At 68.7% G+C, this 55295-nt stretch carries 53 protein-coding genes and 1 pseudogene (2 of these 54 running past the window's edge); 24 read left to right on the forward strand and 30 right to left on the reverse strand.

The window, feature by feature from the left end; genetic code table 11:
* From KEG57_RS23770 to KEG57_RS23795, 6 genes are all read right to left on the reverse strand, one after another.
* A protein-coding gene (locus tag KEG57_RS23770) for a hypothetical protein (RefSeq protein WP_272423179.1) crosses the window boundary here: on the reverse strand, positions 1–100 show its beginning. Its footprint begins 998 nt before the window's first position; 100 of the gene's 1098 nt are visible here — the first part of the coding sequence; it begins with the start codon at positions 98–100; its stop codon lies beyond the left edge, outside the window.
* A gap of 217 nt (positions 101–317) precedes the next feature.
* On the reverse strand, positions 318–971 hold the full coding sequence (locus KEG57_RS23775; RefSeq protein ID WP_272423181.1) for a DUF72 domain-containing protein: 654 nt from the start codon (positions 969–971) through the stop codon (positions 318–320).
* A gap of 471 nt (positions 972–1442) precedes the next feature.
* Positions 1443–1958, reverse strand: a complete 516-nt coding sequence (locus KEG57_RS23780; RefSeq protein ID WP_272423182.1) for a hypothetical protein — start codon at positions 1956–1958, stop codon at positions 1443–1445.
* On the reverse strand, positions 1955–3286 hold the full coding sequence (locus KEG57_RS23785; protein ID WP_272423184.1) for a ribonuclease H-like domain-containing protein: 1332 nt from the start codon (positions 3284–3286) through the stop codon (positions 1955–1957). Before KEG57_RS23785 ends, KEG57_RS23780 begins: the two co-directional genes overlap by 4 nt.
* A 427-nt stretch (positions 3287–3713) precedes the next feature.
* A complete protein-coding gene (locus KEG57_RS23790; RefSeq protein ID WP_272423186.1) occupies positions 3714–4526 on the reverse strand; it encodes an SAM-dependent methyltransferase in 813 nt (270 codons plus the stop codon).
* 19 nt (positions 4527–4545) lie between these two features.
* Entirely contained in the window at positions 4546–5388 is an 843-nt protein-coding gene (locus tag KEG57_RS23795) for a helix-turn-helix domain-containing protein (RefSeq protein WP_272423187.1), read from the reverse strand.
* 109 nt (positions 5389–5497) lie between these two features.
* Here KEG57_RS23795 and KEG57_RS23800 point away from each other — a divergent pair, with 109 nt between their 5' ends.
* Positions 5498–6004 (forward strand): J domain-containing protein, encoded by a 507-nt coding sequence (locus KEG57_RS23800; RefSeq protein ID WP_272423189.1) that lies wholly within the window; start codon positions 5498–5500, stop codon positions 6002–6004.
* A gap of 363 nt (positions 6005–6367) precedes the next feature.
* On the opposite strand, the gene coaE is transcribed toward KEG57_RS23800, so the two are convergent.
* From coaE to KEG57_RS23830, 6 genes are read right to left on the reverse strand one after another with little or no spacing between them, the layout of a single operon-like run.
* The gene (gene coaE / locus KEG57_RS23805) at positions 6368–6982 is read right to left on the reverse strand and encodes a dephospho-CoA kinase (RefSeq protein WP_272423191.1); all 615 of its coding nucleotides are present in this window, start codon (positions 6980–6982) and stop codon (positions 6368–6370) included.
* Between the two features lies 1 nt (position 6983).
* On the reverse strand, positions 6984–7553 hold the full coding sequence (locus KEG57_RS23810) for an NUDIX domain-containing protein (RefSeq protein ID WP_272423193.1): 570 nt from the start codon (positions 7551–7553) through the stop codon (positions 6984–6986).
* Positions 7550–8200 (reverse strand): cysteine hydrolase family protein, encoded by a 651-nt coding sequence (locus KEG57_RS23815; protein ID WP_272423194.1) that lies wholly within the window; start codon positions 8198–8200, stop codon positions 7550–7552. The genes KEG57_RS23810 and KEG57_RS23815 overlap by 4 nt, the downstream gene beginning before the upstream one ends.
* A 12-nt stretch (positions 8201–8212) precedes the next feature.
* Positions 8213–9598 (reverse strand): nicotinate phosphoribosyltransferase, encoded by a 1386-nt coding sequence (locus KEG57_RS23820; protein WP_272423196.1) that lies wholly within the window; start codon positions 9596–9598, stop codon positions 8213–8215.
* 31 nt (positions 9599–9629) lie between these two features.
* Positions 9630–10979, reverse strand: coding sequence for a cation:proton antiporter (locus tag KEG57_RS23825; protein WP_272423198.1), 1350 nt, complete (start codon positions 10977–10979; stop codon positions 9630–9632).
* Entirely contained in the window at positions 10961–12727 is a 1767-nt protein-coding gene (locus KEG57_RS23830; RefSeq protein ID WP_272423199.1) for a glycoside hydrolase family 15 protein, read from the reverse strand. Before KEG57_RS23830 ends, KEG57_RS23825 begins: the two co-directional genes overlap by 19 nt.
* 212 nt (positions 12728–12939) lie before the next feature.
* Here KEG57_RS23830 and KEG57_RS23835 point away from each other — a divergent pair, with 212 nt between their 5' ends.
* Positions 12940–13434, forward strand: coding sequence for a MarR family winged helix-turn-helix transcriptional regulator (locus tag KEG57_RS23835; protein WP_272423200.1), 495 nt, complete (start codon positions 12940–12942; stop codon positions 13432–13434).
* Between the two features lie 5 nt (positions 13435–13439).
* The gene (locus tag KEG57_RS23840; RefSeq protein ID WP_272458814.1) at positions 13440–13826 is read left to right on the forward strand and encodes a hypothetical protein; all 387 of its coding nucleotides are present in this window, start codon (positions 13440–13442) and stop codon (positions 13824–13826) included.
* 322 nt (positions 13827–14148) lie between these two features.
* Here the strand turns inward: KEG57_RS23840 and KEG57_RS23845 are convergent, their stop codons facing one another.
* Positions 14149–14763, reverse strand: a complete 615-nt coding sequence (locus tag KEG57_RS23845; RefSeq protein ID WP_272423203.1) for a type II toxin-antitoxin system RatA family toxin — start codon at positions 14761–14763, stop codon at positions 14149–14151.
* A 227-nt stretch (positions 14764–14990) separates the two neighbouring features.
* Here KEG57_RS23845 and KEG57_RS23850 point away from each other — a divergent pair, with 227 nt between their 5' ends.
* From KEG57_RS23850 to KEG57_RS23860, 3 genes and pseudogenes are all read left to right on the forward strand, one after another.
* Positions 14991–16136 carry a hypothetical protein gene (locus KEG57_RS23850; protein ID WP_272423205.1) on the forward strand — a complete coding sequence of 382 codons (1146 nt, stop codon included), beginning with the start codon at positions 14991–14993 and terminating at the stop codon, positions 16134–16136.
* A gap of 112 nt (positions 16137–16248) precedes the next feature.
* A complete protein-coding gene (locus KEG57_RS23855) occupies positions 16249–17070 on the forward strand; it encodes a CDP-alcohol phosphatidyltransferase family protein (RefSeq protein WP_272423281.1) in 822 nt (273 codons plus the stop codon).
* A gap of 8 nt (positions 17071–17078) precedes the next feature.
* Positions 17079–17927: pseudogene (locus KEG57_RS23860) on the forward strand (phosphatase PAP2 family protein); the annotation flags it as partial.
* A gap of 44 nt (positions 17928–17971) precedes the next feature.
* On the opposite strand, the gene KEG57_RS23865 reads toward KEG57_RS23860, so the two are convergent.
* The gene (locus KEG57_RS23865; RefSeq protein ID WP_272423206.1) at positions 17972–18670 is read right to left on the reverse strand and encodes a cob(I)yrinic acid a,c-diamide adenosyltransferase; all 699 of its coding nucleotides are present in this window, start codon (positions 18668–18670) and stop codon (positions 17972–17974) included.
* 103 nt (positions 18671–18773) lie between these two features.
* Here KEG57_RS23865 and KEG57_RS23870 point away from each other — a divergent pair, with 103 nt between their 5' ends.
* Both KEG57_RS23870 and moeB read left to right on the forward strand, forming a co-directional pair.
* Positions 18774–20354, forward strand: a complete 1581-nt coding sequence (locus KEG57_RS23870) for a hypothetical protein (protein ID WP_272423207.1) — start codon at positions 18774–18776, stop codon at positions 20352–20354.
* A 98-nt stretch (positions 20355–20452) separates the two neighbouring features.
* Positions 20453–21619 (forward strand): molybdopterin-synthase adenylyltransferase MoeB, encoded by a 1167-nt coding sequence (gene moeB / locus KEG57_RS23875; RefSeq protein ID WP_272423208.1) that lies wholly within the window; start codon positions 20453–20455, stop codon positions 21617–21619.
* Between the two features lie 6 nt (positions 21620–21625).
* Here the strand turns inward: moeB and KEG57_RS23880 are convergent, their stop codons facing one another.
* Positions 21626–21949: a hypothetical protein gene (locus KEG57_RS23880; RefSeq protein ID WP_272423209.1), complete on the reverse strand. Its 324-nt coding sequence runs from the start codon at positions 21947–21949 to the stop codon at positions 21626–21628.
* 173 nt (positions 21950–22122) lie between these two features.
* Between KEG57_RS23880 and KEG57_RS23885 the strand changes: the two genes are divergently transcribed.
* On the forward strand, positions 22123–22578 hold the full coding sequence (locus tag KEG57_RS23885) for a hypothetical protein (RefSeq protein ID WP_272423210.1): 456 nt from the start codon (positions 22123–22125) through the stop codon (positions 22576–22578).
* Between the two features lie 35 nt (positions 22579–22613).
* Complete coding sequence (locus KEG57_RS23890; protein WP_272423211.1) at positions 22614–23636, forward strand: tetratricopeptide repeat protein; 1023 nt, start codon at positions 22614–22616, stop codon at positions 23634–23636.
* Positions 23637–23683: 47 nt separating this feature from the next.
* Here the strand turns inward: KEG57_RS23890 and KEG57_RS23895 are convergent, their stop codons facing one another.
* A complete protein-coding gene (locus KEG57_RS23895) occupies positions 23684–24094 on the reverse strand; it encodes a PEGA domain-containing protein (RefSeq protein ID WP_272423212.1) in 411 nt (136 codons plus the stop codon).
* A 107-nt stretch (positions 24095–24201) separates the two neighbouring features.
* Between KEG57_RS23895 and KEG57_RS23900 the strand changes: the two genes are divergently transcribed.
* From KEG57_RS23900 to KEG57_RS23910, 3 genes are all read left to right on the forward strand, one after another.
* Positions 24202–25458 carry an FxLYD domain-containing protein gene (locus KEG57_RS23900; protein WP_272423213.1) on the forward strand — a complete coding sequence of 419 codons (1257 nt, stop codon included), beginning with the start codon at positions 24202–24204 and terminating at the stop codon, positions 25456–25458.
* Between the two features lie 4 nt (positions 25459–25462).
* A complete protein-coding gene (locus tag KEG57_RS23905; RefSeq protein ID WP_272423214.1) occupies positions 25463–25675 on the forward strand; it encodes a hypothetical protein in 213 nt (70 codons plus the stop codon).
* A 135-nt stretch (positions 25676–25810) separates the two neighbouring features.
* Positions 25811–27115: a hypothetical protein gene (locus tag KEG57_RS23910; protein WP_272423215.1), complete on the forward strand. Its 1305-nt coding sequence runs from the start codon at positions 25811–25813 to the stop codon at positions 27113–27115.
* A gap of 719 nt (positions 27116–27834) precedes the next feature.
* Here the strand turns inward: KEG57_RS23910 and KEG57_RS23915 are convergent.
* The 3 genes from KEG57_RS23915 to KEG57_RS23925 all read right to left on the reverse strand — a co-directional run bounded on the left by KEG57_RS23915 (position 27835) and on the right by KEG57_RS23925 (position 32259).
* On the reverse strand, positions 27835–28638 hold the full coding sequence (locus KEG57_RS23915; RefSeq protein ID WP_272423216.1) for a LytR/AlgR family response regulator transcription factor: 804 nt from the start codon (positions 28636–28638) through the stop codon (positions 27835–27837).
* A 100-nt stretch (positions 28639–28738) separates the two neighbouring features.
* Positions 28739–29701: a hypothetical protein gene (locus KEG57_RS23920; RefSeq protein WP_272423217.1), complete on the reverse strand. Its 963-nt coding sequence runs from the start codon at positions 29699–29701 to the stop codon at positions 28739–28741.
* A gap of 17 nt (positions 29702–29718) precedes the next feature.
* A complete protein-coding gene (locus KEG57_RS23925) occupies positions 29719–32259 on the reverse strand; it encodes a TonB family protein (protein WP_272458815.1) in 2541 nt (846 codons plus the stop codon).
* A gap of 350 nt (positions 32260–32609) precedes the next feature.
* On the opposite strand from KEG57_RS23925, the gene KEG57_RS23930 reads away from it, so the two are divergent.
* From KEG57_RS23930 to KEG57_RS23940, 3 genes are read left to right on the forward strand one after another with little or no spacing between them, the layout of a single operon-like run.
* A complete protein-coding gene (locus tag KEG57_RS23930) occupies positions 32610–33344 on the forward strand; it encodes a MotA/TolQ/ExbB proton channel family protein (RefSeq protein WP_272423219.1) in 735 nt (244 codons plus the stop codon).
* Positions 33344–33793 carry an ExbD/TolR family protein gene (locus tag KEG57_RS23935; protein ID WP_272423220.1) on the forward strand — a complete coding sequence of 150 codons (450 nt, stop codon included), beginning with the start codon at positions 33344–33346 and terminating at the stop codon, positions 33791–33793. The genes KEG57_RS23930 and KEG57_RS23935 overlap by 1 nt, the downstream gene beginning before the upstream one ends.
* Before the next feature lie 12 nt (positions 33794–33805).
* Entirely contained in the window at positions 33806–34720 is a 915-nt protein-coding gene (locus KEG57_RS23940; protein WP_272423221.1) for an energy transducer TonB, read from the forward strand.
* A gap of 104 nt (positions 34721–34824) precedes the next feature.
* On the opposite strand, the gene KEG57_RS23945 is transcribed toward KEG57_RS23940, so the two are convergent.
* The gene (locus KEG57_RS23945; protein ID WP_272423222.1) at positions 34825–35070 is read right to left on the reverse strand and encodes a hypothetical protein; all 246 of its coding nucleotides are present in this window, start codon (positions 35068–35070) and stop codon (positions 34825–34827) included.
* On the opposite strand from KEG57_RS23945, the gene KEG57_RS23950 reads away from it, so the two are divergent.
* On the forward strand, positions 35063–35455 hold the full coding sequence (locus KEG57_RS23950; protein ID WP_272423223.1) for a hypothetical protein: 393 nt from the start codon (positions 35063–35065) through the stop codon (positions 35453–35455). The genes KEG57_RS23945 and KEG57_RS23950 overlap by 8 nt on opposite strands.
* Before the next feature lie 39 nt (positions 35456–35494).
* On the opposite strand, the gene KEG57_RS23955 is transcribed toward KEG57_RS23950, so the two are convergent.
* Both KEG57_RS23955 and KEG57_RS23960 read right to left on the reverse strand, forming a co-directional pair.
* Positions 35495–36388 carry an SDR family oxidoreductase gene (locus KEG57_RS23955; RefSeq protein WP_272423224.1) on the reverse strand — a complete coding sequence of 298 codons (894 nt, stop codon included), beginning with the start codon at positions 36386–36388 and terminating at the stop codon, positions 35495–35497.
* Between the two features lie 87 nt (positions 36389–36475).
* Positions 36476–37402 carry a LysR family transcriptional regulator gene (locus tag KEG57_RS23960; protein ID WP_272423225.1) on the reverse strand — a complete coding sequence of 309 codons (927 nt, stop codon included), beginning with the start codon at positions 37400–37402 and terminating at the stop codon, positions 36476–36478.
* 107 nt (positions 37403–37509) lie between these two features.
* Here KEG57_RS23960 and KEG57_RS23965 point away from each other — a divergent pair, with 107 nt between their 5' ends.
* Positions 37510–38118 (forward strand): sugar O-acetyltransferase, encoded by a 609-nt coding sequence (locus tag KEG57_RS23965; protein WP_272423226.1) that lies wholly within the window; start codon positions 37510–37512, stop codon positions 38116–38118.
* Here KEG57_RS23965 and KEG57_RS23970 read toward each other — a convergent pair.
* The 3 genes from KEG57_RS23970 to KEG57_RS23980 are packed head-to-tail and all read right to left on the reverse strand — an operon-like array spanning position 38087 to position 42581.
* Positions 38087–39772 (reverse strand): glycosyltransferase family 39 protein, encoded by a 1686-nt coding sequence (locus KEG57_RS23970; protein ID WP_272458816.1) that lies wholly within the window; start codon positions 39770–39772, stop codon positions 38087–38089. The genes KEG57_RS23965 and KEG57_RS23970 overlap by 32 nt on opposite strands.
* Entirely contained in the window at positions 39769–40686 is a 918-nt protein-coding gene (locus tag KEG57_RS23975; protein WP_272458817.1) for a hypothetical protein, read from the reverse strand. The genes KEG57_RS23970 and KEG57_RS23975 overlap by 4 nt, the downstream gene beginning before the upstream one ends.
* Positions 40683–42581, reverse strand: coding sequence for a putative glycosyltransferase family protein (locus KEG57_RS23980; protein ID WP_272458818.1), 1899 nt, complete (start codon positions 42579–42581; stop codon positions 40683–40685). The genes KEG57_RS23975 and KEG57_RS23980 overlap by 4 nt, the downstream gene beginning before the upstream one ends.
* Here KEG57_RS23980 and KEG57_RS23985 point away from each other — a divergent pair.
* The 3 genes from KEG57_RS23985 to KEG57_RS23995 all read left to right on the forward strand — a co-directional run bounded on the left by KEG57_RS23985 (position 42565) and on the right by KEG57_RS23995 (position 45776).
* Positions 42565–43197 (forward strand): methyltransferase domain-containing protein, encoded by a 633-nt coding sequence (locus KEG57_RS23985; protein WP_272423230.1) that lies wholly within the window; start codon positions 42565–42567, stop codon positions 43195–43197. The two genes, KEG57_RS23980 and KEG57_RS23985, sit on opposite strands and share 17 nt — an antisense overlap.
* Positions 43194–44132: an NAD-dependent epimerase/dehydratase family protein gene (locus tag KEG57_RS23990; protein WP_272423231.1), complete on the forward strand. Its 939-nt coding sequence runs from the start codon at positions 43194–43196 to the stop codon at positions 44130–44132. Before KEG57_RS23985 ends, KEG57_RS23990 begins: the two co-directional genes overlap by 4 nt.
* Before the next feature lie 309 nt (positions 44133–44441).
* Positions 44442–45776, forward strand: a complete 1335-nt coding sequence (locus tag KEG57_RS23995) for a PAS domain-containing protein (protein ID WP_272423232.1) — start codon at positions 44442–44444, stop codon at positions 45774–45776.
* Positions 45777–46192: 416 nt separating this feature from the next.
* On the opposite strand, the gene KEG57_RS24000 is transcribed toward KEG57_RS23995, so the two are convergent.
* Positions 46193–47059: an SH3 domain-containing protein gene (locus tag KEG57_RS24000; RefSeq protein WP_272423233.1), complete on the reverse strand. Its 867-nt coding sequence runs from the start codon at positions 47057–47059 to the stop codon at positions 46193–46195.
* Between the two features lie 285 nt (positions 47060–47344).
* Between KEG57_RS24000 and KEG57_RS24005 the strand changes: the two genes are divergently transcribed.
* The gene (locus tag KEG57_RS24005; protein WP_272423234.1) at positions 47345–48436 is read left to right on the forward strand and encodes an NHL repeat-containing protein; all 1092 of its coding nucleotides are present in this window, start codon (positions 47345–47347) and stop codon (positions 48434–48436) included.
* Positions 48433–49383 carry a hypothetical protein gene (locus KEG57_RS24010; RefSeq protein WP_272423235.1) on the forward strand — a complete coding sequence of 317 codons (951 nt, stop codon included), beginning with the start codon at positions 48433–48435 and terminating at the stop codon, positions 49381–49383. Before KEG57_RS24005 ends, KEG57_RS24010 begins: the two co-directional genes overlap by 4 nt.
* 19 nt (positions 49384–49402) lie before the next feature.
* On the opposite strand, the gene KEG57_RS24015 is transcribed toward KEG57_RS24010, so the two are convergent.
* The 4 genes from KEG57_RS24015 to KEG57_RS24030 form a co-directional block, all read right to left on the reverse strand.
* Complete coding sequence (locus tag KEG57_RS24015; RefSeq protein WP_272423236.1) at positions 49403–51268, reverse strand: MYXO-CTERM sorting domain-containing protein; 1866 nt, start codon at positions 51266–51268, stop codon at positions 49403–49405.
* Between the two features lie 122 nt (positions 51269–51390).
* On the reverse strand, positions 51391–52050 hold the full coding sequence (locus KEG57_RS24020; RefSeq protein WP_272423237.1) for a TetR/AcrR family transcriptional regulator: 660 nt from the start codon (positions 52048–52050) through the stop codon (positions 51391–51393).
* 46 nt (positions 52051–52096) lie between these two features.
* Positions 52097–53107 (reverse strand): extracellular medium-chain-length polyhydroxyalkanoate depolymerase, encoded by a 1011-nt coding sequence (locus KEG57_RS24025; protein ID WP_272423238.1) that lies wholly within the window; start codon positions 53105–53107, stop codon positions 52097–52099.
* Positions 53097–53921 carry an alpha/beta fold hydrolase gene (locus KEG57_RS24030; protein ID WP_272423239.1) on the reverse strand — a complete coding sequence of 275 codons (825 nt, stop codon included), beginning with the start codon at positions 53919–53921 and terminating at the stop codon, positions 53097–53099. Before KEG57_RS24030 ends, KEG57_RS24025 begins: the two co-directional genes overlap by 11 nt.
* Positions 53922–54056: 135 nt before the next feature.
* Between KEG57_RS24030 and KEG57_RS24035 the strand changes: the two genes are divergently transcribed.
* Positions 54057–55295: the 5' portion of an alpha/beta hydrolase family protein gene (locus KEG57_RS24035; RefSeq protein WP_272423240.1), read on the forward strand. The gene runs 156 nt beyond the window's last position; the window shows 1239 of its 1395 coding nt (coding positions 1–1239); it begins with the start codon at positions 54057–54059; its stop codon lies beyond the right edge, outside the window.

Below are 55295 nucleotides of genomic sequence, written 5' to 3' on the forward strand. Positions count from 1 at the left end.
CAGGCGGAGGCGTGAACTTCTCGAAGCCTTCGAGAGCACAACTCGACGCCAGCACCACGGTCGGCGCGAGCATGAACAAGCAAGCCAGCCAGGCGCGCACGATGACAGCCTAACGCAAGCCCCCGCCCGCGAGAAGCGGCCCCCCCGCTAGAACATCGATCGGTTTGCAACCGCTCGATGTTCTAGCTCTCTTGTCCCGAGGGGGACGCCTCGCGTCCCCCTCTCGTCCGGGCAAAGCCCGGACGATTCACCCCCCGAGGGAAGATCGCTTCGCGATCTTCCGAGCATCGAACCGGTCGATGCTCTAGGCGCGAACTTTACAGCTTCAAAGCCTTCTTGAAGCGCTTCGCATCCGCAAACATGTCGACGTTCGTGAACACGTACGTCGCATCCTTGTGATGCCTGCCGCCACGGGCAATGTCGGCGAGTTTTTCGATCGCCGGGTCCTCGTACCGCGACTTGTGCCCCGCGGGCCCATGCAGCCGGTAGTAACCCGTCGGCAGCTTCGAGAGGCCCGAGACCAACGGATCCCGCGCCGCGAGCGCGCCAACCTCCTGCGTGAGCTCGTCACACTCGTCCGGGTCCCACCCAGGCGCAGGCTCATAGACGACGCGGTCGAAGCGCGAGCGCACGGCCTGGAGGAACTCGCGAAGCATGCTCTTGTTCGTCTTGCTAGGCGCAAACTCAGGCGGCGCCACGAAGACCGCCGTCTTCGCCTCGAGCTCCTCCGCGACGCCCTCGAGACCCTTCAGCGCCGTCTCGATGACCTTGCCGTCCCGGAACCCCTCCTGCCCGACCTCGCGCGGACCAAGCAACGCGAACCGAAACCCCTCCGGTGCCTCACGCCGCCACCGCCGGATGGTCCCAGGGCCAGGCATGGACATGTGGGTCTCCTGAACCTCCACGAACATGAATTCGCGGAAGTACCGCGTCGCTGGGACGGGAAAGCCGGCGCAGCCGACGGTAATCATCACCCCCCACGGTAGCGTACGCGTCGCTGTTTGTCATTGCTGGAGAAAGGCCCCGCCCCGAAGAGGGCGCACACGGGTCTGGAGCAGTGGGCAAACCTCCACGCGGAGGCGGAAGCGGGGCGTTGCCCCGCACCCCAGCAGGGGGTTGTCCACCCCCTGCACCCCGGACCAGGCACGGCCTGGACCGAGGGCGGAGAAACTGCGCGATGCGCAGTTTCTCCGACGGGCCTGTGGCAAGACCACGAGCGGCGTTGCCAGCCGAGGCGGCGGCGCGACTCGGCTCAAGCAGACACGCAGCGCTGCGGTCTTGACTGGCAAGACCATCGCCGGTCTTGACCCTGGCCCGTTCGATGAACTGCGCATCGCGCAGTTCATCGACCCCGAGTCCAGCGCTTGCGCTGGTCCGGGTCCAGGGGTGGACAACCCCTGGTCGGGTCCGGGGTGAAACCCCGGCGCCACGCTGTGGCAGCACTACTCCAGCGCCCGGCGCACGAGCAGCGCGCCGAGACGCTCGGCTGCGCGGCGGAGGGCTTCCTCGCGGGTTGCGTGGAATGCTGTGGGGTCGTCGTCTCGGGCGGCGAATTCGCGCACGGTGATGTCGGGGCCGAGGCGTTCGGGGGGGGCGTCCTTTGTGCGACGCATGAAGGCGCGGCCGCGGAGTGTGAGTGTCACGGAGCGTGCGAGGGGGGGGCCGTCGCGGGTGGCGACGCCTGGTGCGGCGCCGCCTTCTTCAACGCGTACGAGTTCGACGACGAGGGCTGGGCATCGTGCGTCGGTGTGTGGGGCACAGGATGCGAGGAGGCCTGTGGCGGCGAGCTCGGCGCGCGCGCCGGCGAGGACGCCCTCCTCGGCGACGGCGGATGCGACAACTCCGGGTGCGGGTACGACGGCGAGTGGCCCTGCGGGATCTGCTTCGGCGCCCACGACCCGATAGCCACAGCTTGGCGCTACGAGGAGCGCTGCGAGCGCTACGAGGAGCCTCTTCACGGCTGCTTCTCGATCTTTCGCCGGAGCCGTGCGCGCCGCTTCTCTGTGGCTGCTTCTGCTTCGCCGGTTCCACGGTCGACGAGCGCGAGGGCTGCGGCGAAGGATTTTACGTGGTGCTCGTAGAGCTTTGCGAGCTCGAGCCGTACCGAGGGATCGTCGACTTCCTCGGCGAGCGCTTCGTAATCGAGCAGCGCGCGTGCCTTGTCTCCGCGTGCTTTTGCGATGTCGCCGCGTGTCCGTTTTGCGAGTGCGCCGCCGCCTCGCTTGACGGCGGCTTCTGCCGTCTCGGCTGCGCGATCGAGCTCGCCTGCGCGACGCAGCGTCTTGGCCACGCCGGCGAGATCTGCGCCGGGCAGCCCGCCGTGCATGGGCTCGCCGTAGAGACCTACGAGGGCCACCATCGACAGCACGTCGTGCTCGTTGTGCGTCACCACGCCGGAGAGCGCGCCTTCGTCCGACGTGCGTAGATAGTGCATGTAACAGGCGACCACGTCTGCGCCGCCGACGTCGCCTACGCGTTCGCGCCCGAGCACCTCGCTCTCGATGGCGGCGAGTGTGCGGCTCTTCAGCCGGTGCCCGTGGATGCGACGCGCGACGTGTACGAGGTCGAGGTGGGGCAGCTCTCGGGGCGGCGGCATGCGGTTCATCACGAAGCGCGCGCGGAGCAGCGGCATGTCGAATGCTTTGCCGTTGAACGTGACGATCATCGAGGCCTCGTCGAGCCTGCGCGCGAGGAGCTCCAGGATTGGCCCTTCCTCGCCGAGCCGCCGGAGTAGCGCTTGCTCCAGGATGAATGCGCCTTGGGCTTCGTCGTAAAACGACATCCCGAGCAGAAAGGCGACTGTGCCCGTGCCGCCCTGGAGCCCCGTGGTCTCGGTGTCGATGAAGAGCGCGCGCCGCGCGTTGCAGGTCGCGAGCGCGGGATCGAGCGCGAGCAGTGAGAGCAAGCCTGGCTCGGCGTCCCGCGCGGCGACGAGCGGGGCCCGACCGACACGCGCGGCGGGCGGGGTGCGGTCGCGACGCACGTAGAGTGGACCACGTGTCGTGTGCTCGACGAAAAATGGAAGCTCGGTACGTGTGGGATCGGGCCGCGGCGCGGTGGGCGCGGCTTTGCCGATGATGCGGGCGATCCGATCGCGGAGCTCGTCGAGCGACGGTTTTGACTTCAGCGCGGCCGCGGCGTTCTCGGGGACGGGAACGGGCTCGGGGGCGGGAGCGGCGGCGGAAGCGGGAGCGGAAGCGGCGGCGGGCGCGGGCGCGGCTGCTGACGCAGGCGCGGCGCCGGGCATCGGCGGCAAGCGGGCGAGCTTGGATGCGAATGAGGCCATGCGCTCCCGGGGGCAGGCTGCCACGACCAACACTGAACATCAAGACAGGGTTCGGGGGCGCTCGCGAGAGACGACCTCCGTCGCGTGCAGGTCATTCCCCCATCGCCATGGTCGCGACTTCCGCCTCGGGCCAGTCGTTCCCCCATCGCCATGGTCGCGACTTCCGCCTCGGGCCAGTCGTTCCCCCATCGCCATGGTCGCGACTTCCGCCTCGGGGTGAGGGCTACCCCATCGCCATGGTCGCGACTTCCGCCTCGGGGTGAGGGCTACCCCATCGCCATGGTCGCGACTTCCGCCTCGGGCCGGTCGTTACCCCATCGCCATGGTCGCGACTGCCGCCTCGGGCCGGTCGTTACCCCATCGCCATGGTCGCGACTGCCGCCTCGGGCCGGTCGGTTTTGCGCACCCAAAGAAGCCGCCGTAGCCCTCAGCCTTTGCGAGCTTCGACGAGGTAGCCGCGCGGGACGCCCTGCACGTGCGGCGGCGTGGCGGGAAAGGGCCAGCGACCCCACGCGTTGCCGATCACGCTCGCGTCTGTGATCTCGGTCTGGAAGCCATGCGCGGCAGCGAGCGAAGCGGGGTCGTCGGTCGCGAAGATCCATGGCGCACCGAGCTCGCGCATGTAGCGGAGCACGGACTCGCGCATGACCGAGAGGAGCGCTTCGCCGACGACGTCGTAGAGCAAGACCGAGCCTCGGGCCGAGAGGCGACCGATCCGCTCGAAGAGGCCATGCACGACGCTCGCCTCGAGATACTGCAAGAGCCCTTCGGCGAGCCAGGCCGTGGGCGCGTTCGGATCGAAGCCCGCAGCGAGGAGCACGGCGGGCCAGTCGTCGGCGAGATTCACGGCGAGCGCATGCCGCTCACAACGAGGCTCCGCCGCGGAGAGCCCACGCGCCTTGGCCTCGATCATCGCGCGTTGATCGAGCTCGAACAGCCGCGCGTGACTGCGGAAGGGCAAACGATACGCGCGCGCGTCCATGCCGGCAGCGAGGATCACGAACTGCGTGATGCCTGCATCTTGCGCCCGCAAGAGAGCCTCATCGTAGTAGCGCGTGCGCACTTCGATGATCGGGATGGAAGCGCCGCTGGCGGCGCGGTAGTCGCGCAGCGCGGCGCGTCCGGCCTCGCCTGCGAGGTCGTGCGCGAACGGGTCTTCGAAGAGGCGATCGCTGCGGATGGATTCCTCGGCGCGCATGGCGGCGACGAGCAGAGCGGTGGTCTCGACGGGATGGTCCATGGCGCGGACCGTGCCGCGCTCAGGCCGTGGGATCTTGGATATTTTTGCCGCGCAGGGGCACGTGGTTCGGGCGTGCGCATTCGCGAGCGAGATACGCGCGCGGGCTCATGCCGGTGAACGCGCGGAAGTCGCGGTTGTAGTGCGCCTGGTCGAAGTAGCCGTGCTCGGCGGCAATCTCGGCTCCGCGCGTGTCGCGCGCGCTTTCCAGACGCCGCAGGGCCGCCTGGAAGCGTCGCACGCGCCAGTAAGCCTTCGGCGCGAGCCCAACCTGGTCGCGAAAGCGCGCGATGAGCTGACGCGGCGATAGGCCAGTGCGCGCATTGACTTGCGCCACGCTCTCGAGCCACGGGTCCTCGAAGGCGCGCAGCGCTTCAGCGACGGCGGGATGACGCTGGAGCGGTCTCCGCGCGCGCTCGCGCAAGCAAGCCTCGAGGATCGCGAACCGTCGTGTTGGCGTGGCCGCCTCGGCGAGTCGTTCGCGCAGATCACGCGCGCTCGGGCCCCAGAGCGCCTCGAGCGGAACCTGCGTGCCTTCGAGATCGCCAGCCGGAACGCCAAGAAAAGGAAACGCGCCGCCAGGCCTGAAGTGCACGCCCATGACGGTAGTTCGTGGTTTCGGGCCGATGGTGACGAAGCCGGCGGCAGCGCCGCTGAGCACGATGCCCGGAAACGGCCCGAGCGGAGTCACGGCATCCACCGCGAAGAACTCGAGGCAGTCGGCATCGAGGTTGATGATGAGATCAAGACTGCCAGAGGGAAGAGCGCGTTCGCGGTCCGCAGGCGCAGGATCGCCGTCGTAATGCCACAAGCAGTCGACGAACGCGCCGAGCGGAGGTCCAGGTCGGTAGATCGAAGACGGCACGAGGGAAAGCGTGGGCTTCGCGAAGACGCGGCGTCAACGAGCTCGCCTGGGCCCCCACTCCCGCGTGACAGCCCGCCGCTTCGCAGCCATCCTTCGCGCCGAAGTCCTCATGTCCGGCGTCGTCTCCATCACCACCACCAAGCGTCGCCGCTACCTCTGGTGCGCATGGTGGACAGGCGAGCCCACGCGCACGCCCTTCCGCAAGCCCGACGCCTCCTCCGGCGGCGCCAAGACCCTCGAAGAAGCGCACAAGCAAGCCGAGCGCGCCGCCGGCCGTCCCCTCCGCGAGATCGAAGCAGTCTGGGCGCGCGCCTGGATCCGCGTGCAAGCAGGTCAGCCGCCCTGGGTGGAGACCAAAGAACGCACCCGCCGCGAAGAACCACCGCCCGAAGATTCACGACAGAAACGTCGCAAATTCATCCCCTCCGTCGCCGATCCCAACGTCTGTCCATTCGAAGTCCTCGGCCTGCCAAAGTCCGCCTCCCCCGACGACATCCGTCGCGCCTTCCGGCGCCTCGCACTCGAAACGCACCCCGATCGAGGCGGCAACGCAACCGCCTTCATCCGCGTCACCTGGGCCCGCGACGAAGCCACGCTCCGCGCAAAGCGCGCATAGGCGAGCGCCGCGCCGGGGCGCTGCCCCGGACCCCGCGGGGGCTGTCCGCCCCTCGACCCGGACCAGGGCAAGCCCTGGACCTCAGGTGGAAAAACTGCGCTCCGCGCAGTTTTTCCAGCAGGCCGGTGGCAAGACCACGAGGGTCGTCTCACGCGGCGACGGGCGTTGCCCATCGAGCCGTCAGCGTCGCTGCCTTGGCTGGCAAGGTCGTCGCCTGTCTTGCCACTGGCTGTTCGATGAACTGCGCATCGCGCAGTTCATCGACCCCGAGTCCAGCGCTTGCGCTGGTCCGGGTCCAGGGGTGGACAACCCCTGGTCGGGGTCCGGGGTGAAACCCCGGCGCGGCGCGGCGCGACGCTCCTCTCAGCTCTCGGCTGCCTTTGCGCGGATCGCGGTGAGCACCTCGTCGGCGCGCTGGAGTGTTTCCTCCATCGTGCCGCTCGTGTCGATGACGTAGTCGGCGACCTTCACCTTCTCTGCGACTGGCATTTGCGCGCGGATTCGCGCGCGGGCGGCCTTCTCGTCGACTCCGTCGCGCTCCATCGTGCGCTTGACTTGCAGCTCTTCGGGTGCGGTCACCACGACGAGTGGGCGAAATGCGTCTTGCATGCCGTTTTCCACGAGCAGCGTCGCTTCGTAACATGCGAGGGGCTCGCCGCGCTCCGCGAGCTCTTGCGCGAGCATCATCGTCCGCGCCCCGATGCGCGGGTGCAGGATCCGGTTCAGCGCGCGGCGCTTCTCCTCGTCGCCGAACACGATCACTCCGAGCTTGCCTCGATCGAGCGTGCCATCGGCCCGAAGCACGCCTTCGCCGAAGAGCTTTACGATTTCTGTGAGCCCGCTCGTCCCCGGTGCGACGGCCTGACGCGCCACCACGTCCGCGTCGATCACCTGCACGCCTTGCTCGCGGAAGCGTGCTGCGACCGTGCTCTTGCCGCACGCGATTCCGCCCGTCAGGCCGAAAAATACGAAGGGCATTTCATCCTCGCGAGAGCGCGGTCTCGACCGCTCGCTGCGCCTCTTCTCCCGACATGGGTTGACCAAAGAGCATCGGCCCCAGCATGTCCGAGCTTGCCTCGAGCCGCGCGATTGCCCGCGCCAGCATCTCGTCGTGATCGAATGCGAGCGGGCCTGCCTCCTCGCCGTCGGCCGTGAGCTTCACACGACCTCGCTCGTCCAGACCGATCGAGAAGAACTTCGCCGCGCGCGCGTCGTCGCCGCCCTTCGCCTCGCCGCGCCGGTCGGCGGGGAGAATCGCGACGTGCGCGACGCTCACGACCCAGCCGCGTGGATCACGGCCCGGCCGCGAGAACACGCCGAGTTCGACCATAGGCAAATCTTGAATGCCCGTCTCCTCCAAAAGCTCGCGCGCTGCGCTCTCGCGCACCGTCTCCGAGGGCTCGCAGAATCCGCCGGGGATGGCCCATCGCCCTGCGAATGGATCCTTGCCGCGCTGGATGAGCAGCACGGAGACGCGACCTTCGTCATCGAGCGAGAACGTGACGACGTCCGCCGTCAAGCTCGGCTTCGGGTACTCCTTGTCGCTCACCGCATCACCTGGGACGACGTGGCGAGTTTCACGCCGGCGTTCGTCATTTCGTCGAGTGCTCGCGCGACGCCATCCGGCGTGATGCCCGCGCTCGCATCGGTCACCAGCGTCGTCGCATATCCACGCTCCGCGAGCCCGAGCGCCGCGGCGCGCACGCAGTAGTCCGTGGCCACGCCGAAGACGACGAACGAGAGCGGCTCGTCGTACCGAGCGGCGAGCGCCTTCACGAATGGATCCGCGAGCGGATTCACGAAGAGGCTGTAGACCTCCTTCTCGAAGTACACGCCCTGCGTGTCGCCGCGGACGACCTCGTCCACGATCGGCGCGATCGGCGCGTCTGCGACGTTCGGCACGAACCGGAAGTGCGGCGGCAGCGTGCCGTCGACCTTCAGCCAGCCCGGCGTGCCCTTCACGCAATGATCCGGGAAGTTCGGCTTCTCCCCGTTCGGACCCGTGCCGCTGGTGGAGGCGAACTCCCACGCATCCCAGGCGTGCGAGTCGACCGATCCGAGGATCGGGATGTGATGGGCGACCGCGTACGCGACGAGCTTGCGCATCGCGTCGGTCGGCGATCCCTTCACGTAAAGTGAGCCGCTCGGCTCGCAGAAATCGTTCTGCACATCCACGTCGACGAAGATCGTCCGCATGATCCTTCCCTCCTACGTCGCGGCCCCCACGACCCGGGCGCGTACATCTTCCACGAGCTCGAGCAGACGCGTGGAAGGCACGGCACGATACGGCTCGTCCGTGCGCTCCGTGGGCGGCGGCGCCTCGTCGAGCACGTGGAGCGCCTCCGGCAAACGCGCTAGCTCCCGCGCGACCCGCGCACGCACCACGTCGAGCCCCTCGGCCGGCTCGGTGCGCGCTCCGTTCTTCATGCGCGGCACGAGCAGCGCCTCGGGCTGGCCTTCACCAAGCCTGCGCGGATCCTCGTCCGCGAGCGCGATCACGTCACGCGCGAGCACGCCCGCGCCGTCGACGAAGCGGTAGACCTGGTGCGGCCCGGGGAACGTGGCCTTGCCCTCGGAGAACTTGCAGATCGGGATGACCTTCCCGTCCTGTTCGATCTCGACGAGCTTGTAGACGCCGCCGAGCGCGGGCGAGTCGATGCTCGCCACGAGATCCGTGCCCACGCCGTACAGATCGATCGGCGCGCCCGCGCGGCGCAGCGCTTCGATCTTGTATTCGTTGAGATCCCCCGACGCGACGATCTTCGCCGACGTACACCCGGCCGCGTCGAGGATGGGACGCACCGCGCGCGAGAGCGCGAGCAGATCGCCCGAGTCGAGCCGCACGCCCTTCAGCTTGTCCTTGGCGATGCGCGCCGCGCGCTCGGCTCCGCGAAGCGTGTCGTACGTGTCGATGAGCAGGATCGACGCGTTCGGGAACGTCGCGACGTAGTTCTCGAACGCCTCCTCCTCCGTCGCGTGCGCCATCGTCCAGATGTGCGCGGCCGTGCCCATGACGGGGATGCCGAAGCGCTTGCCCGCCTCCACGTTCGACGTGCCCACGAACCCCGCGGCGTACGCGCTGAGTGCCGCGTCGATGGCCGCCTCCGGGTGCGTGCGCCGCGTGCCGAACTCGATCACACCCGCGCTGCCCGCCGCGCGCACCACGCGCGCCGCCTTGGACCCGATCATCGTCGCGTGGTTCACCACCGAGAGCAGGAACGTCTCGACGATCTGCGCCTCGATGATCGGCGCCGAGATCCGCACGAGCGGCTCGTTCGCGAACACCACCGTGCCCTCACGGACGGCCGAGACGTCGCCGCGGAACCGGAAGCGCCGGAGGTACTCGACGAACGGCTCCGTCATCGCATCGCGCAGCGCCGGGAGATCCCGCAGGTAGCGGATCTCGTCCTCGGTGAAGGAGAGGTTCTCGAGGTAACCGAGCAGCCGCTCGATCCCCATGGCGAGGAGGTATCGACGCCTGCGCGGCAAGCGGCGCACGAACATCTCGCACGTCGCACGCCTGTCTTGCATGCCGCGGTGGAAGTACCCCGCGGCCATCGTCAACTGGTAGAGGTCGGTGCGCAGCGCGTCCACAGATCGTTGTTACGAGCACCGCACCGCTAGGTCAATGCGCGTCGGGGATCGGTGGCTTCGGCGCCTTCGCGGCCCGCCGGGAGAGGCTCCACTTGAGCGCGGGCGGCGTGACCATCGTGGTGACGATGACCATCGCCACGACGGCCGAGAAGACCGCGCCGTCGATCACGGGCTTGCCGCCCACGGTGAGCGACTGGCCGATGCTCGCGAAGATGAGCCCGACCTCGCCACGCGGGATCATGCCGATCCCGATGCTCAGCCGATCGACCCCCTTGCCCACACCGAGCGAGCACGCCTGCTTGCCGACGATCGCCGCGACCGTGAGCGCCGCCGCGAGCAGCGGCACGCCCGGCTGCGCGAAGGCGCCGAGGTTCGTGCGCATGCCCATGAGCACGAAGAAGATCGGCACGAGGAACGACGAGATCGGCTGAAGGAGGTGTTCGAGGGTCGACTCTCCGCGCGTGGTGAAATCGCGGAAGTGCATGTCCTCGAGCACGAGGCCCGCGGCGAACGCGCCCACGATCGGGGCGAGGCCGAGGAGGCCCGCGATCCACGCGAAGAGGAAGCAGAACGCGAGCCCGAGGGCGAGCAAGACGCCGCGGGCGCGCAGGCGTGAGGCGATGGGGAAGAGGCGCCGCGAGAGCTTCGCGCCGATCACGAGCGAGCCGACGAGGAACACGAGGGCCTTGCCGAAGACGATCCCGATCTCGCCGTAGCTCATCGAGCCGCCGCGATCGGCCGCGCCGAGGATGCCCGTGACGACCGCGAGGATCACGAGCCCGAGCACGTCGTCGATGACGGCCGCGCCGAGGATGATGCGCGCCTCCGGGCTCTGCGATTCTTTCAGATCCTGCAGCACGCGCGCGGTGATGCCGACGCTCGTCGCGGTGAGCGTGGCGCCGAGGAAGGCGTGCACGTACGGACTCGCGCCGGGCAGGATCCACGCGCCGAAAAGCCAGCCGAGCGCGAAGGGCGCAACGACGCCGAGCGTGGCCACGAAGAAGCTCGTGACGCCCACCTCGAGCATCTGCGCGACCGTCGATTCGAGCCCGACCTCGAAGAGGAGCACGAGCACGCCGAGCCGCGAGAGCATGTCGATGCTCGCGTCCGTCTTGATCGGCTCGAACCCCGAAAACCCGAGCAGCCCGAGGTTGCCGAGCAAGACGCCGAAGACGAGCTCGCCGAGCACGGCCGGCTGCCCGATCCGAACCGCGAGATCCCCTCCGAGCTTGGCCGCGGCGAGGATCACCGCGAGGTAGAGGACGACGGCGCCGATCGGATCGGCATGCGCGCTCCCCTCCGCGCCGAAGGCGATCGAAGGCAGGAACGCGCCGAACAGGAGGGCGAGGAGGAGACTTCTTCTTAGAGGATGTCGGACCACGGCGGGGAGGACGCGAACGCCGCGTGGATGAGGCCCACGTGGGAGTAGGCTTGGGGGAAATTACCCCACATCCGCAGATTGCGGGTCTCGTAATCCTCCGAGAGCAAGCCGACCGGCGAGAGCGCGGATCGCGCGCGATCGAGCACCTCGCGCGCCTCGGCCTTGCGGCCCACGGCCGCGAGCGCCTCGCAGAGCCAGAAGGTGCAGATGATGAACGCGACGCTCGTCTCGCCGAACTCGTCGCCGCGATAACGCATGAGCCAGCCGCCCTGCGAGAGGCGATCACGGATCGCGTCGATCGTGCCGTGCAGGCGAGGATCGTTCGGCGGCAAGAAGCGCAAGGGCGCCATCTGGAGGAGCGCCGCGTCGAGCTCCTCGCCGCCGTAGCTCGATACGAACGAGTTCAGATCCGGGCGCCAAGCCCTCTCCACGATCTCGGCGCGGATGCGCTCGGCCGCGGCGCGGTAATGGTTCGCCCGCGCGGGCCGGTGTCGCTCCGCGACGCGCGCCATGCGATCGGCGGCGCAAAAACACATGAGGCTCGAGAAGGTCTGCGGGCGCGCGTCCGAGCGGAACTCCCAGATCCCCGCGTCCGGCGTGCCCGCCACCTCGATCGCCTTCTGCGCGAGCCGCTCCAGCAGATCGAGCCCGTGCGTCGATCGTTCGGCCACGAAACGATCGTCGAGGAAGACGGGCGCGAGCGCGAGGACCATCTCCCCGAACACGTCGTGCTGGAGCTGCGTGGACGCCGCGTTGCCGACGCGCACCGGACCGTGCCCCTCGTAGCCGGGCCACGCGTCGAGGCTCGACTCTTCGAGGTCGGGCGTGCCGTCGACACGATAGAGCGGGCCGAGCGAGAGCGAAGGCGCGGCGGAGGCGGCGATGTTGAAGAGGTACTGGATGAACTGCTCGCGCTCCTCGAAGTGGCCGAGGAGCCGGAACGCCGCGAGCGCGTAGTACGCGTCGCGCAGCCAGCAGTAACGATAGTCCCAGTTGCGGCCGCTGCCCGGTGCCTCGGGGATGCTCGTCGTCATGGCCGCGACGATCGCGCCCGTGTCCTCGAAACAATGCAGCTTGAGCGCGAGCGCCGAGCGGATGACCTCCTGCTGGAAGAGCGGCGGGATGTCGCAGTGCATGACCCAGCGCTCCCAGTAGCGCTGCGTCTGCCCGAGGAAATGCTCGCAGGCCGTGGGGAGCGACTCCTCGAGCGGCGGCCCCCACGCGAGCACGAGGTGCTTCCTGCCCGTGAGCGCGAACGGGATGTCGGTCACGTACGAGAGCGGGATGTCCGTCGTGAGGCGCAGCGGGGCGGCGAAGCCCTCGTAGCGAATGTGGTTCGAACCGACGAGGCGACCGGGGGCGCCCTTGCCCCAGCCAAGCCGCGGCTCGCAGCGGACGCGCACGCGCGGCATGCCCGAGATCGGCTCGACGATCCGCACGATCATGGTCGGCCGGAAGAACCGATCGTTCTGGAAGTAACGCGGCGCGAAGTCGAGCACCCGGAAGGCGCCAGAGGACGACCGGAAGGTCGTCTCGAGGATGTTTGTGTTCGGAAGGTATCGCTGTACCCCCGGCTCACCACCCGCCGGGCCCACCGTGAAGACCCCCCCGCCCTGCTCGTCGAGCAGCGAGGAGAAAACCGGTTCGGCGTCGAAGCGCGGCAGGCAACACCACACGATCGACCCCATGCGGTCTATCAGCGCGGAATATTGGCAATTTCCGATGACGGCAAGGTCCTCGAGTCGCACCAGGGGAGGATGGCCTAGCTGTCGTTGCCGCTCAAAAGAAAAACCGTCGGAGCAAAAAACGATCGTCCGTGGGGAACCTCGACGCGTTTCGTTCCGACGGGTCGTCTGGCGCCGCCGCGCGGTCTCAGCGCGGTGCACCCTTCGACGATCTCGATCGACGGGGCGAGGTGGGCTAGCGTGGCTCGCTCGGCGGAAAGGGAATCGGCTCGGTCATGAGCGCAGCACCCAGCGAAAAGAGCGAAAAGAAGAAGCAGAAGGCGGACAAGTCCGAGAAGCTCGGCGAGGTCCTGGATTTCATGCGCCTGCTCTGGGCCGTTGATCACGCCCTGCAGTCGATGTCGAAGCGCATGGAGGCGTCGCTCGGCGTCACGGGGCCGCAACGCCTCGTGATCCGGATCGTGGGGCGCTTCCCGGGGATCTCCGCAGGCGAGCTCGCGAGCGTGCTGCACATCCACCCGAGCACGCTCACGGGGATCCTGAAGCGTCTCGAGTCGCGCAGCATCATCGGCCGCAAGCCCGATCCGGACGACGCGCGTCGCGCGCTCTTCGAATTGACGGCGCGCGGGCGCGAGCTCGACGGTCTGAAGATCGGTACGGTGGAGGCCATCGTGCGGCGCTCGCTGGCGAAGCTCCCGCCGCGAAAGGTCTCCTCGGCGCGCGACGTGCTCGGCTCGCTCGCGCTCGCTCTCCTCGAAGAGAAAGAGTAGGCCGCATGCGAGAGCTCCGCGTCGCGATCGTCCTCTCGATGCTGCTCGCCGCGTGCGGCGGGGACGATCTGGATCTGACGCCCCTGCCCAACGACGGGAAGTTCCGCCCGCCGGCGAGCGGCGAACGCACGACCGAGGCCGACGCATGCAACACGCTCGTCGACGCCCACAGCAAGCGGATGGGCACGCTCGGATGCGTGGGCTCATCACGCACGTGCCCGGGCTTTTTGCGCGCGGAGTTCAGCGCCGAGTGCCTGCAGTACGACAAGGGCAGCGTCGACGGATGCCTGGAGTTCTACGCGTCGAAGACGACCTGCCAGGACCTCGTCTCAGCGCTCGAGGGCTGCGTGATCACAGCCTACGAGGGCACGACGCCGGCCGGTTGTCCGTAGCAGGACGAGTCCCTCACCCCCATCACAACCGCCGCGCCGGGGCGCTGCCCCGGGCCCCGCGGGGGCTGTTCGCCCCTCGACCCGAACCAGGGCAAGCCCTGGACCATTTGGGGAAGAACTGCGCGATGCGCAGTTCTTCCCACAGGCCCGTTGCCGGTTGAGATGTCAGCGCTGCTGTCTTGGCTGGCAGGGGCCCGTTCGATGAACTGCGCATCGCGCAGTTCATCGACCCCGAGTCCAGCGCTTGCGCTGGTCCGGGTCCAGGGGTGGACAACCCCTGGTGGGGCCTGGGGCAACGCCCCAGCGCAGCGCCTCCAAGCGTTCAGCGTTTTCCCTCCACGAACGATCGCATCGCGTGGACGCCCTGGCTCGCGCCCTTTAGGTTCTCCGTGTTGAGCAAGCTTGTGGGCAGCGGCAGACGCGGCAAGAGGAAGACCTCGAGCTCGAGCTCGGTGTGCGCTTCGTCGATCGCGCGCAGACGCCACACCGCGTGGAAGTCCTTCACGTTGCCCTCGAGCATCGAGACGTCGTAGGTCTCGACGCCCCCCGCCGTGGCCACGAATTTGCGAACGGCCATCCGCGCCCAGAAGCGCACGGCTCCGTGCAGCGCTGTGACCTCCATGTAGATCTCGCGATCGCCGCTCTTCGTGCGACCGAGGATCTTGGAGCGGCTGTAATGCGGCATGAACCGCGCGTAGTCGCCGAACGCGAGCACCCGCGCGCGCACGGCGTCGATCGGCGCGGCGACGATCACCTTCGCGCGCCCTCGCACGAGATTGGATCCCGGGATCGGGACCGCCACCGTCGTCGGGTTTGCCGCCGCAGGCGCCGCTCCCCGCGCAGACTCCGCGCGCGCCTCCCCAACCCCGAGGACCCCCACGAGCCAAAGCGCCCCGATCCACCGCAAGCGCTCCCCGCCGCGCACTTGATGCTGCATGCGATCGATTGTGGTCCAACAAACACATTCACGCACATTTGTGGTGTGTAAACGGACGAGTTCGTTGCCAGCGTACGGCGTGGCCGAGAATGAGTAACACCGCATACTCGAACGAATCTTGGCCGGAGGTCCGAGCGAGGGATGCGGGCGTTTGACGACGCACGCGCCTCGCGGCGCCCTGGACAGCCGGCGCGTGATCAGGGGGGATAGTTATGGTTCGGATGTCCTTGATGTTTTTGTTGGGGCTCGGAGCGGCGCTCGGGGCCCTTGGCTGCGGGAGCGACGAGGTGCCGGAGCCGTCCGGGGCGAAGCCGCCCGAGCCGCCGGCGACGACCGATGCAGGACCGGGCGGCGAAGAGGCGGCGTGCGCGCCGCTCGGCGAAACGGTGGTCGTGAGCCAGGAGGACGGGACGACACCCTCGATCCTGTGGGCGAACGGGAGCTACCTCGTCGCGTGGCAGACGCTCACGGGTGGGACGGATGAGGTGCGGGTGGCGCGGATCGGCACGGACGGCAGTGTGTCGCCCGCGCACGTCGTGGCCACGCTCGCAGGCTCGCACGCTGTCCCTTCGCTGCAGGCGACGAGCAGCGGGCCGATGATCGCGTGGGAGGACGTGGGTCCGTCCGGGCTCGTCATCCAGGCGCTCGCGCTCGGCGCGGACGGGACGCCGACCGGGCAGCCCATTCAGCTCGGCACGAGCGACGCAACGGAAGCACGTGCCGCGACGGCGCCGATGTCGGGCGGACTCGCCGTGGCGTGGATGGAGACGCCGGGCGTGCGGCTCGGGCTCGTGAGCAGCGGGGGCATGAGCTCGACAACGGCGCTGCCCGGAGCGCGTTTCCCGGCGCTCGCGAGCCGAGGCAACGAGCTTGCCGTGGCGTGGAGCACGGGCGCCGAGCTCTCGATCGCGCGGACAACAGGGATGCCCGGAAGCTCGGTGACAGGGACGGTGGTGCGGACGGGCGCCGGCGAGGCGCGGCTGCCGAGCGTGGCAATCGATGCGAGCGGCGCGTCGCTCGTCGCGTGGGAGGACACGCGCGAGGGAGCGGAGCGCATCTATCTTGTGCGCGCGGCAGCAAGCGGCGCGAAGCAGGGCGAGGTGCGCGTCGAGGACGCGGAGGGCAGCGCGAACTGGCCCATCGTGACCGTCTTGGGCGAGCGCACGGCCGTCACCTACTACCAGTTCCAGGGCGGTCCGCCCTCGATCTTCCTCTCGGTTTTCGGCCCGGATCTCGCGCGTGACGGAGCCACGCTGCGCGTCTCGGGCAAAAACGCGCGCTACCCGGCGGTCGCGTTCTCGGGGAGCGAGCTCGGCGTGGCGTGGGCCGAGAAAGACGCCGGCATCCGGATGCGCCGGGTCGGCTGCGACTGACGCAGCACGGCGAGGGGCCCCAGCGAACGAGCGAGCAAACCATGCAGCGCACCCGCCTGAAAACCGCGCAGCGGGGGCGGGCGCGCCTCGTGCACCAGGGGACGTCGTGACCATGGTCATCACGCTCGTGGCGCTTCTTCTGTGCACGATGGTGGTCGCGGCTTACGCGACTCGTGTGGCCCGCTCTGGACGGGCGTCGCACCCGCGGCTCGGGCCCTCGCCCGGCAGCGCGCTCCTGCCCGGCTGGCTCGTCGAGGCCTTCTACTGGGCGATGCACGCGCCGGGACGAGCGCTCATCGCGCTGCACGTCTCGCCGGACGCCTGCACGTATGCCTCGCTCGTGTTCTGCTGCGCGAGCCTGCCGCTCGCCGCGACGGGGCGCTTCGCCGAGGCCGCGGCCGTGGTCATCGTGGGATCGGTGCTCGATGCCCTGGACGGCATGGTGGCACGCGCGCGCGGCGTCGCGTCGCCGTCGGGCGCGGTGCTCGACTCGTTCGTCGATCGCATCGCGGACGCTGCGCCCTTCATCGGGCTCGCGATCTACTACCGGCACAACGTCCTCTCGCTCGTCATCCCGCTCGCGGCGATGGTCGCCTCGTCGCTCGTGAGTTACGCGCGTGCGAAGGCCGATCAGCACAACCTCGTGCTCCCGAACGGCCTCATGCGCAGGCACGAGCGCGTCGTGTACCTCTCGGCGTCGCTGCTCCTCGGGCCGCTCGTTCCGTACACGAACGTGCTCGGCGGCATGCCTCGGCCGCTCACGCTCCTGGGCGTGGGCCTCGTGGCGGTCGTGGGCACGGTCGCGTCGATCCTGCTCGTCGCGAGGACCCGCGCGGCGCTGCGCGATCCGCGTCCCGCGGCGGCGAAAGACGCGAAGAAGTCGTTTGCCCGAAAGGGCGCCGGCGCGCGTGGTCCGCTCCCCGTCGAGCACTGAGGCGAGCCATGGCGGCGCGAGCGCGCGCTCTCCGGGAGCGCTGGTTCTTCCTGCCTGCCCTCCCCTGGATCGGATACGCGGCGCTCGTCGCGGCCGTCGACAGGCTGCGCTGGGACATCCTCCTCGCCGCGGCCCTCGCCACGACGGCGGCCTGCTGCGGTGAGCGCGTGCGTCGCTTCTACGTCGGCGCGATCCCGGCGCTCACGCTCTTCGTTCTGTACGACGCGCTCCGGTACCTGTGGCCTGCGAGCGTCTCGGCCTCGCGTGTCCTCGGCTGCGAGCTGCGCGATGTGGAGCTCGCGTTCTTCGGCGTGAGCGTGCACGGCGCGATCGTCACGCCGAACGAGTGGCTCGCGGGCCTCGCGCATCCCGCGCTCGATCTGCTCTGCGCCGTGCCGTACGGCTCGTACCTCGGCATCATGGCGGCGCAGTACACCTACCTCTGCGTGAAGAAGCCCGACGCGGCGCGGACCTTCACGAGGCTCGCGCTCGGCACGCACGTCCTCGGTTTCGCCACGTACCTGCTGCTGCCCGCGGCGCCGCCCTGGTACGTCGCGACGCACGGCTGCGGGATCGATCTTGCGGCGCACGGCTCACCGGCCGCGCTCACGCGGGTCGACGCGTGGCTCGGCTACGGCTACTTCGCGTCGCTCTACGGTCACGGCGCCGTGGTCTTCGGCGCGCTCCCCTCGCTGCACGTCACGTATCCGCTTTATGGATTGATCGCGACGTTCCGCACCGCGAGCGCGCCCTCGCGCGCCCTGCAAATCGCCTACGCGCTCGTGATGCCGTTCGCCGCGGTCTACCTCGGGCACCACTACGTGATCGACGTGGTGCTCGGGCTCGTGTACGTGGGGATCGTTTACGGCCTCTTGCTCGTGGTGGGCGAGGCCTCGGTTCGTCAGCGGGCCTTCGACTGGCCCGTCGCCGACTTGTCCGGCTCCCAGAGCACCTCGCCCGTGCCGAGGTGGAGCGCGACGAAGCGACTCCACACGAAGAGCGCGTCGCTCAGGCGGTTCAGGTAGGTCACGGCGAGCGGATCGACCTCCGTCTCCCGCGCGAGCGACACGCAGAGCCGCTCGGCGCGCCGGCACACCGTCCGACAAACGTGAAGGTCCGTGTTCGCGCGCGAGCCGCCCGGCAGCACGAACGAGCGCAGCACGGGCAGCTCCTCCTGGCAGCGATCCATCTCTTCTTCGAGCCGCTCGACGTCGGCGGCCGTGACCCGGGGCTGGCGCGGATGCACGTCCTCGGGCAGCGTCGCGAGGAGCGAGCCCAGGTTGAAGAGCTCGTGCTGGACCCGGCAGAGCGAATCGGCGAGCTCCCGGAGCGGCGCCGCGCTCTCCGGGCGCGTCGTCGCAACGGCGACCCCCTCCAGGATCGACTGCCGGGCCGCGCCGACGAACGAGTTCAGCTCGTCCACCGTCCCGTAAGCCTCGATCCGGTCGTCATCCTTGGGGACGCGCTGGCCGCCCACGAGGCCCGTGTCGCCGGTGTCGCCTTTCTTCGTGTAGACCCGGTTGATGGTGACCCGCGGCTTGTTGAACGTGCGGGTCCCCTCGGTCGGGCCCTGCTCCCCCTGCTTCGACTCGTCCGCCATGGTCCGGCCGTCCTAGGACGCCGGGGGACCTCGGTCAAGCCGAGAGGTTTCGGCGCTCGCGCGAGTTGACGATCGAGGTTGTGGGATGGGAGAGTCCCGCGCCATGCGAACGAGCCTCCGTCACCTCCCGAGCACCTCGCAGCGCGCCGCGACGATCCTCGCGCGCTTCGCGGCCGCGGCCTGCCTCGCCGCGACCTTCGTCGCGTGCGGCCCGCCGCCGGAGCCCGCGAAGCCGCCGGAGAGCGCGGAAGAGCGCGCCGAGAAGTCCAAGATCGAAAACGCCAAGAAGCTCATCGAGAAGGCCGACGAGGCCTACAACGCCAAGGACTTCGACGAGGCGCGCAAGCTCCTCGGCCAGGCGAAGGACCTGAACGTCGAGTCGCTGAGCTTCCAGATCACCGAGCAGCTCGAGAAGGTCGACAAGCGCCACGCCAAGCTCTGGGCGAACGAGGTCGAGCCGTCGCTGAAGGACGGCGACTGCAAGGGCGCGTTCGGCGAGATCGCGGGCCCGATGCGCGATCTCGAGAGTGATGTCTTCGTCCGCGAGCTCCGTCGCCTCATCGGCGCGCAGGCCCTCGCGTGCGTGCAGTCGCGGATCGACGAGGCCACGACGGCGGGCAAGTACGCCGCGGCGCGCACGCTCGTCGCTTCGGAGGACACGAAGACGGTGCTCGGCGGCGCCGCGCAGAAGAAGCTCGTGACCGAGGTCGACACCACGATCTTCGAGGCGAAGAAGGCCGAGCTCGACGAGCCGCTCAAGGCCAAGCGCTGGGCCGACGCGATCGCGAAGATCGACGAGGCGCAGAAGAACGGCGACATCGGCGACGAAGGCGCGAAGGGCCTGCTCGGCGTGGTGCGCGCGGCGATCACGCCCGAGATCGCGGGCATGGCGGCGCGGGCCGTGGGGCAAGGCCGCGAGGCGCTGAAGGCGCTCGAAGACGTCGACAAGCTCATCAAGCTCGCGCGCTGGGAAATCGTGGGCCCGGACATGGCGCCCGTCGCCAAGGACAAGACGGCGCCCGAGGTCGTGGCGAAGAAGCGCCAGGCGCTCGCGGTCTGGGTCGAGGCCCAGCGCGTGAAGATGAAGCCCGGCAAAAAGGCCGAGAAGCGCTGGGCGCACGGCAAGGTCGCGGTCCTGCCCGCGGCGAAGAGCGACGCCCCGTCGAAGCGGGATCTCGCGCCCGCGACCGAGGTGTGGATCCTCGGACAAACCAAGGACCTCGCGCTCGTCACGGACGTCGATCCGGCGGGCGCCTCGCTCGACGTGCAGCTCGAGCGCGCCGTCGGCTGGGCGCCGCTCGCGCGGCTCGCCCCGAAGAACACGACCGAGTGGATCCCGCCGGACGATCAGCTCGTCGGCACGCGCGTCTGGGCGCCGCTCCGCCAGGGCGAGGCGAACCTCGAGCTCGGCATCGTCTCGGCCGTGAAGGGGCAAGACGTCACGGTCAAGCGCCTCGCCGACGACAAGGAGATCCAGGTCAAGCGCGGCACGTTGCGCCTCGGCCGCCTCCTGCCGGGCGCGAAGCTCGTCGCGTTCTGCCAGGCGAAGACGCAGATCGTCACGCTGGAGGAGATCCTGCCCGATCAGCGCACGGTGAAGCTCGTGTGCGAGGGTGGCCTCCGCAAGGACGAGGTCCTGCCCGGCCTGCGCGCGCGCCCCGAGGACCTGCCCGCGCCCAAGTGAGCAAGGACCCGCCACGTGCGCGGGTCGGCCGTCCGGGCCACCCTTGACGGCATCCCACGTCCGAACGACGAACCCGTCTCCGCCCACCGAGGAGCCGCATGCCGACGACCTACACCGATCTGATCGCCGAGGTCCGCAAGACCGTCTCGACCGTGACTCTGGAGGAGATCAAGCGCCGCCTCGAGGCCCGCGAGCCGATGGTGCTCGTCGACGTGCGCGAGAAAGAGGAGAACCGCGCCGGCTACATCCCGGGCGCGATCAGCGTCCCGCGTGGCTTCCTCGAGATGCAGATCGAGCAGAAGGTCCCGGACAAGAACGCGCCCGTGGTCCTCTACTGCGCGGGCGGCACGCGCTCGGCGCTCGCCGCGAAGACGCTGATCGATCTCGGCTACACGCACGTCGAGAGCGCGAACCCCGGCTTCGTGCGCTGGAAGGATCTCGGGTATCCGATGGAGACCCCGCCCCAGCTCACGGACGCGCAGCGCGATCGATACTCGCGCCACCTGCTCCTGCCCGAGGTCGGCGAAGTGGGGCAAGCCAAACTCCTCGCGTCGAAAATCCTGCTGCTCGGCGCGGGTGGCCTCGGCAGCCCCGCTGCGCTCTACCTCGCCGCGGCCGGCGTCGGCACGCTCGGCCTCGTCGACGCCGACGTCGTCGACGCCTCGAACCTCCAGCGCCAGATCATGCACGCCACGTCGCGCGTCGGCCTGCCCAAGGTGGAAAGCGGCGAGAAGACGATCCGCGATCTCAACCCCGACGTGAAGGTCGTGAAGTTCGAGGAGCGGCTCACGAGCCACAACGTCGAGCGCATCTTCCGCGACTTCGACATCATCGTGGACGGCTGCGACAACTTCCCCACGCGTTACCTCGTGAACGACGCCTCCGTGTGGATGAAGAAGCCCGTCGTGCACGGCTCGATCTTCCGCTTCGAGGGTCAGGTCACGACCTTCCACCCCGCGGCCGGCGGACCTTGTTATCGCTGCCTCTACCCCGAGCCGCCGCCGCCGCACCTCGCGCCGAGCTGCCAGGAGGCCGGCGTGCTCGGCATCCTCCCGGGCGTCGTGGGCACGATCCAGGCGACCGAGGCGATCAAGCTCGTGCTCGGCCAGGGAAGCCCGCTCATCGGCCGCCTGCTCACCTACGACTCGCTGCGCATGAAGTTCGGCGAGCTCAAGCTCCGCAAGGACAAGACCTGCCCCGTCTGCGGCTCGGATCCGACGATCACGAGCTACATCGACTACGAACACTTCTGCAACATCGGCTGATCACGCTCACGCGTACGAGGCGACGACGTCCTTCGACGGACGCTCGATCGCCTCGATCCGGCTCGTCACGATCTGCCGGCTCGCGTCGACGGCCGTCGCGAACCAGATCGCGTCTCCCACGCCGGGCGTCTCGATGCGCGGGATCACCGCGCCGTTCGGGAACAGTCGCACGCCCCCTTCGAGCTTCAACGAGACCGCGATGTGCGCGGGGACGAACTTCCCCGTCCGCCTGTCCCGCACCGCGACGCAGACCCCGTCGCGCATGTGGTACTCCGTGTTTCGCGTGACGTAGACGCAGTGCCTTCGACGCTCGACGCCAGGGTATCCCATCTCGGTTTCGCTCCTCGTCCGCGACCCTCGCAGACGACACGCCCGAGGGCCAAGTTCATGCGGTCCCGCGCACGAAACCGCCGAGGCACGGAACCACCCCCGAGCGCAAGTTCCCACGCGATCGTGGCCGTTTTTTCGATCCCGGCGCGCGAGATCTCTACGATCCGCCGCCGATGGCAAATCGCCCTCCTTTCCCGCGTCCGGGCATCGCCAAGGCAGGCCCGGGGCCCCTCGTCCGGCGCAGGCAGCTCGAGCTCGTCGCCGCCGAGGACGGCCTCGTCCGCGCCATGGTCGAAGGCGCGGACATCGTCAGCGAGGGCATGCCCATCACCGAAGGAGACGGCGTCGTCTACTACGGCTCGACGAGCGTGCTTTTGCTCGCGCGCTCCCGCGGTGGCACGCTGCCCGATCCCGACCTCGCGTCCATGGCCGCGCTCCTCGCGTGTGACCCACACCTCAAGCTCCGCGCGCTCCGCATTGCGCGAAGGGAGGCGTGTACACGTGTGCAGGGGGAGCTCGGACCGGTGCGCGCCGAGATCGAGGTGCGCACATCTTCCGCGGGTGTCGCCGTGGTGGTCGACGTCGTCGCCGTCGTACATGCCTCCGCCGCGAGCGGCGCGTCGCGCTAAGCTCGCTCTTCGCTCCTCGCGACCTCTCTAGCGTTATGAACAACAAAGAACGCCGCGACCCCGAGCAAAACAAGGTCATCCACGTGATCTTCGGGCCGGGCGGTGGACGTGTCGCCGAGCCTCCGAAGCGCCTGCCCGATCCCGCCCCGTCGGGTTTGCCCGCGGAGCTGCCCGTACCGCAGACGCGCGAGCCCGTGAGCGACATGTTCACCGGCGCCGAGGTTTGTCGCTTGCTCGGCATCTCCGCGGGCCGCCTGCGCTCCCTCGATCGCGCGGGCATCGTCTCGCCGAGCGGTCGTCGCAAGGGCCGCCGCGCGTACACGTTCTCGGACGTGATCGCGCTGCGCGCCGCGCGAGATCTGCTCGCGCGCAAGGTGCGTCTCCGCGACGTCGCGCGCGCGGTCGAGAACATCCGCGGCGCGCTGCCCAAGGTCACGCGCCCGCTCGCCGAGCTGCGCATCGTCTCCGATGGACAGCGCGTCGTCGTGAAGAGCGCGGCGGGCACGTTCGAACCGCTCACCGGGCAGATGGTGCTCGACTTCGACGTGAAGTCGCTGCGCGACGACGTCGTGCGCGTCCTGCGTCCGATGGTCGGTCGTGATCGCGCGAAGACCGCGTACGAGATCTACGTGCGCGCCAGCCAGCTCGACGAGAACCCGTCCACGATGACCGAGGCCGAGGAGCTTTACCGTCGCGCGCTCGAGGTCGATCCGTGGCTCGCGATCGCGTACACGAACCTCGGCAACATCTGCTTCCGTCGCGGCGACGAAGCGCAGGCCGAGTCGCTCTATCGACGCGCGCTCGAGATCGATCGCAAGCAACCCGAGGCGCAGTACAACCTCGGCTACGTCATGCTCGAACGTGGTCACGCGGCGCAGGCCGTCGAGTTTTTCCGCGGCGCGATCGAGAGTGATCCGCGCTTCGCCGACGCCTACTTCAACCTCGCGATGGCGTACGAGCAGGTCGGCGAGAGCGCGAAGGCGCGGCCGTGCTGGCGCAAGTACCTCGAGATCGAACCCACGGGCACGTGGGCCGAGATCGCGCGCCGGCATCTATAGTCCCGAGGGGGACGTCTCGCGTCCCCCTCTCGTCGCTGCTCGCCGCGTTACTTCTGCTCGCGAATCTTCGGCGGGTGATCGAGCTTCACTGTCTGGTGATCGCCCGGCGAAACATTGACGCTCATCGTCCGATCGCCCTCGGCCGGATCGAGGAACGTCACGTCGTGACTCCCCATCTTCACCCGGTAATTCGTGAGCGGCGTCTTCCCGATCGGCTTGCCGTCGAGCAGCACGTCTTGCGGGGGATCCGAGAGGATATCGAGGGTCCCCGAATCCTCCACGACTTCCTCGCCCGGCAGCGGCTCCTCGGCCTTCGGGGCGGTTTGGCTCGCCGCCGTCTCAGGCCCGGCCCCGCTCTCGGAGGCCCCTCCGCAACCGAGCGTGCCTCCCCCGGCGAACACGAAGACCATGGAAATCGCAAGGATAGTGCGGGTCGCCTTCCGCGACAGGCTCGTCATGAGGGTCGATCCTAGCAGCAGCCGCGCAGCCCCGACCGGCGGATCCTGTTCGTCTCGTCTGGATCCGTTTGCCCGTCCTTCCCCATTTTGCGGCATACTCCGTCGCCATGATCGAGAACACGACGGGAGAGCCGCGCATGGCAAATGGATTTGGACCCGGTGGTGGCGGATTGCCGCCTCCGGCACCTCCCCCGGGGGCGCCGCCTTCCGGTGGTGACAACTTCGGCGGTGGTGGCCCGCCCGGCGGCTTCGGCGGTGGCCCGCCCGGCGGCTACGGTCCTCCTCCCGGCGCGCCTCCCGGCGGCTACGGTGGTCCTCCCGGCGGCGGTCCTCCCGGCGGCGGCGGCTACGGCGGTCCTCCCGGCGCGCCTCCCGGCGGCGGCGGCTTCGGTGGTCCCCCCGGCGGTCCTCCCGGCGGCGGCGGCTTTGGTGGTCCTCCCGGCGGGCCTCCCGGCGGCGGTTACGGTCCTCCTCCCGGCGGCGGCTACGGCCCTCCTCCCGGCGGCAACTTCGGCGGGCCTCCGATGGGCGGGCCTCCGATGGGTGGACCTCCCATGGGCGCCCCGATCATCCCGCAGCAGAAGAAGGGCCCGAACATGGGCCTCATCATCGGCCTCGGCTGCGGCGGCCTCCTCCTGGTCACCATCATCGGCGTCGTCGGCTTCTTCTGGTACGCGGCCAAGAAGACGTCCGAGGCGATCGCGGCGATCCCGCTCGACTCGGCGAACCCGGACGGCCCGAAGCTCGGCGATCTCGGCGACCTCACCAAGCCCGCGAAGCCCGGTGATCTCAAGGCCGAGCTGAAGGATCTCCGCAACTACAAGGCCGAGTACGGCAGCACGATCCACTTCGTCGGCGAGATCCACAACACGGGCAAGGATCCGCTCGGCTTCCCGAACATCAAGGTGACGTTCTACGACGACGCGAACACCGCGATCGACAGCGGCACCTGCTCGAGCCTCATCCGCGAGCTCGCGCCGGGCGAGAAGGTCCCCTGCACGTTCTCGCTCTACAAGACGACGAAGTGGGCCTCGTACAAGACCGAGTCGAACCCGATGAAGCCGTTCTTCACGGGCAAGGCCGCGAAGCTCAAGATCTCGGACACCAAGTTCACGGCCAAGAAGGGCTTCAACCCCCACCAGGTCGAGGGCAAGATCACGAACGAGAGCGCGTTCAAGGCGAAGAGCGTGTGGGCGCTCGTCTCGCTCTACGACAAGGAAGGCAAGATCTGCGGCGCAGATCAGGCCCTCGTCGCCGGCAACGATCTCGACTCCAACTCGGGCGGCATCTTCACGGCGAAGATCTACAACGTCGCCGCTCCGCCCGACACCTTCCGCGTCCTCGCCGTCGGCTACAGCGAGTGATCCAATGAGCGACGTCGGCTCCGCGCGCCGCGCGAAGGAACAACTGAAGAACGACATCGGCGCAGAGCCTTTCTGCGCCGGCGTCGGCGTCGAGCGCGAAGACGGCATCGGGTTCGTCGTGCGCGTGAGCGTTCGCCCCGGAACGCTCGCCGAAGCAAAGGCCCGCGTGCCTGCTCGCGTCGGCGACGTCGTCGTCAAGCTCGTCGAGACCGACTAGCGCCTCGGACGTCCGCCGCTCTGCGCGGACGTTCGTCTTGTCCCCTCCCCTCGTATCGCTGCCATCTTTTTGCGCGCACGGTGCGCGGCCGAATCGGCGGCCCACGCGCACCAAAGCGTGTAACCTTCAGGCTTCGTGAACGCGCTGAACCTCTCGCGCAAGCTCGCTTCCCGCATCGTCGAGGGTCTCAAAGGTCGAGGCCGGATCCTCGTCGTCAAGGGCGGGACAGCTGCGCTCGTCCGCGCCGTGGACGACGCGATGTCCGGTTACGTCGAGCCGCTCGCCGAGCGCGCACTGCGCGCCGACGCAGCCGACGATCCGACCACGCGCGAGGCGCTCTCGCGGCTCACGGGCCGCGTGGCGCAAGCGCTGCTCGCCTCCGAGCATCTCGAAGACGTCTTCGCCGATCGCAGCGTCGTCGAGCGCGAAGTGCTCGACGCAGCCCGCATCGCGCTGCGTGAAGCGAGCGCCTCGCAGGACGAAGCGGTCGTGCGTGTCGAGCTCGATCTGCTCGGGTACGTCGCCGCCACCGCGGGCAAACGCGCGCGGCCACAGTCGCTCGTGATCGCGCTCGAGCGCGCCGGGCTCGTCGCAGGCGCGCGTCTCGAGAGTTACGATCCAGCCGCGCGCGAAGCCGTCTTCGTGCCCGAGCCGCCGGCAAACCCAGACTTGCACCTCGAGCTGGAAGAAGCCGTCGCGGACGAGCTCTGCGCGCTCGTCGAGCGAGGGGTGGTGGAGCTGCCGACGCTCGAACGCACAGCACAGCTCACGCACGAGGTCAGCCCCTCGGAGCGGGCGCGGCTGACGCGCCTCATCGATCGCGCAGCCACGCGCACGCTCCGCCGCACGGGCAACGCAGCGCAGTGGGAGATCCCGGACGGTCGCAGCGTACGTGTCGTCTACACGCCGCTCTCGGAGCAGGACGCGCGCGACGTCGACATGCACGTCGCGGCCTTCGCGGCAGAGGTCGACACCTTGCTCGCCGACGCAGGCGCGCCGCTCGTCTCGGCGACGGCCGCCGTGTCTCCCCCGCCCCCCCCTGCCGAGCCTGCCCGCGCGCAGCGGCGCGCGAAGCCCGCGCCAACACCGGAGGCGCCCGAGCCGCTGCATCACGCAAACGGCAACGGCGCAGTGCTCCCCGTCGAGGAGCCTGTCGAGGAGGAGGCCCCGCCCTCGGAGCCGGCACCGAAGCCCGCACGGGCGCGCGCCACGACGAAGCGCTCGCCCCGCTCGAGCTCACGCACGCCCGCAGCCACGCGCGCAGCAGCAGCACGGACCACGACGAAGAAGCGCGCGCCGGCGAAGCGAGCGACAAAGCCCGGCACGACGGAAGAGGGCACGCGCAAGAAGGCGACGAAGGCCTCGACGAAGAAACGCGCGCTACCAGCGACGACGACGAAGGCACGCACGACGAAGACGCGCACGACGAAGAAGCGCTGAGGGAGAGGCGGTTCGGGGGCGTAGCGCCGGGGTTTCACCCCGGGCCCGACCAGGGGCTGTCCGCCCCTGGACCCGGACCAGGCACGGCCTGGACCGAGGGTGGAAGAACTGCGCGATGCGCAGTTCTTCCAGCGGGCCGGTGGCAAGGCGGTGGAGGTCCGTTTCACGCTGGCGACGCCCTGTTGGTGCTCCAAAACGGAGTGTCGAGGACCCGAAGCGAGGGCCGGGCAGTCGGGGTGGGTCATGGGGAGGCCCCGAAGGAAGGTCCCGGCGGTCGGCGTGCGCCATGGGGAGGCCCCAACGGGAGGTCCCGGCGATCAGGATGGGTCATGGGGACGCCCCAAAGGGAGGTTCCCACGGTCGGGGTGCGTCATGGGGACGCCCCAAAGAGAGGTTCCCGCGGTCGGGGTGCGTCATGGGGACGCCCCAACGGGAGGTCCCGGCGATCAGGATGGGTCATGGGGACGCCCCAACGGGAGGTCCCGGCGATCAGGATGGGTCATGGGGAGGCCCCGAAGGAAGGTCCCGGCGGTCGGCGTGGCCTTTGGGGAAGCCCCAGAGGATGGGGCGGCGGCCCGCCGGGGGTTTGGGCAGGCCCCAAAGCGGACCTCGGGTGACACGGCCCGGACACGCTGCCGGTCGAGGGCACGCCCTGCGAGAATGGCGGGACGTGCATGGCTGCCGAGGTCGACCCCTGCCCCCGCCGACAATTCGCCTGATCAGATCCGGCGCAGCCCCGTCGCGCTGGCGAGCAACATCTCGCGCACGGCCTGTGCGCGCTCGCGCGCGACGGGCACGCACACGCCGCGCCGCTCGGGTCCGATGCCCACGCCCACGAAGATCCGCGTCTCGCCCCCGTCCCGTTCGAGCTCCTTGATATGGGCCGCATTCACGAGCCAGTTGCGGTGGACACGCGTGAGCGCCCGGCCAAACGAGGCCTCGATCGCCGATAAAGACAGGTCGAGGTCGAACGTGCCGTGTGGCGTGTGCACCGAGGTGAGCCGGTCGGCCGCCTCGAATGCCCAGACCTCGTTTTGCTCGAGGAACACGAGACTTCGTCCGCGGCGCGCCACGATCCGGAGCGGGCTCTGGCTCTGGGGCATGACGACGCGACGCCGGGCGGCGAGGCGCCGCAGGCATTGCTCGACGCGCTCCTCGGTGAATGGCTTCAAGAGGTAATCGTCGACGCCGAGATCAAAGGCCTCGATCGCGTGCTCCTTGAATGCCGTCGCCAGCACGAACATCGGCCGCCGCGGGTTTCGCGCCGAAGTCCGCACGAGATCGAGCCCGGTCTCGTCGTCGCCCTCGAGCACGATGTCGACGAAGACGACGTCCACTTCGAGCCCGGCGGCAGCCGGCTGCAAGGCCTGGCGCGCCTCGCCGACGCTCGCGACCGCGCCGACGACCTCGGCGAGGTGCGAGCCTTCGAGCAGCTCGACGAGATAGTTGCGCGCGGGCCACTCGTCCTCGACCACGAGCACGCGGAATCGAAACGTATCGACGGTCCCGGAGACATCGGTCATCGGACCACCTCGACGTGGGTCTCGGGCCGGAGCTGCTCGCGCATGGTCGTGATGGTAGCCCACGGATGCGGCCGCGGGGAAACGACGTCTCGAGGAGAGCTCACCGGACGTGCAGGGGGATCTCGAGCCAGGCGAGCCCTCCGCGGTTGTCGCGGACCACCGCAAAAAGCATCTCCTCGCCCGCGGCGAGGGGGGCCCGGAGGTCGGCGGCCGTCGTCCCGACTTTGCCGCTCTCCGGATCGTAGAGCAGGCGCGTGGAGTTCACCTGCCCTCCCGTGATGTAGTAATCGACCAGGATCCTCTCCTTGCCCATCTCACCGTCCGCGGTGCGATAGCTGGGATCAGGCTCTTGACTCGATTCGGGGACCGAGATGTCGAGGGGCTTCACAGGGCATTGCTCGATCTCCGGCATCGTGCAGTGATCCACCGTGATGCCGTCGTTCGGATCGATGGTCGCGAAGTCGAAGCTGAGGTGATCGATCACGGGATTGGAATTCGGAAGCAGGGGGAAGACGAAGACGCGCGAGAACGCGAACATGAAGTCTTCGGGACCGAGCTCCTTGCGATCCGCATCAAAACAGCCGAAAGGGACGGCCTGCGGGCCCATCCCGCGTGCGCCGATGTATTCGACGTGCCCGGCGCACGCCATGTTGAAGACGACGAGGGTTTTGTAGAAGGGCACGCTCCCGGGTTCGGGCGGTCCGGACGGCCCCGGCATTCCAAGCACGTCTTCGGGCACGTCGAGCGAGAACGAAGTACCTTCCTTCAAGAGCGGCGTGAGGTCTTGGCCTCGCGGAAACGCACCCGCAAAGGCCGGATAACATTCATAAGGCGCGCCCTCCGGCGGATCGGTGCAGACCGTCGGAATCCAGAACACCCGCATGGGCTGCGCCTTCTCCTTTCGCCCGTCGAAGGCGAGCACATCGAGGTTCACCGTATCCCCGGGCGTCGCGTAGGGCTTGTCGGCGCGCGTCGCGAGGATACGCACGCTCGCCACCTCGTTCTCCGGAGCGAAATCGGGAAAGTTGCACCCCGTCGCTCCGAGCATCCAGACAGCCCCCATGATCCAAGCATTTTTCGTCATAACTCCCCGCGCAGCCCCAGGCTCGGTAGAATGGGCAAACCGCTCACGTAGGACGACTGGGTGTAGTCGTAGTTGTAGGCAATCCCCTCGGGGTTCTGGTGGTTGTAGATGTTCTGGATATCGATGTAGGCCGAGAGCTTCCACGACTTGAAGGTCCACGTCTTGTCGAAGCGCACATCGAGCTGGTGGAAGAACGGAAGCCGCGCGCCATACGGCGGATACGCGGTCGCCGCCTGAAAACTGCCGGTCGTCGCGTCATAGGCGCCGCGGACCGTGGGTGTATAGGGGTTCCCCGAGACGAGGCGGAAACGCGCGCCGAGCCGATACCCGCGCCCGAAGTTGTAGCTCCCGATCGTCGTGAGGACATGCGTCTGATCATATTGGGAAAGCGCAGACGGTTCCGAGGGTTCGGGGCGGCGCTCGCTTCTCGACAGGGTGTAGGCAATCCATCCGAAGAAGCGCTCGTCGGACTTGTAGCGCAGGAGCCACTCGGTACCGTAGACGGCCCCCGCCCCGACGTTCCCTGCCCCATCGGAAACCAGCCTGTCGAGCTGCTTGTAGAACGCGTTCACCGAGAGTTCTACCCGGGGGCCGAACTCCTGCTCGAACCCGACGTCGTAATGAACGGACCGGTTCGATTTGAGGCCCTCCTGGCCGAAGACGGGATCCGTCTCCAGCGGCCCCGGCGGCTGATAAAAGATGCCGGCGCCCGCCTTGAGCGCCGTGCGGGGGGAGCCGCTCGTGAGCTCCTGCCTCAAATTCAAGCGTGGAGAGAGGTCCCAGCTCTGGGTCGAGCTCGTGTAATCCAGGCGGAGCCCCGGCACGATGCGCATCCCCCGCCACGGCATGATCTCCCATTCCGTGTACATGCCGCCGAAGAGGCGATTTCCGGATTGTGTCGTCTCCAGCGGCACGTCCTCGGGTCCACCCGCGGGGACCCCCGGCGGGCGGGGACGCGGAAAGCGGATATGCAGGTCATAGGGGCTGTAGATCATGTCCATCCCGACGTTCGCGCGGACGGACCGCATGACCTTCTGCGAGATCTCTGCGCGTCCGCTGATCGGGAGCTCGGTCGTCGTGAAGCCCAGGGCGCCGAAGCCGATATCCATCGAGTCCTGCCCGACGGCGGCCGTGACCTTGAGCTCCGTGCTGTCCGTGAGCTTGTGCTCGTAGCGGGCCTGGAGGCGCCAGAAGCTCGTATGGGTGCCGATGCCGCTGAAGCTCGTGGCCCCGGCGTTCGGGTTCTCGTTGAAGATCTCGAGACCGTCATCGGACCCGAAAAACAGAAGGCGCAGCGACGCCCTCTGGCCGAAGTCCTTCTGGAGCATGACCTGGTAGTCGTAATATCGCGGCGCCGTCGACACGCCCGCGCCGGCGGCCGTGAGGACGGGGCCGAGCCAGCCGTCGAACCACGAGCGGCGGCCGGCGATCAGAAATCTCACGCCCGTCTTCGGAATCGTCCCCTCGACGAGGAGGCGGGCGTCGATGAGATCGAGCTGCGCCATGCCGTGAAGCTGCCCGTCTTTCTTGGGATCACGTATCCCGACATCGACCATGCCGCCCATCCCGCGGCCGTACACCGCGCTGTAGTTCGCGGGATAAAAGTTGATCTTGTCGAGCGCCTCCGTCGGCACCACGGAGCTCAGGCCGCCGAAATGATACACGATGGGCACGGGCGTGCCGTCGACATAGGTAATCGTGTCCTGCGGCGCGGACCCACGAACGATGAGCTGGCCGCCGAACGGAGGCGGCCGCGCGACACCCGGGAGGTTTTGCAGTGACCGCAGCGCATCCCCGTTCGTCCCCGGAATGAGCGCGATTTCTTCCTTCTTGAGCGTGCGTTTCGTCACCTCGCGGGGCGGGCGCTCCCCGCGGACGACGATCTCCTGGACCTGTGGCTCGTCTTCGCTTTCGGCGCCTTTCTCCTCGGGGGCCTTCTGGGGCATGAGCCTCAAGACGACGTTGGTCTCTTCCCCGGGCGTGAGCTCTTCGTCCGCGGATTGAGGTTCATAACCTTGAGCCGCGACGGTGATGTGCGTCGGGCCGCCCATCACGTTCTCGAGGGTCCACGATCCATCTGCGGCCGTCTGCGTCGTATGCTCGGCGCCGTCGGCGGTCCGCACCGTGACGCTCGCGGAGGCGATCGGCGAGCCTTTCGTCTGGCGCTCGACACGTCCTGTGAGCTTGGGCGGCGGGGGCACGAAGACGTAACGGAACTTGATCCGGGCCGGGATGTTCTTGTCGCCCCGCCGGGCCGGTTCGAATACGAGCTTCTCGGCTGAGGCGACGGCGGCCTCGTCGAATCCGTGGCCCTGGGGTGCTTCGACGGTCGCCTTCCGAACCGCCCCGGATGCATTGATATCGAGGATCAGGACGACCGTGACTTCCTCGAAAAACCGCTCTTTCAGCGCTTGCTCCGGATACTTCACGCCGGGATCGCTCTTCAGCTGCGGCGGGACGACGACCGCTTGCGGCGCGGCCTCGGTCGCGCCAGGCGGCTCGTCGGGCGCGCCTGCGAGCGCGTCCCGTGATGCCAAGGACGTCAGGAGGAAAGCCACGGCAGCGCCGCGACGGAGTGGATGGTCAGAAAGAGTAGCCAAGGTTCTCGGTGCAAGGATGCACGCGTGGCCGCCACGTGGAGCTTCGATCCGACGAGCCGTCGGATCCCTCCGACGAAAACCTTGCCTTGGGCCACGAGCCACGAGAGCGCTCGTCGCGCGCCCCCACGGGGCGAGAGCGCGGCGAGCGAAAGGGGTTCGTCCTCCGAGGGAGGCCCCTCGTCGGAGGTATCCCGCGGCTCGTCGGATGAGCGTCGCGCTCCGCCGGCGAGCCGGCATAGGAAAGAGCCGGGGCGAAAAGGCACTCGCTTTGAAAGGCTTAATGGAAGATGAATCTCATCGAGTGGCTGCAGCGCATCATGGTCGGCTTCGGCGCGGCCTGGGTCATGTGGCTCATGATCGGCCTGAGCGTGATCAGCGTCGCGATCATCGTCGAACGCGCGTGGTTTTTCTGGTCCCTGCGCGACGATGTCGTGGTGCTCGCGCGTGATCTGCGCGGCGCCCTCCTCGACTCGATCGAGGCGGCGCACGAGCGCATGGCCCGGTCGCCCTCCGCCGAAGCCGCCGTCGTGAGCGCGGGGCTCGTCGAGGCGCAACGCGGCCCGAAAGCCGCGGAAGAAGCCATGGCGGGCGCGCTCGCGCTGCAACGCATGAAGCTCGAAAAACGCCTCGCCTACCTCGGCACGCTCGGCAACAACGCTCCGTTCATCGGCCTCTTCGGCACCGTCATCGGCGTCGTCGGCGCGTTCGACGCGCTCGGCAAAGCCGCGGACAAACCGCTCGCGGAGGCTGCCTCCGCGGCGATGGCCCCGCAGCAGGTCATGTCGAGCATCGCCGAAGCGCTCGTCGCCACGGCCGTCGGCCTCGCGGTGGCCATTCCGGCCGTCGCCGCGAACAACTACTTCCAGCGGCTCATCCGCTCGACGATCGCGAACACCGATGCGCTGACGCGTGTTCTGCTCGCGCACCTGCACGGCGAGAAGGAGAGCGCGCTCGAAGGTGCGGTCAAGAAGGCGGCGAAGAAGGGCGAGGACGAGGTAGAGTCCAGCGAGGAGGATCGCTGATGGCCGCGTCGAGCTCGAGCAACGAGGACAACATGGTCGAGGGGATCAACGTCACCCCCCTCGTCGACATCACCCTCGTGCTCCTCATCATCTTCATGGTGACGGCGAAGATCATCGTGTCGCAGGCCGTGCCGCTCGACCTGCCGAAGGCCTCGCCGGGGCAAGACGTGCAGATGGTCTTCAGCGTCGAGCTCCGCGCGAACGGGGACATGGTCATCGACGGCAAGAAGCTGCCGAACGACGACGCCGCGCTCCCGCTCGCGAAGGAGGCGCAGGCGAAGACGCCCGATCTGCGCGCCGTCATCCGCGCGGAGCAAACGGTCCAGCATGGCCGCGTGATTCACGCGCTCGATGTGCTCAAACGGGCGGGCATTACGAAAATCGCGTTCGGCGTGACGCCCGTCGCAGCCGACGACGGCAAAACGCCGCCCGTCCCCGCGACTCCATGAGGTGAAAAAACCATGAGCTCGGTGGCAGGTAAGTTCGAGGGGGAGGATCCAAAGCTCCCAGCGTTCACCCCGTACGGAGGGGCGGCCGAGCAGCGTCGTGATCCCCTCGCGTATGTCGTTCGCCTCGGCCATCGCGCAGGGCAGATGGGCATGGGGCTCGGCCTCGTGTTTGCCCTGATGTCCCACGCGTCGGTGCTGGGGATGATGTCGCTCTTCGACACGCGAGGCGCCCTCGGCGAGACGAGCCCTGTCGAATACGACATCGCTCTGCCGCCCGAAGAGGTGGAAAAGCCCAGGCCCGAGGAAAAACCCCCGGAGCCCGAGCCCGAGCCCGAAGCCCCGCCGTCGCCAGCGCCAGTGGTCAAGGAGAATGCCCCGACGAAGGGGCCCGAACCCGAGCCGCCGCCCCCACCCACGCAAGCGGCGAAGGTGCTCACGCAGGAGCCCGATCCGGAAGAACCCGTTGACATGACGGGGCAAGGGTTCGTCACGGGTGATGGCGCGGGGCCCGGGTACGGAATGGTGTCGGCCGCGGGGACGGGGTCGGCGCCGACGTACAACAAGGGCGCTTCGCTCGACGGCAAGGAAGGCGGCAAAGGAACGGGGCCAGGGCCCGTGACGCCGCCGGCCCCCGAGGGGCCCGATCTGTCGAAGCCTCCCGGGCTCGCCGGCAGCTCCGCGTGGGATTGTCCCTTCCCGCCCGAGGCCGACGCGGAGCAGATCGATCAGGCCGTCGTGTCGATCGTCATCACGGTGCGGGCCGACGGCACGCCGCAATCCGTGAATGTCATGAGCGATCCGGGGTATGGCTTCGGTCGCGCAGCACGCCTCTGCGCGCTTTCGCGCAGGTACACGCCCGCGCTCGATCGAGCGGGCACGCCGAGGGTCGCCGCGACGCCGCCGATCCGCGTGCGTTTCACGCGGTAGGAGGTCTCCCGCGCTGAGGATTTGCTCTCGGCGGCACGACTCTTTCCCAACGGGTGCGAGATGGTTTACGTTCGTACCATCCGCATGAACTCGAACGCGCTTTCTTACACCGCCCTGGCCTTGGCCCTCGCCCTGGCCCTCCCCTTCGCCGCTTGTTCGTCCGGGAACGGCGGCGATGACACGACCGGCAGCGGCGGCTCCTCCTCTGCCGTGTCCTCGTCCTCCGCCTCGTCGTCCTCGTCGTCCTCGTCGTCGTCTTCGTCCTCGTCGTCGTCTTCGTCCGGAGGCGGCCAAGTGCATACCGACCTGTTCGCGTGCGGCGTGCCGACCGACTGCCCGCAGATGAGCATTCACCTCTACCCGGAGCCGGAGGACGCCCTCATCTGCGCCGCGAAACTCATCGTTTCGAACGCCCCGGGCGCGCTGAGCGCCATCGAGGTGCCTGGTGGCAAGTTCTTCGAGACCGAGCGGCTCATCATCCTGCAGGGCGACGGCAAGGCGCTGGTGCAATCGCGCCATCGGGAGTGCGAAATCGGGAGCTGTCCCAATCCGGTTCCGTGGGAGCCTTCCTCGGCGCATCAAATCTGCGACGTCGTCCTCGGTAGCGGCGTCGAGGCCGGCTGCGCGGCCATGGACGACATGACGTGCCGGTGGTCGCCGTGGGGCCCGGGGAAGCTCGAGAATTGCATGGACGTCGCAGACTGGAGCTGCGACGACGTCGCGGCGGCCCTCTGATTCCGTTTCGCGAGCATGCCGCGCGGCGCCGTGTGGCGTTCAGGCCTTCGGAGGGCTCGCGAGCGCGGCTCGGTTTGTTACGAGGAACTCGCGGACCGACTGCGGGGCGCGGCCCGTGAGGCGCTGCACCGTGTCCGTCACCGTGGCAAGATCACCTTTCGTGATGCCCTTGTCGAACGAAGCCAACGTCTTCGCCATCGGCTCGGGCATTCCGTGGTCGACCATGCCCTGCACGAGCGCCTCGATCGGGACCGAGACGTGCTCGATCGGCCGGCCGAAGATGTCGCTCGCGAGCGCCGCGAGCTCTTTGCTCGTCAGCGCCGCGGGGCCGGTGACGTCGAGCGTGCGTCGCCCCTTCGCGCCGTCCCCAAGCGCCGCTGCCGCCGCACGCGCGCAATCGTCGCGCGTGACCCAGGCAATCGCGCCGTCTCCACGCGCGTCGACCAGCTTGCCCGATGCGAGCGCCGGCGGCAGCCACACGAACAGCATGTCGGTGTAGAGGTTGTTGCGCAGGATCGTGAAATCGAGACGGCTGCTGACGAGGGCAGCCTCCGTCCCGGCGTGATCGTCCGCAATGAGGATCGGCGATCCAACCGGGTTCGGCAGCGACGTATAGACCACGTGCTCGACGCCCGCGGCCTCGAACGCGCGCACCGCGGCCTTTTGCTGCGCGAGCCGCCGGCCCGGACGATCGAGGGAATCGGTGCTGATCAAAAGCGCGCGGCCGACCCCGCGGAAGGCCTCCGCGAGGCTTTTTTCGTCGTCGAAGTCGGCGCGGCGGACCTCGACCCCCTTCGCGGCGAAGTCTTTCAGCGAATCGGGCGTGCGGGTGGTCGCGACGATCGGGCCGACCTTTTGCTCCAGCAAGAGTTCGAGGACGCGACGACCGAGGTGCCCCGAGGCACCCGTGACGAGAACGGCGGAGTTGGACATGCTGGCCTCCTGGGGACGGAAGCTACGATCGCGCGCTTCTCATAACAATGATTGCGTACGGGAATCTTTGGTGCACCTCTGCAACAATCAGCGCTCGGCTTCGTCAGGACCCGAGAGCGGGCGCTGCCGAAGCATCTCGGCCACGAGCTCGCGGAACGCGGTGACCTTCGGGGGCAGGTGCTTGCGGCCCGAATGCACGAGGTAGACCGTGCCGCTGTACGCGAGCCAGCGCGGCAGGACGCGCACCAGGGTGCCCGCAGCGACGTCCGCGTCGGCCATGAAGGACGGCAACGAACCGATCCCCGCACCTGCTTTGATGACCTCCCGGAGAAACCACATGTCGTCGCCCGTGACACGTGGAGTCACGGACACGGTCGCCTTCGAGGTAGGTCCCGAGAGCAAGAGCGGGGGAACGCCTCGAAACGCAATCCAGTCGTGGCCATCGAGGTCGGCCGGCGCGCGCGGCACACCCCTCCTCGCAAGGTACGACGGCGAGGCGTACAGGCGGATGGCGAGCGTTCCGACCTTTCGCGCCACGAGCGTCGAATCGCGGAGCGGCTTGCTCCAGACGCGGATCGCGAGATCGATGCTCTCTTTCACGAGATCGACCACCGTATTCGTGAGGTGCGCCTCGACGCGTACGTTCGGATAACGCACCGAAAACCGCGCGATCGCCTCGGCGAGGACCATCGCACCAAGGTCGACGGTCGAGGTGAGCCGCAGCGTGCCCGAAGGGGCCGCCTCGCGCTCCGGCAGATCGGCGAGCGACGCTTGGAGCGCCTGAAGAAGCGGCGCGACACGGTCGAACAATGCAGCGCCCGCCGTGCTGATGGAGACCCGCCGCGTCGTTCGATGGAAGAGCGCCACGCCGAGCGTTTCTTCGAGCACGGCGACCGCGCGGCTGACGGTGGAGCGCGGAACGCCGAGCCGCGCGGCGGCCGCAGAGAAACTGCCTTCGACGTGGACGGCGACGAACGCGCGGACGAGGTTCAGATCAATGTCGCTTCCATGCACCGCCGAGGCTTACACGTGCCCATGGTTCGCTGCAAGAATGGCGTCGCAGGGCTCGTTACACGAGCACGGGTATGGACGGGGACCGGGCATGGCGCTAGGACACACGCATGTCCGAGCGCGAACGCATGCTGGCCGGGGAACTCTATCGACCGGACGACCCGGAGCTCGTGGCCGCCCGCGCCCATGCGCGCCGCCTCAGCCGGGCCTACGACGAGGTCCCGGAGGACGAGCCCGCCCTGAGGCGCGAGATCCTCGATGCGCTCTTCGGCACGCTCGGCAGCGGGGCGTTCATCGAGCCGCCATTCCGGTGTGATTACGGCGTGAACATCCACGCCGGCGACAACCTTTACATGAACTTCGGCTGCGTCTTGCTCGATTGCAATCGGATCGACATCGGCCACCGCGCGCTGCTCGCCCCGGGCGTGCACATCTATACCGCGACGCACCCGCTCGACGCGGCGCTGCGGGCGTCGGGGCGCGAGTTCGCGAAGCCGGTCCGGATCGGCGACGACGTCTGGATCGGGGGCGGCGCGATCGTGCTGCCGGGGGTGACGATCGGGGACGGAGCGGTGATCGGCGCGGGAAGCGTGGTCACGAAGGATGTCGCGGCGGGGTGGGTCGTGGCGGGGAATCCGGCCCGGCCGATCAAGCGGGTGGATGGGAATGACGGCGGCGGCTCCCGTCCTACCGCCCCTTCCGCCGATAAATCCAGATGACCGGCGTCCCCTGCAGCCCGGCCACGTGCGCCGGCTGCACCGTCCCGTAGGCCACCCAGGCCTGATACTCCTGCCCCTGCATGTGCTGCTCGTGGTGGTAGAGGGCAAACTCCGCCTCGTGCACCGTGCCGACCCCGCGGATGTCCTTCCGCAGCCGGCCATCCTTTTGCAGCATGTCCCACGACGGCCAGGCCGTATCGTGGATGTACACCGTCCCGCCCCGCGGCACCTCGCGGTTCAGGTAATCCACCACCGCGCCTGTCGTATACCCCCAGAACGTCCGATTGAGCCCGAGCGTCGCCGCGCCCTTCGCCCCGCCCACGAGCGGCACGTAATTCGAGAGCCCCCACGGATGCGACGCTGCCGTCTCCGCGATCGGCGCCGCCAAGAGCACCGGGAGCAGCGCCATCGCCGCCGCCGGCCCATGCGCGAATTTGCGGACGCTTCCCGCTTTCAGCTTCCGAAGCTCAACGCGGAGCACGGAGACGAGCCACGACACCCCTGCCCCAGCGAAGAGCGCGAGGAACGGATACGCCTGCATCCAGTGCTTCGTGCCGCCGAAGATGGGCGTCTTCGGCAGGAGCCAGGCGCCGTACGAAATGCCGATCGCCATCAGCCAGAGCAGGTCCGTCTCCCCGCCCTCGCGCCGCGCGATCTTGCCCGCCCGCGCCCGCAGAAACGCCTGGATCCGCGCCCGCGACCGCACGACGAGGCCCAAGGCGAAGAGCGCGAGCGTCACGGTCGGCACCGTCGCCGCCGTCATCAGCGGCGCATACAGGCGCGGCATGGGCGGCGTCCAGTACGTCCGCCCGAGGAACTCCATGTTGTAATACTCGTGATTCAGGTGGAACGACGCATACGCCGCGAGCCGCGCGAACGTGTCCCGCCAGATCCACGGCCAGAGCGCGTACATCACGAGCGGCCCGAGCACGGCCATCGCCCCGAGCGCCGCGAGCGCTCTCCGCCCCGTCTCCTTCATGTCGCCGCCCGTCAGCCGGTCGCGCACGAGGCAAAGCGCGACGTACGTCACGGCGAGGATCGGCAAGAACCACGCATTGTGCTTGGTATCGAGCGCGAGGCCAAACGCGAGGCCCGCCGCGATCGGCCAGCGGGACCCGCCCTCCCGCATCGCCTTCCAGAAGCAATACGTGGCGAGAAGGAACATGGTCACGACCGGCACGTCGAAGCAGGCGAGGTGCGCGTGATAAAAGAAGTTCGGCATGCAGAAGAGCGCGATCGCCGCGAAGAGCCCCGCGATCCGCCCGCGTGCCTCCGTCCCCCACCGATAGACGAGCGCGACGCCCGCGCCCGCGAGGAAGATCCCCGGGAAACGATAACTCGTCCCCTCCATCGCGAAGAGATGCCACTTCTTCTGCAAGAACAGGTTCGAGAGCGCGAACAGCGATTTGATGAGCCCCGGATGCTCGCTGTTCACCCGCCACGCATTGTCGATCGCCTTCGGCTCGAACGCGGCCCGCGGGTTCTCGAAGAGGAGCTCGAACCACCGGCGATAACTATCGGCCGCGTGAAAGTAAAACCCCTCGTCACGCGCATAGCCGAGGTTTCCCACGGTCGCGACGAGCACGACCATCACGAGGCCCGCGAGCAGCGCCGCGACGAGATCGTCCTTCCAGGTGAGCTTCGTCCCGCTCATCGCGTGTCCGCCTCGAAGCAGAAGTGCCGGTGCGCGTGGTTCTTGCTCGACACGAAAAACTCCACCGTCGCGCTCTTCTTGCCCGCGTGGGCGCCGAGCGGCATCTCGAACGCCGCCCATCCATCACCGTCGCGATGCTCCCAGCGCCCGATCTCCTCGCCGTCGACGCGCACGGCGAGCGCGACCGGCGCGCCTTTCCGCTCCCGCTCGATGATCCAGTACATCCCGCCATGCCCGCGGATCACAGTGCCGAGCGGCACGCCCGAAAAACGTGTCACGACCTCCCCGCGCGCCGGCGGGTGCGCGAAGAGGCAGCGGCGCGGGCGGAAATCCTGGTCCGCGATGACGGTCGGGCCGATGCTGAAAAACGGCCCGCCAGGGCATTCGAAGCGCGCCGCGGGGAACGTGGGATGGCCGCCGAGGCCGCCGGCGAGGACGCGGGCGTTCGTGGTCCACGGGCACAGGGCCTCGGGGCTCGTCGTGTGCACGCTCGCCTGCGTGGGGCCGAGGCCGTCGACGAAATCGAAGACGACCGCGGCGGGGCTCGGGTTTTCGAGCCGCCGGATCACGAAGGGCCCGACCTCGCGCCGGCCGATCTCGCGAAAGCCCGAAAGCTCGGGCGAGGTCTCCCCGAGCGCGGAGATCTCCAGCGCCGTGCGATAACGCGACACGTCTGGCCGCGCCACGTCGCGCAATGGAAAGATCTCGTCGCCGAGTGCTTGCCGTGCCAGCGGCTCGCCCCAGGACGGCGCGACCACCACGAGCTCGCCTTGCTTTCGCTCCTCGGCGACGGGTCCGATGAGGGCGGCCCAATCCGCGAAATCGGGCTTTCGCCGCGAGGACACGAAAAACCCGACGAGCTCGACGATCCCGAGGGCCACGAAGGCCCCGAGCGCCACACGCGGCCACCTCATCCCTGCACCTTCCCCTCGTCCTCGCGTTTTTCCGCGCGCACGAGCGCGATCGCGGCAGCGAGCGCCGCGATCCCCACGAAGAGCCCCGGGACGAACCCCGGCGGCCGATACCACAAGGAGAGCGTCGTCACGCCCTGGGGCAATCGCACGGCCACGCGGTTGTCCACGTTCTCCACCTTGCCCGCCGACGCCCGCCAGCCCTCGTCGTAATTCATGTTGTACACGACGAGCGCCCCCGCCTCCGCGCCGGAAAGCTCGATCGTCGCGGCATTCGGGCTCCAATCGGAAAGCTTCGCCGTCCCCGCCCCCTCCGCGACGAAGACCTCGCCCTTGTGGCGCCCGTCGTCCGACGCGAGCGCGCCTTTCCGCTCGAACGGCGGCGCACCGTAACAATCGAGCACGCCCGTGTTGCCCAGCATCGCGAGGTACATCGGCCCCGCCCAGTCGCGCTGCTTGTACTGGAAAGGCGGGTTTTTCTCGAAATGGAAGGGCCGGTTCGCGGGGATGTGATCGGGCGGCACCATCCACATCGACTGCGTCATGGGCTTCTGCGCCCCCCGCGCCACGTCGATCCCGAGGAGAAACACGACCGCCGCGAGCGCCGCGTCGAGCAAGGGCCGCCGCCGGCCCGCCCGCTCCACGAGCCGACCGATCCCGCTCGCGGCCACGATCGAGAGGATCAGCACCGCCGGATAGAGGAACCGCGAAGGAACGTGCTGCGATCGGAACACCGGCACGTGCTCGTGCAGGAGCGTCCACGGCGCGTTCGGGTGAAACGCCCCGAGCCCGAGCAGGCCGAAGATCGCGCCCACCACCTTGAGCGCCGCCTCCCGCTTGCCCTGCACGAGAAGCAGCCCAAGCGCGAGGATCAGCACGCCGGGCAGCCCGATGTACATCCCCCACTCGTGCCACCCGTACGCCGGCACGCGCACGGGCCGCGAATGAAAGCCCTGATCGGGCGCCGTGAGCATCGCGAAGAGCGCGCCCATGTCGATCGCTTCCGTCGAAGGCACGAGCCGCGGCGCCTTGCCGAAGACATCGAGCATCGGCAGGAGCTTCGGCGCGGCGAGCGCGACGCCGAAGAGGCCCGAAGCGCCGAGCACGACGAGCGGTCGCGCGCTCTTCTCCAGCGCGCCGAGCACGATCGCATAAAGCCCCAGCGCGAGCACCGTGTGCGGGAGCGGATAGATGCCACCCGTGTAGACGAGCGCGGCGAACGTGGCCCCGAGCAAGACGACGTCGAGGGCGCGGTGCGGCTTCTGTCGCGCGCGCTCGAAGAAGAAGAGCGCCCACGGGAGGAACGCGTAGGCGAGGTGCCAGGTGTGGCCCGAGGCCGTTTGCAGCGCCCAGCGCCCGTTCACCGCCCAGAGCGCGGCCACGAGCGCCCGCGCCCCATGGCTCTTCGTGAACCGCGATCCGGCCGCGTACGCGCCCGCCGCGCCGAGGAGCGCCATGCCCACGACCTCGATCCGGATCGCGAGGTTCATCGGCAAAAACAGGTACGCGAGGAGCCACGGCGACACGACGATCGTTCCCGCCTCGACGTACCCCCACGCGGGAAATCCTCCGCACGCGTACGGATTCCAGAAGGGCATCTCGTGGTGATCGAGCAGGCTCTTCTTGACCAGGTAGCGGTGCGAGGTCTGCACGTCCCAGTCGTGGAAGCCGAACGTGTGCGTCTTCAGCAGCCACGGCAAGAGCACCACGACGACGGCCGCGAGCATCGATAGGCCCGCGAGAAGCGCGGCGATGGCGCGGGGCGGATCACGCCGCGCGGCGGCAAGCAAACGGCGCGGAAGGGAGAGGGCGGCCTTGTCCACGAGCGTCGCGGACGTTAGCACGTTGCCACGCCGGGCCGCCTCGGCTAAGCCGCCGTCCGTGCTGGGGATCGACAAGGCCCTCTTCGCGCTGCACCGGCGCGCCGTGACGATGCCGCGGGCTCGACGCATCACGGACGCGCTCGCCGAGCTCGCAGGACAGGCGGTATCGCTGCTCGACGTGGGCGCGGGTGACGGGGCCATCGCCGCGGCCGTGGCGCAGCGCGTGGGCGCGCGCCGCGTCGCGGGCGTCGACGTGCTGGTTCGTCCCCGCACGGTGATCGAGGTCGTGCCCTACGACGGCCGGCGCCTGCCGTTCCCGGACGGCGCGTTCGAGATCGTCACGATCTCCGACGTCCTGCATCATTGCGAGGCGCCCTCCGAGGTGCTCGCCGAGTGCCTGCGCGTGGCCTCGCGCGCGGTGCTGGTGAAGGATCATTTCCGCTTCGGCGCGGTCTCGGAGGCGCTGCTCCTGGCGATGGACGTCGTGGGCAACGCGGAGGCGGGCGTGCTCGTGCGGGGGACGTACTTCTCGCCGGCCCAGTGGATCGACATGGTGCGAGAAGCGCGCGGGCGCATCACCGAGCTCCGCTGGCCGCTGCGCATCCACGACACGCCGATGCGGCTCGTCACACGCGACGAGCTTCAGTTCGCGGCACGGATCGAGCACGTCTCAGGGATGGAGAACACATGAAGACGCTCGTCGTCGGTGGTGCCGGGTTCATCGGCAGCCACCTCGTGGACCGGCTCGTCAGGCGCGGGCCCGTGACCGTGTACGACAACCTTTCCGTCGGGAAACGTGCCTTCGTAAAGGAACATCTGGATGCGGGGCGCGTGACGCTCGTCGAGGCGGACGCGCTCGACCTCGAGCGGCTCACGGCGGCCGCCGCCGGCCACGACGTCGTCTTCCACCTCTCGGCGAACCCCGAGGCGCGCTGGGGCCTCGAGCGGACCCGGCTCGACCTCGAACAAGGCACGATCGTCACATACAACGTGCTCGAAGCGATGCGCCGCGCCGGCGTCCCCCGGCTCGTCTTCTCGTCGTCGGGCACGGTCTACGGGGACACGCCGGAGACGTGCAAAGAGGACCACATCGGCCACCTGCCGATCTCGCTCTACGGGGCGAGCAAGCTCGCGGGCGAGGCGCTCATCAGCGCGTTCGTCGAGTGCTTCGGCCTGCACGCGACCATCTTCCGCTTCGGCAACGTCGTCGGCCCCCGCGGCACCCACGGCGCCGCGCTCGATTTCCTGAAAAAACTACGCGACCGGAAGACCGAGCTCGAAGTGCTCGGTGATGGCCGGCAATCCAAGCCTTACCTCCACGTCTCGGACTGCGCGGACGGCATGCTCTTCGGGCTCGATCATGCCGAGGAGCGGCTCGGCCTCTACAACCTCGCCCCGCCCGACCAGACCTCCGTCGCCCGCATCGCCGAGCTCTGCGTGAAGACCTCCCCCTACCCCGACGCCACGATCCGCTTCACCGGCGGCGATCGCGGCTGGCCCGGCGACGTGCCCCGCTCCTCGATGAGCCCGGACAAGCTCGCGGCCAAAGGCTTCCGGGTGCGCCATTCCAGCGACGACGCCGTACGCATGGCCATCGAGGCGCTCACGCGCGAGGTCTTCGGCTAGAGGAATCTCGCGGAAAAAAGGGGGGCGTCCCCTTCGGAGGACGCGACTTTCGACGCGAGATCCGGCGCGCGGGGACGCCCCCTCGGGCGCGGGTCCGGAGGACCTTCTGCTCGGCTTGCCGTCAATGCACGCGCGATGCCGCTCGCCACGTGTGCAGCGAGCGGACGAGCGACGCAAAAGGGGCGCACGCTCGGCCGTGATCCGTCACGCCCGTCGCCTCCCCCGCCCGCGCCCCTCGCCCCCCGAAAAAGCCCGAGCCCTGGATTCAGTTCTGGTATGGTCAAATTCTTCCGGAGGAGCATCCAGACCATGGGGCAGTCGAACGATACGATCGAGTCCTTGCGCGCCGAACTCGCGGCGGCAGAGGAGCGGGCGCGGCTCGCGGAGGAGCGCGCCGCCGTCCTCGAGGACCTCATCGCGCTCGTGCCCGGGGTGGTCCTGGAGTTCGAACAGGTGCCCTCCGGCGTCTTTCGACCCACGTTCATCGGCGGAATCGGGCTTCAAACGTTGCTCGGTTATTCGGTCGAGGACTGCATGGGCTCGCCCGACTTCTTCACGTCGATCATTCACCCCGACGATCGGGCCCAGGCGAACGCGGAGGCGATGCGTTTTCTCGAGGACGGCGAGTCGCACCTCTCGCCGCATCGAATGCTGCGCAAGGGCGGCGGTCATACCTGGGTCGATACACACTTTCTGTACGAGCCGGCCGAAGAAGAGCGCCCGGCCAAGCTCCACAGCGTGGTCTTCGACGTGAACCGGCGCGCCTGCGCCGAGCAAAACGCGCAGGAGGTCCTGCTCAAAGAACGCGCGCTCCGGCAGCGGCTCGACGGGTTCGTCGCGAACGTACCCGGCGTCGCGTGGGAGAGTTATTTCGTCGTTGATCCCAGCGGGAACCGGACGAACTACGTGAGCGACGCGGTCCTGCCGATCACGGGGTACACGCCCGAGGACTGGGGGCGTCCGGATTTCTGGCGCGTGCTCGTTCACCCCGAGGATCACGCGCACGCCCAGGCCGACGCGGAGCGCGCCTCGGTGGAGGGGAGCGGTTCGTCCGCCTATCGTTGGATCACCAAGGATGGCCGGACGCTCTGGGTGAACTGCCGGATGACGGCGATCCGGGACGAGTCAGGGGCGTCGATTGGCCTGCGCGGCGTGACGATGGACATCACGGACCTGAAGCGCGCCGAGGCAGAGCGAACCGACGCCCAGCTCCGGGAGCGGGTGCTCGAGGCGCAGGAGGAGAGCCTGCTCGCGCTCTCGACGCCGCTCGTGCCAATCGACGACGAGATCCTGGCCATGACGCTGGTAGGCGGGCTCGACGAGCGGCGCGCGGATCGGGTGCTCACGACGCTGCTCGAAGGCGTGACGCAGACGGGGGCGCGCGCAGTGATCCTCGACGTGACGGGCGTGCCGGAGGTCGAGGCGCAGACGGCGGACCTCGTCGTGAAGGCCGCGAAAGCGGTGTCGCTACTCGGGGCGGAGGTCGTGCTGACGGGGATCCGGCCCGAGGTGGCGCGGACCTTGGTCGAGCTCGGCGCCGAGCTTGGATCAATCGTGACGAAAGGGACGCTCAAAGCCGGGATCGCACACGCGATGCGATCCCGCAATGGTGTGTCACGAAAAACGAGGTCCGGGGGGCGCTGAGCCCTGAGCATTGGTCTCTTTTTGGGGCCGCCACGCCGGGGCGCTGCCCCGGGCCCCGCGGGGGCTGTTCGCCCCTCGACCCGAACCAGGGCAAGCCCTGGACCGTTCGTGGAAGAACTGCGCGATGCGCAGTTCTTCCAACAGGCCGGTGGCAAGACCAGGAAGGTGCGTTGCCCGCTGGCGACGGGCACGTTGCCTGTTGAATCGTCAGCGCCGCGTCTTGGGGGGCAGGGTTGTCGTTGGTCTTGACCTGGCCTGTTCGATGAACTGCGCGTTGCGCAGTTCATCGACCCCGGGTCCAGCGCTTGCGCTGGTCCAGGTCCAGGGGCGGATAGCCCCTGGTGGGGCCTGGGGCAAAGCCCCAGCGCAGCGCCTCCCAGGATGAGACCAATGCTCAGCCCCGGACCCCGGCCGTTTCACCAGCCGGCGCGGCGGATCGCCTTGTACGACGAGGAGGCCGTGCGCAGGCCGTAGACGCAGCCGGCGGAGCAGCCCTTGCACTCGTAGGCGTACATCGAGCCCCAGCCGTCGCCCTTCTCGAAGAGGATGATGTGGCCGGCGCCGCCCGAGTTGTACACCAGGGCGTCGGCGGGCTTCACGTTCGAGCGCGAGACCGTCTTCCAGTTCGATGAGTCCTTCACGAAGTGGATCGTGCCATAGGGGTGCGAGTCCACCGTGATGTCGTCGTTCGACGAGGGGACCTTCCAGGCCTTGGCGACGAAGCCCGAGCAGTCCGCGCCGTACGAGCCGCTGTGCGAGCAGTTCGGGCAGCTCCCGGAGCAGGAGCCCTTCGTCGACGAGGTCGGCCCGTCCGCCTTCCAGCGGCCGTGGCCCCACCAGTACGAAAAGCCCTTCATGGACTTGCCGCGGTTGATCGCGCCCTGCTGTGCGGCGCTCAGGTCGCCCGTGCTGCCGCCGCCCGAGGAGACCGTCGTGTAATACTTGCCGGAGCTCCAGCCGACCGTGCCGTCGTGCTTGATCTTGTAAAACCCGTTCTTCGGGTCGGCGGCCTCGACCGTGACCTTCGCGCCCGTGGGCACGACGTGGAGGACCGAGTAGCTCGTCCCGGGGCCGGTGCGGAGGTTGACGTCCGTCGTCGATTTGAGGGTCGTGCCGACGGCGATCGTGCCGGCCACGCCTTCGCTGGTGGAGCCGAGATCCTCGTTGGCGCCGATGAGCTCCTCGGACGAGTCGTCCCCGGAGCATGCGGGGAGCATACCCATTCCAAGGGCGATGGCGGCGGCTGCAATCGACAGCGACAGGCGGCGAGCGTTGGTCTTCATTGGGCTTTGGCTCCTGGACGTGGAAAGGCCATCGTACAAGCCTCGTGCCAGACGCGTCCATGGCCTCGCGCAGGGGTTTTCCACGACCAATGCCGCAACCACGAGCGAAAACTTCGGCGATGATGGAACCGATCGGGACGGCGTAAGGCGACTTGGGATTCTGCGCGGCGACCCTCCCATTCCAGGGTTGGATCCATCTTTCCCCACCGGGTGGATCTTTGTTGATCCAGCCTGGTGTTTGGCGCGGGCTTTTCCTTGCGTGTGCGGCTCTGGTAGAACGGGCCCATGCGCAAGAAGGTGGTGGCGCTCGTGGCCGTTCTCGCCGCGGCTGCCGCGGGTGTGGTGGTGGCGCGCGGGTGCTCGGGCGACGGGACGTCGAAGGAGGCGCGGCCGGCGAACCCGAACGGCGAAAAGCCCGCATCGGGGACCTCGCCGGAGGACGCGCCGCGGCCCATGGGTTCGGCCGTGACCATCGTGGTGGATGCGTCGGCGCCGCCGTCGGAGAAGGGGCCGGAGGTCCTGTTTTCGGCGACGTGGGGCGGGAGCCGGATGAACGAGCTCGGCCGGTCGCGCCCGGACGAGGCGAACCCCGAGGCGCCGATGAGCCTGGCGATGGACGCCAAGGGCAACATGTTCGTGCTCGATCAGGTCAATGGCCGGGTCGTGCGTGTCGGGCCGGACGGCAAGCCCGAATCCGTGATCCCGCTGAAGGAACAAGAAGCGGCGCAAGACATGGCCGTGACCGATGACGGCAAGGTCGCGGTGCTGGATCGATTCAACAGCAAATCGATCGTGATGTACGACGAGAAGGGCGGCGTGCTCGGCGAGGTGCCGCTCGAGGGCGAGGGACTCGACGAGCTCGGATTCGTCACGGGGGTGTTCGTCGACGGCAAGGACGTGTACGTCGAAAAGGAACACGGCCCGCTCCTTCGAATCGGGACGACCGACGGGCAGCCGGTAGATCGAACCGAGGTCCCGGGCCGGCCGACGCGCGACGGGTTGAGCTACATCAAAGCCGGGATCATCGAGCCCGAGGCCGGGCGGATGTACATCTCGTCGGTGGATCGGGCGACGATGCAGCACCGGTACACGCGCGAGATCCGGCAAGGGAGCGAGATCCGCGGGATCTTGCTGCTCGATACGGACAAGACGGGGACCATTTACCTGGCGACGTTGCTCGTGCAGAACGACCAGGAGTCCGTGGTCCTGTCTTGCCACGAGCCGCTCAAGGGCATTCCGACGGGCACGGCGGTCCTGCCCGTGAATACGATGCCCGAGGAGACGTTCCGCGACATGGCAGTGCTCGACGAGGGCGGCGTCGTGTATTCGGTGCGGACCGAGCAGGGCGTGAGCTACCAGAAATACGATTGCCAATGACCAAGCTGCTTGCCCGCCCCGAGCCTCGCGTGGTCGTCATCGACGAGCTGCGCCACGTGGAGCTCGAGCCGGGTCCCGGGGCGGGGCCGTGGATCCAGGCCGCCGTGAATACGGTGGTCCTCGCGGGCGTGAGCGCAGGGATTTACGCCGTCAGCAAAGGTGGTGCCTGGTACGCGTTCGGCCTCCCGCTCGTCGGGGCCCTTCGAGGCATCGTCATCGCCAAAGATCTGAGCCCGTTCGGCCGCCGCGTGGCCATGCGGATCGAGCCGTGGGGGTTCGTGCTGGATCCCGAGGGCAAACCGGAGGTCCTCCCGTGGCCGCGGATCTCGCAGATCCGGCACCGCACGGTCGCGGTGAGCGAGGACAGCTCCGTGGAGATGTTTTTCGTGGAGGTCGACGGCCGGACGTATCGCGCGGTTTGTCCCGCTTCGGCGCCGATCACGGTACTGCCGGTGGCTTTCGCGGGGTACGTCGCGGCGGCGAAAAAGCCGGTGGCGCTCGATCTCGACGGCGCGGTGTCGATCGAAGGGACGCAGGCGACGTTCGCGGAGCTTTTGGGCCGGGCGCGGCGAATGCTGGAGTCGCCGGAAGGAGCGGCGCAGCTCGGAATGCCGGCGGCGGGGTATCGAGGGGTGGCGTCGCGGACGCCGGGGCACGAGACGGCGTCGATCCTGCGGGGCGCGCTCGTTGGGCATCGGCGCGCCGTGGACGAGGGTCCACTCGCCGCGATGCTCGCGGCCATGCTGAGGACGCGGGAGCTGCTTTCGGAGGTACTCACGCTTTGCATGAGCCCGAGCCCGTTCGTCGCGGCCGTGGGCAAGGCGGCGGCGCTCCGGCTCGGCGCGGCGCCGATGCAGCCGGGCGCGGTGGAGGAAGTGCTGCCGTTTTTGCCGGTGGACGAGGTGCGGGCGATCGAGCGATTCGCGCGCGGTGAGGACGGGGGCTAGCGAGCAGAGGGGCTAGGCGTCACGCGCGCCGGACGCGCCTTCGCGATGCGAGGAGGAGTCCAAGCGCGAGCATGGAGAGCGCGGGCGCGCTTCCGGTCTGCGAGGACGTCCGGCATCCACAGCCGCTCTCCTCGGAGGTTTGGCCGCCGGTCGTACCGCCGCCGCCTGCGCCGCCTGCGCCGCCCATACCGCCTGCGCCGCCTGCGCCGCCTGCGCCGCCGGCGCCACCGGCGCCGCCTGCGCCGCCCATACCGCCTGCGCCGCCTGCGCCACCGACACCACCGGCGCCGCCTGCGCCGCCCATACCACCGGCGCCGCCCATACCACCGGCGCCGCCCATACCGCCCATTCCCGTCATGCACGCGCCGGCTTCACAGACGCCGTCCGTGCAGGGAGTTCCATCCACCACAAAACCGTCCGCGGGACACGCCACGGTTTGCCCGTCGCACGCCTCGGCCACATCGCACACGCCTGCGGACGCACGACATTCGACACCGGCCGAGAGCGGCGCGCACGTCCCGTTCTCCGCCGCTCCCGCCGCGACGCTGCACGCCTGGCAATCGCCGGTCGCGCCTCCGCCGCAAGCCGTGTCGCAGCACACGCCGTCCACGCAGAAGCCGCTCGCGCATTCTGCGGAGGTCGCACACGCATCCCCCAGGCTCGACGCGAGGACGAACGTGTACGCAGCGCCGGCCTTTTCGCCCTTGTCTGCGTCACTGGGCGCTCCGAGGAGCGCCGTATTTCCCGAAAGCGCGACCGACGAAGCAAGCTGGTCCCCCGCCCCGCCCTGCACGACGAGCTTCGCCTCCTCGACCCACGCCCCGCCGCTCCGCACGAATACGTAGGCCGAGCCGGCCTCCGCGCCCTGGTCGCTGTCCAGGTACGCCCCCACGAGCGCCGTTTCCCCTGCGATCGCGACAGCCGCGCCGAACTGATCGCCGGCCGCCCCGTCCTGGGCCAGGAGCTTCCCCTGCTGTGCCCACGTCGCCCCATTCCGCACGAACACGTACGCCGCGCCGGAATCCATGCCCTTGTCATCGTCCCCATACGCGCCCACGAGCGCCGTGTCCCCCGACAGCGCGACCGAATCGCCGAATGCATCGGTCGCCGCCCCGTCGTTCGCCAGGAGCTTCGCTTGCTCGGTCCAGACGCCGCCGCTCCGCGTGAACACGTACGCCGAACCGGAGTAAGATCCCTTGTCGTCGTCGCCGAGCGCGCCCACGAGCGCCGTGTCCCCCGACAGCGCGACCGAATCGCCGAAATAGTCCTGCATGGCCCCGTCGCTCGCGACGAGCTTCGCCTGCTGGGTCCAGACGCCTCCATTCTGAACGAACACGTAGGCCGCGCCGCTGCTTTCGCCCTTGGGGTCGTCCCCATACGCCCCCACGAGCACCGTGTCCCCCGACAATGCGACGTAGTTGCCAAAACAATCGCCCGTCGTCCCGTCGCTCGCGACGAGCTTCGCCTGCTGGGTCCAGACGCCCGCATTCCGCACGAACACGTACGCTGCGCCCGGGCCCTTGCCGAGGGCGCCCACGAGCGCCATGTCCCCCGACAGCGCGACCGCGCTGCCGAATTGATCGATCGCCGTGCTGTCGTTCGCCACGAGCTTCGCCTGCTCGGTCCAGACGCCGGCGTTCCGCACGAACACGTAGGCTGCGTTGGCGCCGCCGTAGCCCCCTACGAGCGCCGTGTCCCCTTCGATCGCGACCACCCCGCCCATGCGGTTGTTCATGGCCCCGTCGCTCGCCAGGAGCTTCGCCTGCTGGGTGGCGACGAGCGAATCGATCCCCACCGGAAGATCCGCCTCCTGCGCGGCCTGCGCCGGGGCGATGAAAGGCGCGGGCGCGGTTTCACCGCCGCAACCCGCGATCATCAAGCTCATGGATAAGGAAGAGGGCGTGGCGCGGCCACGGCCCGATATGCAATCGTTCGCCGTTCATGGAAACCGTTTTCCTCTTTGCTGGCTTTCGCCGTCGTTCCCCTCGAATTCTACGCGAGCGCCGGTCAAGCCCTCCGTCCGTCAGGGCTCCGGTAGGCGCGTAGCATTCGAAGCGAGAGTTCGACATGTACGTCGGCGAGCGCGTCGAGCGAGAGCGCCCCGGACGGCTCGTACCAGTACGGAATCCGCACGCCGATCGCGGAGAGCGCCGCGGCGGTCGCCGCCTTGTCGGGCACGGAAAACCGACCCATCGCGACGCCTCGCTCGAGGACCCCGTGGAGGAGCGCCATCGATTGCGCGCGAATCGCGAGCGCCGGCGCGGCGAGATCGGCGGTCAGGGCGTAGATTTCTTCATTGACCACCACGGCCAGGTGCGGATAATTCGCGTGCACGAGGGTGTGGGCCCGGACGAGCTCGCAGATTTGCTCGATCGGATCGTCGCACGCACCGGCCAGCGCCGCCCGCAGGCCGGATGCGTGCACCTCGTGGCCCACGCGGACGAGCTCCGCGAGGACGTGGTCCTTCGAGGGAAAGTGCGCGTAGAGCGCGCTCGGCTGCAGCTCCAGCGCCTTCGCCACGTCGCGGACCGAGGTGCCGTGAAAGCCCTCGTTCGCGAAGAGCTGCAAGGCGACCTCCAGGATGCGCCGTCGCGTGCCGTCGGGCACGGAGGACGGAGGGAGGGTCGCCTTGGCAGCCCGCAAACGAGAGGCCCTGAGGGAACTCATGGGCCGATTGTCTGAACGAGCGTTCGTTTCTGTCAACGAGATCGTCTCAGGGATGCGCATCGAACCAGCCGACGACCTCCTCGGGGCCGGCCGCGAGCCAATCGTGCCCCACGCCCGGCTCGGTGACGACGCGCGTCTCCTTGCCCTCGGTGACGAGGCGCGCGTTGTACTTCTCCATCGTGCTCATGGGGACGACGAGATCGGCCTCTCCGTGGAGGAAAAGCGTCGGCGGGTGATCGGCCGGCAGCGCGTCGGGCAGGATGCAAATCGGGCCGCTGCACGTCGCGTAGGACCCGGAGTGGATCGCGAGCGCGCGGAACTTCCCCTGGTAGCTGACGGCCATCCGGCTCGTCATGTAGCCGCCGCTCGAGATCCCCGTCGCGTACATGCGCGACGCGTCGAGCGGACCGAACGAGCCCGCGGCGATCGAGTCGAAGATCGAGAGCATGAAGTCGTGGTCCGGCGCGGTCGACCAGGCGATCGAATACGGGGGGACGTTCGTGTCCCAGAACGTCGAGCCCTCCGCATGCGCCTCCGGGGCGAGCACGGCGTACCCGGCGTCGAGGAGCCCCTTGATGGTGAGCGCCAGGTGATAGACCCCGTGGGGGCCATCCACGGCGCCCTTGAACATCATCGAGGGACCGTAAAACGAGCCCTGGAACAGGAGCACGACGGGAAAACCCTTCGCGGGCGGCGTCCCGAGCGGCACCTGCCAGGCGACGTCCCGCAGGATCCCCGATTGCGCCGGGATGCTCTGCGTCTCGTAAGGACACGCGACCTCTTGGGGCGAGACGGTACAGCGCGACCCGGCGCCGCCGCCCGCGCCCGCGGAACCACCGTCTCCGCCGACGCCGCCGCTTCCGCCAACGTCGCCGCCTCCGCCAGCGCCGCCGCTTCCGCCGACGCCGCCGCTTCCGCCGACGCCGCTGCTTCCGCCGACGCCGCTGCTGGAGCCCGAGGCGGCCTCAGGGCCTTCGCCGGGCGGCTCGATGTTGATGTTACACCCGCCCGCGAGGACGACGAGAGGCACCAGGAATCGCCAAGCATCACGTACCATGACAAACCTCCGCGTGTTCTGCCGGCGCCGTCGCCTGCTCCTCCAGAAATTCGAGCAAGAGCCGGTTGAATGCTTCTGGTTGATCGATCGGCGTGCAATGCCGCGAGCCTTCGACGACGGCCACGCGGGCCCGCGGAATCCGGGCGGCGTAGGCTTCCTTTGCCGCGACCGGGGTATAATCTTGATCTCCCGTGACGACGAGGACCGGGCACCGGATCGTGCCGATCCGCTCGGCCACGCTCCAGCCGAGGATCGCCTTGGTCGAGGCGAGATATGCGGCCTCGTCGTTCTGCCCGAGCCGCGCAGCGAGCTTTTGGCGCAGCGCCGCCTGGTCCGAGCGCGGGAAGTTCATGGAGGCGATCTTCCGGGCAAACCCTCGCACGCCGAGCACGCGCAAAGCGACGAGGCGCTGCACGACCGCGAGGTGCTCGCGCCACGTGCGCGGCACGAAGGCCGGGGCGCTGTTTACCACGACGAGCGACCGGACGAGCGAGGGCGCGTCGACGGCGAGCTGAAAGCCGATCATGCCGCCCATCGAGAAACCGACGACGTGCGCCGGGCCGAGCGCGAGCCGTCGCAGGAGCTCGGCCACGTCGGCGGCGAACGTCGCGATCCGATAGGGACCCGCGGGCTTCCCCGACCGACCGTGGCCACGCAGATCGACGGTGACGACCGTGTACCGCTCCGCGAGCGCCGGGACCTGCATCTCCCAATCGAGCAGGCTCGAACCGAGGCCGTGCAAGAGGAGCACGACCTCCCCTCGCCCCTTCACCTCGTACTGAATCTCACACCCGTCGACGTAGATGTGCGACATCGTTCACCTCGACCGCGATCCGGGTTACTGAACGATCGTTCGTTAAGATCCTGGGTACCAGAGATCAGGCTGGGAAGTCAATAGGCATTGCAACCGGGCGCACCTCGAATTCCCTGCCCGGGGTATGCTCGTGTCATGCGATTTTTTTCCTTGGTCGGTTTGTTCGGGCTGCTCGCGGCGTGCGGGGGGAATGAGCCTTCGGGCGCGGGTGGTTCCGCGGGATCGGGCGGATCCGGCGCCGGCGGCGCGGGCGGCGGCGGCGGTTCAGGCGCGATCACCTACGAATTCGAGACGCTCGGCACGCGCAGCGCGACCTTCGACATGACGACCTACGAGGCCACGCTCGTCGCCGCACATCGATCCGACGGCGGGACGTCGTATCTGATGGTGATCCCGGCCGCGAAGACGAAGGCCCCGGTCATCGTCGACATGGCGCCGTACACGGGGATCGATTGGACCGGCGAGGAGGTCGATACCCGCCACGCGACCGAGAACGCCGGGCCCTTCAGCTTCTATCCGGACACGGACGCGCCGCTCGATCCACCGTCGACGGAGAATTGCGCGTACGGCTTCGTGCCCGCGGAGACGCAGATCCAGGGCGAAGCCTTTCACTTGCTGAACGGCCACGCCGTGATCGTCGCGTTCGGCCGTTTTTATGCGGGCGGTGACCTCACGGACGACGCCGCCGACGCGGCCGCGCCGTTCCATTACATCGCGGCGCACGCGGCCGACTTCGACGCCGAGCGCATCGGCGTGCATGGCAACTCCTGGGGCGGGTTCATGGCGCTCGCGGGCATCGGCAGGCGCCCCGCAGGGCAGTCGATCCGCGCCGTGACCGCGGCCAATCCCCCAACCGATTTCGTCGATTTCTACGATTACTGGAAAACTACGCTCCCCGCGGTGTATCCGTACAAGGACGAACTCGGCTTCTTCGAGGGATATCGTCGGCGCATCGAGGCGACCACGGGCGGCCCACCTGCGGACAACGAGGCGGCATTCGAAAAATGGCGGCGCGATGCGCTCTGCGAGGGGCTCGACGGCGACGTGATGATCCCGCAGGACGACTGGGACACGCTGGTGCCCGTCGGGCAGACGGAGTCGTTCCTGGCCACGTGCAGCGACAAGGCGCGAGGGCTCTTCTGGCGTCGCAGGACGCCCGTGGATTACGCGGCGATTCACCTGGCCCACGGCGCGCTGGAGCAGGAGCCTGGTTTCCCGTCGTCACGAACGCTCGGGTTTCTGCACCTGCACCTCTCCCTCGCGAACGAATCCGACGTGGTGCTCGCCTACTACGACGACGCCGCGCTGCGTGTCTTCTTCCAGACGGTCCACGACGCCCAGGTCGACGGCAAGGACATCACGTACGCCTCGCCC

The organism is Polyangium jinanense, from assembly GCF_028435365.1.

Bases quoted from the DNA above. Each gene is read 5' to 3' on its own strand.
- KEG57_RS23775 (WP_272423181.1), bottom strand. From the start codon at position 971: ATGATTACCGTCGGCTGCGCCGGCTTTCCCGTCCCAGCGACGCGGTAC.
- KEG57_RS23785 (WP_272423184.1), bottom strand. From the start codon at position 3,286: ATGGCCTCATTCGCATCCAAGCTCGCCCGCTTGCCGCCGATGCCCGGC.
- KEG57_RS23790 (WP_272423186.1), bottom strand. From the start codon at position 4,526: ATGGACCATCCCGTCGAGACCACCGCTCTGCTCGTCGCCGCCATGCGC.
- KEG57_RS23800 (WP_272423189.1), top strand. From the start codon at position 5,498: ATGTCCGGCGTCGTCTCCATCACCACCACCAAGCGTCGCCGCTACCTC.
- coaE (WP_272423191.1), bottom strand. From the start codon at position 6,982: ATGCCCTTCGTATTTTTCGGCCTGACGGGCGGAATCGCGTGCGGCAAG.
- KEG57_RS23815 (WP_272423194.1), bottom strand. From the start codon at position 8,200: ATGCGGACGATCTTCGTCGACGTGGATGTGCAGAACGATTTCTGCGAG.
- KEG57_RS23835 (WP_272423200.1), top strand. From the start codon at position 12,940: ATGAGCGCAGCACCCAGCGAAAAGAGCGAAAAGAAGAAGCAGAAGGCG.
- KEG57_RS23840 (WP_272458814.1), top strand. From the start codon at position 13,440: ATGCGAGAGCTCCGCGTCGCGATCGTCCTCTCGATGCTGCTCGCCGCG.
- KEG57_RS23845 (WP_272423203.1), bottom strand. From the start codon at position 14,763: ATGCAGCATCAAGTGCGCGGCGGGGAGCGCTTGCGGTGGATCGGGGCG.
- KEG57_RS23855 (WP_272423281.1), top strand. From the start codon at position 16,249: ATGGTCATCACGCTCGTGGCGCTTCTTCTGTGCACGATGGTGGTCGCG.
- KEG57_RS23865 (WP_272423206.1), bottom strand. From the start codon at position 18,670: ATGGCGGACGAGTCGAAGCAGGGGGAGCAGGGCCCGACCGAGGGGACC.
- KEG57_RS23870 (WP_272423207.1), top strand. From the start codon at position 18,774: ATGCGAACGAGCCTCCGTCACCTCCCGAGCACCTCGCAGCGCGCCGCG.
- moeB (WP_272423208.1), top strand. From the start codon at position 20,453: ATGCCGACGACCTACACCGATCTGATCGCCGAGGTCCGCAAGACCGTC.
- KEG57_RS23880 (WP_272423209.1), bottom strand. From the start codon at position 21,949: ATGGGATACCCTGGCGTCGAGCGTCGAAGGCACTGCGTCTACGTCACG.
- KEG57_RS23885 (WP_272423210.1), top strand. From the start codon at position 22,123: ATGGCAAATCGCCCTCCTTTCCCGCGTCCGGGCATCGCCAAGGCAGGC.
- KEG57_RS23890 (WP_272423211.1), top strand. From the start codon at position 22,614: ATGAACAACAAAGAACGCCGCGACCCCGAGCAAAACAAGGTCATCCAC.
- KEG57_RS23895 (WP_272423212.1), bottom strand. From the start codon at position 24,094: ATGACGAGCCTGTCGCGGAAGGCGACCCGCACTATCCTTGCGATTTCC.
- KEG57_RS23900 (WP_272423213.1), top strand. From the start codon at position 24,202: ATGATCGAGAACACGACGGGAGAGCCGCGCATGGCAAATGGATTTGGA.
- KEG57_RS23905 (WP_272423214.1), top strand. From the start codon at position 25,463: ATGAGCGACGTCGGCTCCGCGCGCCGCGCGAAGGAACAACTGAAGAAC.
- KEG57_RS23915 (WP_272423216.1), bottom strand. From the start codon at position 28,638: ATGACCGATGTCTCCGGGACCGTCGATACGTTTCGATTCCGCGTGCTC.
- KEG57_RS23920 (WP_272423217.1), bottom strand. From the start codon at position 29,701: ATGGGGGCTGTCTGGATGCTCGGAGCGACGGGGTGCAACTTTCCCGAT.
- KEG57_RS23930 (WP_272423219.1), top strand. From the start codon at position 32,610: ATGAATCTCATCGAGTGGCTGCAGCGCATCATGGTCGGCTTCGGCGCG.
- KEG57_RS23935 (WP_272423220.1), top strand. From the start codon at position 33,344: ATGGCCGCGTCGAGCTCGAGCAACGAGGACAACATGGTCGAGGGGATC.
- KEG57_RS23940 (WP_272423221.1), top strand. From the start codon at position 33,806: ATGAGCTCGGTGGCAGGTAAGTTCGAGGGGGAGGATCCAAAGCTCCCA.
- KEG57_RS23950 (WP_272423223.1), top strand. From the start codon at position 35,063: ATGAGCATTCACCTCTACCCGGAGCCGGAGGACGCCCTCATCTGCGCC.
- KEG57_RS23945 (WP_272423222.1), bottom strand. From the start codon at position 35,070: ATGCTCATCTGCGGGCAGTCGGTCGGCACGCCGCACGCGAACAGGTCG.
- KEG57_RS23955 (WP_272423224.1), bottom strand. From the start codon at position 36,388: ATGTCCAACTCCGCCGTTCTCGTCACGGGTGCCTCGGGGCACCTCGGT.
- KEG57_RS23965 (WP_272423226.1), top strand. From the start codon at position 37,510: ATGTCCGAGCGCGAACGCATGCTGGCCGGGGAACTCTATCGACCGGAC.
- KEG57_RS23970 (WP_272458816.1), bottom strand. From the start codon at position 39,772: ATGAGCGGGACGAAGCTCACCTGGAAGGACGATCTCGTCGCGGCGCTG.
- KEG57_RS23975 (WP_272458817.1), bottom strand. From the start codon at position 40,686: ATGAGGTGGCCGCGTGTGGCGCTCGGGGCCTTCGTGGCCCTCGGGATC.
- KEG57_RS23990 (WP_272423231.1), top strand. From the start codon at position 43,194: ATGAAGACGCTCGTCGTCGGTGGTGCCGGGTTCATCGGCAGCCACCTC.
- KEG57_RS23995 (WP_272423232.1), top strand. From the start codon at position 44,442: ATGGGGCAGTCGAACGATACGATCGAGTCCTTGCGCGCCGAACTCGCG.
- KEG57_RS24000 (WP_272423233.1), bottom strand. From the start codon at position 47,059: ATGAAGACCAACGCTCGCCGCCTGTCGCTGTCGATTGCAGCCGCCGCC.
- KEG57_RS24005 (WP_272423234.1), top strand. From the start codon at position 47,345: ATGCGCAAGAAGGTGGTGGCGCTCGTGGCCGTTCTCGCCGCGGCTGCC.
- KEG57_RS24010 (WP_272423235.1), top strand. From the start codon at position 48,433: ATGACCAAGCTGCTTGCCCGCCCCGAGCCTCGCGTGGTCGTCATCGAC.
- KEG57_RS24015 (WP_272423236.1), bottom strand. From the start codon at position 51,268: ATGAGCTTGATGATCGCGGGTTGCGGCGGTGAAACCGCGCCCGCGCCT.
- KEG57_RS24020 (WP_272423237.1), bottom strand. From the start codon at position 52,050: ATGAGTTCCCTCAGGGCCTCTCGTTTGCGGGCTGCCAAGGCGACCCTC.
- KEG57_RS24025 (WP_272423238.1), bottom strand. From the start codon at position 53,107: ATGGTACGTGATGCTTGGCGATTCCTGGTGCCTCTCGTCGTCCTCGCG.
- KEG57_RS24030 (WP_272423239.1), bottom strand. From the start codon at position 53,921: ATGTCGCACATCTACGTCGACGGGTGTGAGATTCAGTACGAGGTGAAG.